We start from the raw sequence: 54943 nt of genomic DNA on the forward strand, positions 1-54943 counted from the left end.
CCAATATTAATCAGAGACTCCTTAGAAATCGAGATTCAAGTTGGCGTCGACTTTTTCGAGCTCGCGTTTAAATAGCATTTTTAGTTGCTCAATGACGTCTTCGGTCTCGCCTTCAAAGCGCAGAGTTAATTCCGGACCGGTGTTGGAGGCCCGGGCTAAACCCCAGCCCTTGGCGAAGTCTACTCTTAGGCCGTCGATTGTAGAAGCTGTGCCGGATTGAAAGTCGCCAAACTCGATTAATTTCTCAATGATGGCAAACTTTTTCTCGTCCGGCACTGGGATGCGAATTTCCGGCGACGACGGCAATATCGGGAAGGCCTCAAAAATGTCGTCTAGGCTCTGCTCGCGCAGGGACATAATTTCCAACAGCCGGGCCGCGGCGAACATGCCATCGTCGAACCCGTGCCAGCGATCTTTGATAAAAATATGGCCGGAATATTCACCGCCCAGTAAGGCGCCGGTTTCCTGAATTTTATTTTTCATATTGGCGTGGCCAGTTTTCCACATCACAGGGCGGCCACCATAGCTACTGATTAACGTGCCCAACTGGCGGGTGCATTTAACATCGTATACCACATCTGTGCCTGGATTGCGGGCGACAATATCCCGCGCAAATAACATCAGTAGGCGATCTGGGGTAATGATCTCACCGGATTGCGTCACCACAAAAATACGATCACCGTCGCCGTCAAAGGCTACACCTAGGTCGGCCTGCTCGGCCTCAACCTTGGCAATCAAATCTTGCAGGTTTGCGGCTTTGCTTGGATCCGGGTCGTGGTTGGGGAAGCTGCCGTCCACCTCGCAGTACAGTGGAATCACGTCGCAGCCCATCTCCGAAAATAACAGCGGAGCAATTTCGCTGGTGGCACCGTTGCCGGCGTCAATGACCAATTTTACTTCGCCCATTAAAGCGATGTCGGACAAAATTTCGTCGATGTAGTTGTCGGTTACCGGAGCGGAGCGGCTATTGCCTTGGCCCTTGGCAAATTTGCCGCTTTCCATGACCGAATGCAGTTGCTGAATTTCTTCTTCGGATAAACTTTGCCCGGCAAGGGTTATTTTAAAGCCGTTATAGTCGGCGCTGTTATGGCTGGCGGTGACGATAACGCCGTTGTCGCACTCCTGGGAGGTGGCGACGGCGTAATACAGCAAAGGCGATGGCACCAAACCCAGTTCCAGCACATTAACACCAGTGCTGTTGAGCCCGGCGATCAGTGCCTGGCATAAATCTGGGCTAGAGCTGCGGCCGTCTCGGCCTACGAAAATGGTATTGCTGTTGTCGCTTTTTAACCGCGTGCCTATGGCTTTGCCCAGGTGCTCGGCAAAGCTGGCGTTGATTTGCTGCGGCGCAAGGCCGCGGACATCGTAGGCGCGAAATACTTGTCTGGGAAATTGGCTGTTGGCCGTGGCCGGCCGTGTGGCCGCGGCTTCGCTTTTGGGTGCGCTACGGCCAGCGGACTCGCCGGCCAGTAAATTTTGGTCTTCCGCGGCCACTTGCACGGCCATGATGGAGTTTTGGTTACGCGCGTTAGCGTTGGCGGTTTTAGAAGCTTGAATGCGTGCATGTTTGCTGGCGATCAGCAGCGCGGCGGCCAGGGCCACGAGCAACACAATGGGCCAGCTGATGTACAGCGCCCAGGGGGTGTGTTTTACCGAAGCTGCCAATTTGGGGCCAGGTTGAAAATGCAGGGACCACAAATGATTTATCTTCACCACCACCTCCTGGCCGCTGCCTTGACCGGAATTGAGCACCGTTTGTGGTTTGGTTTTGGCAAAGGTTTGGATCAGCCGAACTTTTCCGTCGAAGTTACCGTTGCGCGCAAAGGCTTGGCTGAAATAGCCCACCGGCACCCGGGCAAGGGTAACGCCGATAGGCTTATCCGATTGGGCATCGGGGGCTTGAATTGGGCTAACAAACGTCGCCACTTTTTGGCCATTATCGCCGCCAATCTCTGGCACCGTGTTTTCGCTACGCTTGGCTTGGTTAATCAGATCCAGCTCGGCAAAGCGAAGCGCCATTTCCGGGTACTGGGCTTCCGGAGCGATGTCCATGCGCAGGATGGCGCCTTCGCTGTTTTTCGGCAGCGACCTGGTGAGGTTGCTCTGCCAGCTTTGCAGGTCGCTGTCTTGTTTGGCTAGTGCATCGAGCAGTATGCCCCGCTCACTGAATTGAACTAACAGGCCACTGATGCGCCGTACATGGAACTGCAACAGCTCCTCGGCTTTCTTTGCCTGCTGCTGGCTAACGGCTAACAGTTGCTGTTGATGTTTAGCAACCACTAGGTTTTGCTGGCTCCAGTACACCCAGGCGCCAGTGATTACCACCGCTAAAACAATCAGCAGTTCTCGGGCCGACACTGTAATGGGCTTTTTTGTGTTTTCCGGTGCATCACTGCTGGCGGACGATTTCTTTTTCAAAGACAGCACTTGGTATCCTTACGATCAGCAACGCAGCAGGGTGCACTGTTGCGCAATCAGGTCGATCAGTTGTTTTGCCAGCGCAGCTTTATCCAGCTGGGGCAGCGCTTGCTGGCCGGTGGGCCAGATTACGGTCACTTCATTGGTGTCCGAATTAAAGCCAATGTCGGTGCGAGACACATCGTTGGCGATGATCATATCCAACCCTTTGCGCTGTAATTTGTCCTGTGCGTATTCAATCACTTGGTTGGTTTCAGCGGCAAAGCCCACTGTGAAGGGTTTGTTGGTGCGGCCGGCCACCTCGCTGATGATATCGGGGTTTTTGACCATGGTAACCGCTAGGTTATCGGCGCCGGTTTTCTTTATTTTAGTGCTCGCTACTTGATCCGGTCGGTAATCGGCCACGGCCGCTGCGCCGATAAAAATATCGCAGCGTTCTATGTGCTCAAATACCGCAGTGTGCATATTCAAGGCGCTGTCCACATCGATTCGGCGAACGCCCGGTGGCACCGGCAATGCCGTGGGGCCAGAAACCAGAATAACGTCGGCACCGGCCAGCGCCGCTGCCTGCGCAAGGGCGTAGCCCATTTTGCCGGAGCTGTGATTGGAGATGTAGCGCACCGGGTCGATGGCTTCACGAGTAGGGCCTGCGGTCAGTAAAACGGTTTTGCCGGCAAGCGCCGTGTTAGGGGTCAGCGCGTCACTCACAGCGGCAATAATCTCCGGCACCTCGCTCATGCGGCCCAGGCCCACATCGCCGCAGGCTTGGCTGCCGGCGGCAGGGCCAATTTGCATGATGCCCAAGGCCGCCAGTTGCGACATATTGCGTTGGGTGGCGGGGTTGGCCCACATGGCTTGGTTCATGGCTGGGGCTACCAGCAGGGGGCAACGCCGAGCCAGGCATAGGGTGGTTAGCAAATCGTCTGCTTGGCCATGGCAGACTCTGGCCAGCAGGTTAGCGCTGGCCGGGGCGATTACTAGGGCATCGGCCCAGCGAGCCAACTCTATGTGGCCCATGCCGGCTTCGGCTTCTGGGTCTAGCAGCTCGGTGTGCACCGGGTTACCAGACAGCGCCTGGAAGGTGAGCGGGGTAACGAAGTTTTGCGCCCCCTGGGTCATCACCACGCGCACCTCAGCCCCCTTATCTATCAGGCGGCGTACCAGTTCAGCGGATTTGTAGGCCGCAATTCCGCCGGAAACACCGAGCAGTATACGTTTGTTGGCTAGGGCCATGGTTTTGCCTTCTATGGTTAGGCCTGGTGGCACGGTGTGAATTTGCCCCAGGTCACAAATTTCTGATTTGTTGGGAATTTTCCCACAGAGGTCGGCGCGATATCCAGCCAAACTCATGCACAATGTGGAGTGAATGGCGGGTGTTACTCCAATATTCGCCCGACAATGATGCTCAAGGAGGAGATTATGGCCATTGCGGATTGGCCAGTGGCTGAACGGCCGCGGGAAAAACTGTTACAAAAGGGGGCCAATGCGTTGTCCGACGCTGAATTGCTGGCCATCTTTCTACGCACCGGTTGTGCCGGCAAAAGCGCGGTGGATTTGGCCCGTGAGCTTATGCAGGAGTTCGGCAGCCTACGGGGCCTGTTGTGCGCCAGCCAGGCCGATTTTTGCCAGGCCCAGGGCTTAGGCCCGGCTAAGTACGCCCAGCTGCAAGCGGTTATGGAGATGGCCAAGCGAAACTTGGCCGAGGTACTTGAGCGCGGCGATGCCCTCACCGATCCTAATCAGGTGCGCAATTACCTTAAAGCTCAGTTGCGACATCAGCCCAGCGAAGTGTTTTGCGTGCTGTATCTGGATAGCCAACACCAATTGATTCGGTTTGAGCCCCTGTTCTATGGCACCATCGATGCCGCTGCGGTGTATTGCCGAGAGGTGGTGCGCAAATGTTTAGAGCACAATGCCGCCGCGGTTATTTTTGCTCACAACCACCCTTCCGGGGTGGCGGAACCCAGCCTCAGTGATCGGCAACTCACCGATCGACTGATTCAAGCCCTGGGGCTGGTGGATATTCGCGTACTGGATCACATGGTGGTGGGCGATAAGCGTGTGGTGTCGTTTGCCGAGCGCGGCTGGCTTTAATCGGCTCTAAATGGTGACTTTGAACAGTGTGCCGCAGGGTGGCCTTTGTACCGTTGGCGGCAGGCCCGTTGAGCCGATATGGCGGTAATATCGCCAATTTGGGTTGTTTTTATTGCACTTGCAAAAGGCTTCTGGTATAAAACGCGGCTCTTTGCACAGGGGTCCTTTTAATACAGGCAAATTTGCTTGTGGCAACGGCCCACAGTGCTTGATTGAACCAGTATTAATCGAAACCGTATTTGTCAAAGCCGGCCTGTGTATTAGACGGGCACTAGAATTGGCGCCATTTAGTTAACGAGGCTAGAAAATGTCTAAGGTATGCATGGTCACCGGTAAGCGCCCGGTTACCGGAAACAACGTATCACACGCAAAAAACCACACTAAGCGTCGTTTTTTGCCAAACCTGCAAACTCACCGTTTCTGGGTTGATTCCGAAAACAAGTTCGTAAAACTGAAAGTGTCTACCAAAGGTATGCGCATTATCGATAAAAAAGGTATCGATGCAGTATTGTCGGACCTGCGCGCTCGCGGCGAAAAAATTTAATAACCGGCTATTAAAGGAGCTCTATCATGCGTGAGAAGATTCGCTTAAATTCCAGTGCCGGTACCGGTCACTTCTACACTACCACCAAAAACAAGCGCACTATGCCTGAGAAAATGGAGATCAAAAAGTTTGATCCCGTTGCTCGCAAGCATGTGGTCTACAAAGAAGGCAAAATTAAGTAATTTGCCTTGCCAGGTGGCCACTCGGCCACCTGCTTATCTCCTCTTTCTATTCCCTTATTCATAGCTCAGTCCCAAAATAAATATTCCCATACTTATCCACAGGTAATCGTACTCTTACGAGCGTTACTGTCGCGTTTATTTTTCTACTCTGTCGCATAGTATATTTATTAGTAATTCCTGATCAAAATGTGGTGTTCGGACAGGCTAATTGTAGCCAATTTTGACTAATGAAAATTGGCGCCAGATTTTATCGCGTAACCGATTGTTTTATATGGATTTTAAATTTTGTCATTCGTATGTATATCGGTGCTTAAAAGCTAGCTCGGTGGATGGGCTCAATCCAGAAATGGAGGCGGTGAAGACGGCGTATTATTCGTTAGTCGTTAACGAAATATCCCGGGTTTGGTGTTATCAGGCTCGCCGTGAAAATGTTATGCACAGATGAAATGTCGGCCAAATCTCTGTGGATAACTTGAGTGAGCGAGCTCGGCCCAGCATCTACCCGGCTTTAGGCCGGAACTGCGGCTATCTCTCCCTGCGCTGGCAGAATTTGATGGTTAAGCACGACTGTTTTATCACACGAGTGAGTGCGCTCTCTTATTTGAGTGAGTAGTTACTCAGCTCTTTTTCAATAAGATATTCCCAAATTTATCCACAGTGCCAATCCAGTTAGCTTCGATCAGTGTGGTGGCAAGGGCTTCGCAAATCAGTGCCGGCCCGGTGAGGACATCTCCGCACTGCAGATCTTCCCGGTGCACAATGCGAGTAGGGCCGCGGCCGGGCAAGTCCGCGCGTTGTTGCGCAGCAGAGTTCTGTGCCGTTGCTAAACCTGAGGCCCCTGCTGGTGTGGCTTGTGGTGCCGCTGCTGGTGCCTCGGCTCGCAGCCGAAGGGTGACTAACTCCACGTCTAGTTCAAGTCTATGGCCATAGCGGTGTTGGTGTTGGCGGTGGAAATCTTGCTCGGCCTGGGCTAGGTCGGTGAAGTCTACGTTCAGGGTAAAGCTCTGGCCGCAGTAGCGTAAATCCAGGCTCACGTTAAACGATACCTGGGAGATATCCACACCCTCTGCCGCCAGTTGTTCACTGGCTTGTTGGCTCAGATCGGCAATGATTGCATCCAGTTTGTCGGTGGCTATGGCGTTTAAGGCGCAGGGGTAGGCGGTGGAAAGCTGCCTTACCTTGGGCGCACACAGCATTCCCAAAGCAGAAAAAACACCGCCCATGGCCGGAATCACGGCGCGGGTCATGCGCAGTTTGTCGGCCAGGGCGCAAACGTGCAGGCCGCCGGCGCCACCGAAGCAACACAGCGTGAAATCTTTTGGGTTGTAGCCTTTATTAACCGAAATCACCCTCAATGCAGCCGTCATGCGTTCATTGACCACATCCACGATGCCCCTGGCGGCACGGGCCACTGTGGTTTCCAATGCCCTGGCCATGGGCGCTAACGCCTGCTCGGCCGCTGCGGCGTCCAGCGTCATGTGCCCGCCCAATCTGTTGTCCGGTCGCAATAGGCCCAGAACGGCGTTGGCATCGGTCACCGTGGGCTGGCTGCCGCCCAGGCCGTAACACGCAGGTCCCGGCTTGGCGCCAGCGGATTCCGGCCCCACTTGCAGCAGGCCGCCGGCATCAACATAGGCCAAGGAGCCTCCGCCGGCGCCGATGGTGTGCATGTCTACCATGGGCACGGCGATGGGCCAATCACCAAGGTGACCTTCGGTGGTTAATTTAATGCCGTGGTCCATCAGGGCAACATCAGTGGAGGTGCCGCCCATATCAAAGGTAAGCAGGCGAGGCTGGTTGATCTGCTGGGCCAAAGCTTGAGTAGCGCTGAGGCCACCCGCCGGCCCGGAAAGCAACATATTCACTGCGCGCTGGCCGGCCTGTTGGGCATCCATTGTGCCGCCATTGGATTGCATTACCGCCAGTGGCGAAGGATGTATCGCCTGCTGTAAGTAACGCATGTAGCCTGCCACTTTGGGGCCAAGATAGGCGTTTAACCAAGTGGCTATGCCGCGCTCGTACTCGCCAGGCTCGGGCAGAACAAAGGCCGAGCTGCTGACAAAATAGTGCTGCTCTAAGGTGGCCTTGATGCGCCGCTCCTCAGCATCGTTGAGATGGGCAAACAGTAGATTGATGGCCACGGCCTCCGGTGCCAGTTGCGCCAGTTGTTGGGCAAGTTCGGCGATGGCTGCATCACTGAGCTCTGTCACTATGCTGCCATTAGCGGCGCGTCGGCAGTCGATCTCTAGGCACAGCTCCTTGGGTACTGGTGGCTGGCTGGGTTCTGGCTGTAAGTCGTAGAGCTCGCGCCGGGTTTGGCGGCCAATGGTCAGGGTGTCGGCCAAGCCTCGATTGGTGATATAAGCGGTGCGCACTCCTTTGCGCTCCAAAGCGGCATTGGTGGCCACGGTGCTGCCGTGCACTATTTGCACAAGGCCTGCGGCAACGGCATCGGCTAACCCCAACTGTTCGATACCCTGGACGATCGCCAGAGCGGGGTTGTCCGGTGTGGACAGTACTTTGTGTGGCCGATAATCACCGTTGGCGAGATCAACCGCAACAAAATCCGTAAAGGTGCCTCCGGTATCCACCCCTAATAAATGGCTGAATGCAGTGGTTGCTTCGGATGGAGTGGGCACGTTAATTCCTGCTGGGGTTGTTGGGTGAAGCCGAGCAAAATAGCAAAATTTGGCGCTTAACTGAATGCGTGCTTGGGGTATTATCCCAAACCTCACCGAAATGCCCGAGAGCCTCTACTTAATAGCTGCGAGCCCCCTATGCCCGAATTACCCGAAGTCGAAACCACCCGCCAAGGCATTGCACCGCATATTGTAGGGCGCAAAGTGAAACAGCTGGTGGTGCGTAACGCCAGTTTGCGCTGGCCCATTCCCTCCGATTTGGCCACTCAAATAGAAGGCCAAACGCTTAGATCCATTGATCGTCGAGGTAAATATTTACTGCTGAATTTCGCCCATGGCACCGCTCTGTGGCATTTGGGTATGTCTGGTTCGCTACGCATTTTGCAGGGCTCGGGGGTGCAGGAGCCGCCTGCCATTCACGATCACGTAGATGTGATTTTTAGCGGAAACGTTGCTGTACGGTTTACCGACCCTCGCCGTTTTGGCGCTTTGCTGTGGACCCGAGAACCCATTGGCAAGCACCAATTGATCAATCATCTCGGCCCGGAGCCGTTGACCGATGCCTTTGACGCGGCTTATCTGTACGCGCGTTCTCGCACACGTAAAACCGCCATTAAAACCTTTATTATGGACAGCAAAATTGTAGTGGGGGTGGGTAATATTTACGCCAACGAAGCGCTGTTTGCGGCGGGGATTAGACCCGGTAAAGCGGCGGGCAGTTTAACCAAAGCGCGGGCGGAATTGTTGGTGTCAGAGATTAAAAAAGTGCTGCAAAAAGCCATCACCCAGGGCGGCACTACGTTGCGAGACTTTACCGGGGGTGACGGCAAACCCGGTTACTTTGCGCAGCAACTGGCCGTGTATGGCCGTGGTGGCAAATTGTGCCGGGTGTGTGCCGGGCAGTTGACCGAAACCCGCTTGGGTAATCGCTCAACCGTGTATTGCCGGGTGTGCCAATCCTAGTACCGACCAGTGCGGGTGCTAGGGCTGGAATTTTTTGCGCAGATCCTGCTCGATCAGCGGCGGCACAAAATTACTGACGTCACCACCTAACGAGGCAATTTCTCGCACCAACGAAGACGAGATATAACTCAGATGCTCGGCGGGAGTGAGGAACATGGTTTCCATTTTTGGCGATAAAGCACGGTTCATATTGGCCAGTTGGAATTCGTACTCGAAATCGGAAACTGCACGTAGACCGCGTACCACGGCGTTGGCGTTCAGTTGGTCTACTAAGTTGGCGAATAAAATGTTGAATCCAATAACCGATACATTATCCAAATGTCCGGTGACTTGCTGCACTTGGGCAACGCGCTCATCTAGTGTGAACAATGGATTTTTTTTGGTGCTGGCGGCAACGGCAACGACGACATTATCAAACAGGCGGCAGGCTCGTTCCACCAGGTCAATATGGCCATTGGTGATCGGGTCGAACGTACCGGGGTAAACCACTTTCTTCATAACTTCACTCCCTTTCAGCCCAGGCGGTGGCTGTGGCCTCAATTGTTGTTGTCGTATGGCAAGAATAAAACACAGGGGTTCTACTTCGGCACCGGTGGTGGCGCTTAGGCGGTATTCCAGTGCTCTTTAGTCGATGAGGTTAGGCGGGTTTATACCTCAGCCGGTGGCTTGAAACAAATAAAATCTGATTTGCCCAGCGTCTTTCACCCGTGCCAATTGCCAACTTGGGGATGGCTCAAGGGTGGCATCCTTGGGCGCTTCTATGTACACCAAAGCATTGCTGGCTAAGCATGGGTGTCTTGATAGTGCGAGTCGATGAGGTTAGGCGGGTTTATACCTCAGCCGGTGGCTTGAAACAAATAAAATCTGATTTGCCCAGCGTCTTTCACCCGCGCCAATTGCCAACTCGGGGATGGCTCAAGGGTGGCATCCTTGGGCGCTTCTATGTACACCAAAGCATTGCTGGCTAAGCATGGGTGTCTTGATAGTGCGGCGAGGGTTTGTGGCCACAGGTTGGCGGCAAAGGGCGGGTCGCAAAAGATAATATCGTAAGGTTTTTCTAGCCCGTTGGCCGAGCTGGCCAACCATTGCAGAGCATTGGTCTGGGCGATCTGGCCTTGGCTACAGTTCAGCAATTCGAGGTTGGCGGCCAGCGCTTGGCAGGCGTTGCTTTGTGTGTCGATGAAGGTACAGTGCTGCGCCCCGCGCGACAACGCCTCCAGGCCCAGGGCGCCGGATCCGGCAAACAAATCCAGACAACGCGCCTGAGTTATATCGCCCTGCAGCCAATTGAACAGCGTTTCTCGCACGCGGTCGCCGGTAGGCCTTAGTCCATCTAGGGCGGGAAATTTCAAAACCCGGCCGCGCCATTGGCCGGCAATGATTCGCAGCTGGCCGGTGGTGGTGGGGTCACCCTTGCGGGGTGTGCCGCCGCGGCTGCGGTTGGCTGGGTTGGGATTGCGATTGCGCGCCATAATAAACTCAGTGGATTGTTGCCACATTCCGATGAATCGGAGGGATAACTGGTGCTAGAATGTCGCGCTAAACCAGCGACATGTGCGGACTTGCTCATCTATGTTTTTCAAACGCAAAAAGAAGAAACCCTCGGAAGCGGAAGTTCCAGCAGCCCAGTCCGGCATTATAAACGCCGAGCCGGCTTCAGAACCACCGGCACAGCCCGAGCCCACGGTGTCACCGGTGGCGGAAAAGCCGACCAAGTTAGGCTTCTTTCAGCGCATTAAGCAAGGGCTATCGCGCACCAGCAGTAACCTCAGCAACGGTTTAGCCACGTTATTGCTGGGCAAAAAAGAAATTGATGAAGAGCTGCTGGAAGAAATCGAAACGTTATTATTAACGGCGGATATCGGCATTGAGGCGACCTCTGAAATCATTGATGAGCTCACCGCGAGCATTGAACGCAAACAGCTCACCGACGGTGATGCGGTGTATCTGGCCCTGCAGCGGCACCTTAGCCAAATATTGCAGCCGGTGGAACAGCGCCTGCAGATCGACAGCGCCAAGCAGCCCTACGTCATTCTAGTCGTGGGTGTGAACGGTGTTGGCAAAACCACCACCATTGGCAAGTTGGCCAAACACCTGCAAAACGACGGTAAAAAAGTGGTGCTCGCCGCCGGCGATACCTTCCGTGCTGCGGCGGTAGAACAGCTCCAGGTCTGGGGTGAGCGCAACAGCGTGCCGGTGATTGCACAACACACCGGCGCCGACAGCGCCTCGGTAATTTTTGATGCCTTACAGGCGGCCAAGTCCCGCGGTGCCGACGTTGTTATCGCCGATACCGCCGGGCGCCTACACAACAAAAGTAACCTTATGGATGAGCTGTCCAAGGTTAAGCGAGTTATGGCCAAAATCGACGACTCCGCGCCCCACGAAGTGCTATTGGTGCTGGATGCGGGCACCGGTCAAAATGCGATTAATCAAGCCGAGCAGTTCAACGATGCGGTGGGTGTGTCCGGCCTGGTGCTCACCAAGCTCGACGGCACAGCCCGCGGCGGGATTATCTTTGCGCTCAGCAAGCGGTTTAAGATTCCAGTGCGCTTCATCGGCGTAGGCGAAACCGCCGATGATCTCCAGCCGTTTGCCGCCGATGCCTTTATCGATGCGCTGTTTGATCGGAGCTAAGCGTAAAGCGATATGATTCGGTTCGACCACGTCGCCAAACGTTATGGCAGCCAGGATGCTCTGCAAAACTTGAACTTTGAGTTGGCCTCCGGTGATTTTGCCTTTCTCACCGGCCATTCCGGGGCCGGGAAAAGCACCCTGCTAAAGCTGGTGATGATGATCGAGCGGCCCACCCGCGGCCAGGTGTTTGTGCAAAACCAAAACCTCAACCGTTTGGGCAACCGGCATATCCCCTTGATACGGCGCCAGGTTGGCGTGGTGTTTCAGAATCATCAATTGCTGTTCGACCGCAGCGTGTTTGAAAATGTCGCCCTACCACTGTATATCGCAGGCATGCGTGGCCGTGAGGTTGGGCGACGTGTGCGTGCCTCGCTGGATAAAGTCGGCCTACTGGCCAAAGAAAAATCCAGCCCCATGACGTTGTCTGGCGGTGAGCAGCAGCGAGTGGGCATTGCGCGGGCGGTGGTTAACAAGCCGCCGGTGCTGTTGGCCGATGAACCCACCGGCAACCTAGACCCAGAATTATCCGCCGAGATCATGAACCTGTTTTTCGAATTTAATCAGGTTGGGGTTACGGTCTTGATAGCCACCCACGATATTTCCCTCATCCGTACCATGAGTATGCGAGTACTGGGTTTGGCCGATGGCCAGTTGGTGTACGACGGCTTGCTCGAAGATGCGCCGCGATCTAAACCCGGGTCGGAGCAGACCGATGGCTGAGCAAAAACGGCCAACCAATAAACGCGCGAACAAACGCGCCAAGCCCAAAGCCCCAGCGGGTAAAGCAGGGCCTATTGGCGAGCAACTGCCAGCAAGCGATCGCTTATTAGCCTATGTAAAGCACCACCAAGCCAGTGCCAGCGAGGCCTTTACTCGCATTCTGCGCACGCCGGGCCAGTCGCTGCCCACCTGTTTGGTCATCGCCATTGCCCTGGCATTGCCGGCCCTGCTGTACTTGGGATTGGCCAATATGGAGCGGCAGGCCGAGCAATGGCGGGCGCCGGCCCAGATCTCTGTGTTTTTGCATAAGCGCGCCAGTAACAGAGCCATCGACCAATTCAACCAACAGCTCGACCGTAACCCCCAGGTAGACTCTTGGCAGCTGATAACGCCGGAGCAAGCGCTGCTGGATTTCCAGGCCGCATCGGGGTTTGGTGACGTGTTGGCAGACTTAGACGACAACCCGCTGCCGCCGGTTGTGGTCATTACCCCCGGTGACCTCAGCGTTCCAGAGCTGTCTTCCTTGCGAACCCAATTAGCCCAAGATTCTGTGGTGGAATCGGTTTTGTTGGATTTGGAGTGGGTGGCTCGATTGCAGCAAATCATGGCGCTGATTGAGCGCGTGGTATCCGCTCTGGGTAGCTTGCTGGCCTTGGGGGTGGTGTTGATTGTGGGCAATGTCATCCGCTTGGCGATCAGCAGCCGTAAGGATGAGATAGTCATTGCCAAGCTGGTGGGCGCCAGCGACGGCTTTGTGCGCAGGCCGTTTCTCTACACTGGTCTGTGGTATGGCCTTTTGGGCGGAGGCCTGGCGGTCGCTATGCTTCTGCTGGCCAATGCCTGGTTAGCCGGGCCCATCGCTAGGTTAGCGGCGCTCTACAGCACCCAGTTTGAGCTTGCGGGGCTTGGTTTTGGTGGCTCTTTGGCCTTGGTTTTAGCCGCGGGTGTGCTAGGCTCATTGGGGGCCTGGCTCTCGGTTTCGCGCCACTTGTCGGCGATTAAACCGACCTAAGGCAAGCGGCTGGCTTGAAATTAACCAAATTGGCCCAAACTTAGCCGGTTGATATTAGGTTTGGCCGCCAAACAGACAGTTTGGTGGCAATTTAAGCTTAGCCCATGCCGGTTAATTCACCGTTGCAAGCCCCGAAAACAGGGAACTTTACGCCTTCTGGCGGTCTAAATTGAACGATGTTAGTATTGACCCCTTGACCACATTTTGGAGGTACTATGGGAACCCAGTTACTGCCTGTACAAATGCTTGCCCCAGGGCAAAACATTAATGCGTACATCCAGGCTGTAAACAGCTTCTCGATTCTAACTGCCGAAGAAGAAAAAGAATTGGCAGAGCAGCTTTACTACCAGGAGAACCTGGAGGCCGCTCGACGCCTGGTAATGGCGCATTTGCGCTTTGTTGTACACATTGCTAAATCCTACGCCGGTTATGGGCTGAACCAGTCTGATCTGGTGCAAGAGGGCAACGTTGGTCTGATGAAGGCCGTAAAACGCTTTAACCCAGAAAAGGGTGTGCGTTTGGTATCTTTCGCCGTGCACTGGATCAAAGCCGAAATTCACGAGTTTATTTTGCGTAACTGGCGCATTGTGAAAGTCGCAACCACCAAAGCACAGCGCAAGTTGTTCTTTAATCTGCGCGGCGCCAAAAAACGCCTGGCCTGGTTAACCAACGAAGAAGCAAAAGCCGTTGCAGCAGACCTAAACGTTGACGTTAAGCATGTGCGTGAAATGGAAGGCCGGCTGGCCAGCACCGATATGGGCTTTGATGCCGGCGCGGATGACGATGACGACACCGCTTTCCAAGCACCTGCCAATTACCTGGAAGATGCTCGCTACAACCCAGCCACCCAGTTGGAAGACTCCGATTGGGAGAGCAACAGCGTTGCCAACCTCGAGTCCGCCTTGGATCAGCTGGACGACCGTAGCCGGGATATTATCCAGCAGCGCTGGTTGAGCGAGGACAAATCCACGTTACACGATCTGGCCGATCAGTATGGTGTGTCTGCGGAGCGTATTCGCCAGTTAGAGAAAAACGCCATGAAAAAAGTGCGCGCAATGATCGAAGTCGAGATTTAATCCGCGTTACTTGCCATAGGCAAACCGTAAAGCAGTTAGAAAGCCGTGCATTAGCACGGCTTTTTTCATATTACAATCAGCAAAATTCAGGAGGGCATGTGGCGCAGTGGTTAATGGGAAGTGCCGGCGTTAGCGGGTTGTTAGCGGTGGCAATCGGAGCCTATGGTGCCCATGGCTTAAAGGCAAAATTGAGCCCTGAAATGATGGCCGTGTATAACACTGGCGTGCAATACCATTTTTACCACACACTGGCGTTATTGGCTCTGGCCCTCTATGTGGCGGCAACCGCGCCAAGCCGTTTCCTAGGGCTGGGCGGATTGTGCTTTCTCGCTGGCATTGTCGGTTTCTCGGGTAGCCTATACTGGCTGGCATTGGGTGGCCCCAAGTGGTTGGGGCCCGTCACTCCGTTAGGCGGGCTTTGCTTTATGGCCGGTTGGCTGATGATCTTTGCGCACGCGTTACAACAGCACAAACCAATTTAAAACGATTAACGAACAGCGGTACACATGAGTAACGTAGAAATTCCAATCAAACCTGAATTTAAAGATAAATCCATTCGCACGTTTGTCATCCGGGCTGGCCGTATGACCGATGGCCAGCGCAATGCATTTGCCAAAGCTTGGCCAACCTACGGACTCAGTTTGTTCTCGGGCGCGCAAGACTGGCCGCAGCAATTCCAACGCGAAGCACCGCTGGTGGTTGAAGTTGGATTCGGTATGGGCGATTCGCTACTCACCATGTGCCAGCAAGAGCCGGATAAAAACTTCGTCGGCATTGAAGTTCATCCGCCGGGCATTGGCCGTATCATAAATAACGCTCGAGAAAACAACGTAGATAATTTGCGCGTTTACATGGCCGATGCCAACGATGTGCTCACTGATTGTTTTCGCGATAACAGCATCAGCCGTTTTCAATTGTATTTCCCAGATCCTTGGCATAAAAAAAAGCATAACAAGCGGCGTATTGTACAGCCGGAATTTCTGAAATTAATCTGCGCAAAATTAAAACCCGGTGGTGTTTGCCATTTTGCCACCGATTGGCAGCCCTATGCGGAGCAAATGCTAGAATTACTCACTGCCGATCCGGGCCTGGTAAACAACGCAGAAAATAGCGGGTATCATCCCAAGCCGGATTTCCGCCCCAACACCAAGTTTGAAAAGCGCGGTGAAAACCTCGGCCACGGTGTTTGGGATCTTGTTTTTATAAAGCCAGAATAAATCAAGGGAAACTATGAATAACGGTGTTTTAAAAAGCTTCGCGCAGTTATTGGTTTTGGGGTGGTTATCGGTGCTGATGGCAGGGTGCGAGACCACGCACTTTTTAAATCTATATTCTCTGGGTTTTACTAAGCGCGATGCTTACATTGATAACTTATCCGATGCCAGGGATACGCTGTCTGACCTGGCGGCAATCATTAGTCCGGTGGCCTCCACCGAAGCTACGCTTGAAAAAAAGCAACGCAAAAAACTCAATCAAGCAGATGAGGCGCTGGATACTTTTCGCAAGCAGCTAAAAATTTCATACAAAATTGGTAACAGTTGGTTACAACGTTGGCAAACTAAGCCGCAAAAATTTAAGGCCAATGGCTATACAGCGGACCAGGTGGTGGCTGAATTCGATGTGTTGCAAAAGCAGGCACTTGAGATCGCCGACCAATTACACAAGCAGCTTAAAAAACCCAAGGCGGCGGATGCAAAAGCATTGTTGCAGCATATTGAGGCGGCAGACTCGTGGGCGGATGCCGTAGATCAGCATGTCGCCTGGTTGGAGACCAGCGAGTCGGGTTACCCGGTGAAATAAAAAACCGTGTTATCGTTTTAAGATATGGCTGAAGCCATTGGCTGTAACCGCATGATACATCCCGGAACGGCGATCAAAGCCAACGGCAATCACCGCCGCACCGGTGGGCTGCCAAGCGTGCCGCTTGGGTAATCGCCACTCGGCCAGCAGCGTTAATTTGCGGGTGTTCCACAACTGCACTTCTTGATCCGATGTTCCGGTGAGTAGTTGGTCGCCCTTGGCGCTGAACTGCGCTGCGGTGAACAACTTACCGCGTTTTATTTTTTCATCGGAAATCGGCAATTTTCCAATTTCATCGCCACTGCGGGTACGCCACAGCAGGGCTTTATCGTATTGCGCTGCGCTCAATGCCAAGCGGCCATCTGGGCTCAATGCTACCAATTGGACTTCGTCGTTATGCCGCTTGCGATGCAACGCGTTGCCGGTTTGTAAATCCCAGACGGTTGCGTTGGCGTCCTCGGAGCCGGTTAATCCAAGGCGGCCGTCGCCACTAATAGCAACACTGCGCACGCTGTTGCTGTGGGGCAGCTCGCGCACCACCGACTGTTGCCGTGGGCTATACAGCAGTGCGTCGTTATTGGTTGTGCCTACCAGGGCGTAGTTGCCATTGGGCCCAAGGGCAATGTCTGTTACTTGGGCCGGAGTCGATAAATAGGCACTGGCTTTACCGTTGCGAGCAGACCAAAGCACAAACGAACGCGCAGCAGCGGTCACTGCCCACTGGCTTTCCGGAGAAAAATCCACTGCGACCAACTCGGTCATTTCGCCGCTTTTATGGTTCCAGTTAAACAGTCGTTCATCGCCGGACCATAGGCTGCCGCCATGATAAATCGACCCAACCGTCAATAAATTGCCATCGGTGCTTATGCTGGCGCTGTATAAACCTTGCGCGGCAATTTCTTGGCTCTGCTCCGGCCCAGGTTTACAGCCAACCAACAGGCTAGCGGCGGCCAGAAAAAGGCAGCAAGGTATACGTAAACGAAGCTTGGTCGCAGTTAAAAAGTCAGCGCTGGTAGCACGGCGATGCATTGATTTCATCCAAAGAGAACTGGTCAATGAGCTATCGGCCGAAAAGAGCAGAAGATGAGTGCAAAAACGCGCCGAGGCAACGGCGCGTGGTAGGATTTAAACAACCAGCTGTTTGTGGGCTGTGTGCAAGACGTTGATCATTTGATCTTCGGCCTCAAAGCGATTAGCCAAAGTGACACCGGTTTCAGACAAGTCTTCAACCAGGGTGGATAAATCGTCTATTTCTTCGTATTTGTCATTAAAATCAATGAGTTTTTCAGTGGTGTCATCGATGACTTGATACAACGTAGCGGCTTTTTTAAGGCCCTCGGTGTCTTCGAAGTCTTTACCTTCCTGGATCAGTTGCTCGTACACTTCAAAATGACCGGCCGAGACATAGTCCACCAATAGTTGGCACAAATTGCGGATTGTTGCGCCGTGTTCTTGGTCGTTGTCGGCGAAGGCTTTAACGCCGGATAAACCACAATAAACGACGAGCAGGGATTGGCGCTGATTTAACCAACGGTCGATAATATCGTTGACGCCACCCCAACGTTCTTGTGCCGATTGACAATGCTCAAGCATGCTACACCCTTCTACCACTGATTAACTGTCAATTTGAATGTTTGCTCTTATGCCTAATTAAGATTGAAAAAAAGAGCGTTTAAGTTGCAGTTAGGTTATCAGAATAAAGCTGTTAAAAGAAAGTAAAATGGCTAAACAAAAAAGAATTAATCTTGCAGTTTATACGCCAAAAATAGCCTTGATTTGCTTGGCTTTTTTTGCGTCGGCATTCTTTTGGGCCAGAGGCTAAGGCAGAGCTTACTGCCTTAGCAAAGAATCCAAAAATTGCAAAATGTTGAGGTTCAATGACGTTGCAGTTTTTCGTTAGGGGTGATTAGCGGGTAGTCTTGATCGCTGCCAATGACATTTTCATCTTCGCCGAACAATGGCTTAGACTGTAAATACTGCACCAGCAGCTGCGCAACCGAATTTAGCGAACGCAGGTGGGACCGTTCCCAGCCATGGGAGGCGTCCAGTGCAAAACAAATCAACGCGGTGCGGATGTCGTTGCCTGCCTCTAATGCAGCGGCGGCATCGCTTCTGTAGTAGAGAAAAACATCTCGGCTAAATTCAATTTCTTCGCGTTTGCACAGGCCAATTAAGTGCTGGCTTAGGGCGCGATCGAACGGGCCACTGGAATCTTGCATGGCAATAGTGACGCCATATTCGCAGGTGTTTTGGTCTGGGGCGATGGTGCCGTTGTCCACCGAGACCATCTCGGCCACTTCACCGTGCAAGACATGGGATGCGCCAACACCCACTTCCTCGGAAATCGTAAATAATAAGTGGCAGTCAGCGTAGGGTTTTTGGTCGCTCTCAACCAAGGCCTTGGCTGCAGCCAAAATGCTGGTGACACCGGCTTTGTCGTCCAGGTGACGGCCGTTAACAAAACCATTGGGGTGAATTTGGGGTTGCGAATCCACGGACACAAAATCGCCCACACGCACACCCAGTTCCCACAATTCGTCTACGCCTACGGCGGTGGCATCCACGCGAATTTCTAGGTTTTCCCAGGCCGAGGGTTGTTCATCCACGCCTTTGTTGTAAGTGTGCCCCGAGGCTTTGAGCGGTAAAATTGTGCCGGTAAGCACGGTGCCGTTATCGCAGTGGATTTTTACTCTGGCGCCCTCGGCAAAGCGAGCGTTCCAGTGGCCGATGGGCACCACGCGTAAGCGGCCGTTGCGCTTCAAGCCTTTTACCATGGCGCCCAGGGTATCCAGGTGGGCGGCTACAGCACGACGGGGAGCGTCGTTTCTGCCTTTAATGGTGGCGCGAATCGCACCGCGCCGGGTTAGCTCGTAGGAGATCTTGAGGGTATCTAACTCGGAGCAGACAAAGCGCACGACTTCGTCGGTCATGCCCGAGGGACTAGGGGTTTCCAGAAGTGCCTTCAAGGTGTCGCGAAGGTAGTCCTGGTCAATCTTAAGTTGCATCAGTTTTCCTGTTCGTTACTCACACTTTTGGTATGAGGAAATAATAGATCAATAAATCGCTCTACGGTGGGTTGTGGTTCGTGATTGGCTAGGCCAGGTCGCTCATTGGCTTCAATGATAACGTAGTCTGGGCCGCCGACATCGGGCACTAAAAAGTCCAATCCCACAACAGGAATGTGCAAGGCCCGTGCCGCGCGCTTGGCGGCTGCGATTAATACCGGGTGTAGTTGATTGGTGACGTCATGGATGGTGCCACCGGTGTGGAGGTTGGCGGTGGAGCGTACCTTTATGCGTGTGCCGCTGGCGGGAATGTCATCCAGGCTGTAGCCACTCTGGCGCACACAGCGGGCGGTTTCTACATCCACGGGAATGGTACTCTCGCCATGGGTGGCGGCGGCTCGGCGGTGGCTGAGGTTTTCTACCAAGGTCGCTACGCTGTCTTTGCCGTTACCCACAACGTGGGGCGGACGGCGTACCGCGGCTGCGACGACTTTGTAGTCGATAACAATAATGCGCAGGTCTTCGCCGTCTACGCATTCCTCCAGCAGTACTTTATCGCTGTAATCGGCAGCCTCTTTAATGGCCTCTTGTACTTCTGGCAATTGGGTAAGGCCAACTTTAATGCCTCGGCCCTGCTCGCCGCGCGCGGGCTTGACGACCACCTTGTGGTGCAAATTAATAAACGATTCCACGGCATCGGCGTCATCGGAGGTGATTTGTTCCGGCACGCGCAAGCCTTCGTGTTCTAGCACTCGGCGGGTAACTGCTTTGTCGTCGCAGCGGCTCATGGCGATGGCGCTGGTGAGCTCGCTCAAGGATTCTCGGCAGGTGATAGAACGCCCGCCTAAATTTAATTTAAAAAAACCACCCTCGGCATCGAGGATTTCCACACCGATGCCTCGGCGTCGGGCTTCCATGGTAATGATGCGAGCGTAGATGTTGAGATTTTCTTCTGGATCTTGGCCAACGAACCAGCGTTCGTTGATGGAGTTTTTCTTCTTAATACAATATACCGGTACTTGTTGAAACCCGAGACGGTCGTACAGTTTAATTGCTCGAGTGTTGTCGTGCATCACAGATAGGTCCATAAAGTCGCGGCCATCGGCGATGAATTTTTCTATTAACGCGCGGGTTAGCCATTCGCCTACCATGGGAATTTGGGCTTGTGGGTCCGCTACCAGTGCCCACAGGCTGCAGCCGTTGTCGGGATCATTGATGGCCAGTTTGTGGTCTACGCCATGTACAGCGCCGATTAGCTCGCCGGTGCTGGTGTCTTCCGCAACTAACAAGCAGTGTTCTTTTAATTCATCCAGCTTGCTGTAAAAACCGTCGTAGGCGGGCACCATGTTGTGGATTTTATACAGCCGGTCGATGTGCAGTTGTTTGTCACTGGCAGAATACAGCCGAATGCGTACGCCCTCGGGCTGATCACTGCGTGTTTGGTAGTGCCGAAAATCCAATCGATAGGTGAGCGACGGGTCTAAAAATAATTCTTGTGGTGCGTTGGCCAAAATTAAATTGGGTTCGCGCACGTAAAGAGCAATATCTCGCTGATCTTTCTTTTCTCGGCGAATAATCTCAGCCACGGTACGCGGCTCGGCAAAGGTTTGCCCAAATACCAAACGGCCCCAGCCGCAGTCCAAGGTGACTTCCTTGGCCATGGGCTGTGTGCCGTTGTCGTCGATGGGTTTGCCCCAGTTTTTCAAAGAGGCCATCAGCGACGGGTCCATTGGATCTGGGTGATCGTTATCCACGTGTCGACTTCCGCTTTTGTTGGTCATGATGGGTAGTGCTCAGAATAATTAAATACCGTGGGTTTGTAGCCACATCTCCAACATGGCCACCTGCCATAGTTTGGAGCCACGCAGCGGTGTGATGTGATCGCGCGGTGCTGCCATCAGTTGTTCTAAATAGGGCCGTTGAAATAATTCTCGGCTGCGCGCTTGCTCGCTGTCTAAGTAGCCGCGTACAAACTCCAGGTATGGCCCTTCGATGTATTTCAGTGCAGGCACTGGGAAATACCCCTTCGGACGATCAATAACTTGATTGGGAATAATTTTGCGGCCAATTTCTTTCAAAATATGTTTGCCGCCCTGGGCCAATTTAAGCTGAGCAGGAATACGGGCGGCTAGCTCCACTACCTCGTGGTCCAAAAACGGCACGCGCGCCTCTAGGCCCCAGGCCATGGTCATGTTATCCACCCGTTTTACTGGGTCGTCGACCAACATAACATTGGTATCGATGTGTAAGGCTTTATCCACATGGGAGGGCGTGCTCAGTGCGGAGAAGTACCGTTCTACGTACTGCTGGCTGTAATCGTCTTGCACAAAGCGTGGGTGCACAGCTTGGGCGTACTCGGCTTGGGAACGATCAAAAAAATGTTGGCGATAGGTGTCAACGGGGGTTTTGGTGTCCACCATGGGGGGATACCAATGGTAGCCGCCGAAGACTTCATCGGCTCCCTGGCCACTTTGTACCACCTTTAAGTGCTTTGATACTTCGTGGGACAGCAAAAAGAAACCCACGTTATCGTAGCTGACCATGGGCTCAGACATGGCTTTGAAGGTTTGTGGCAGGGTTTCTAGCAGCCGGCTAGAAGGCACTCTAATTTGGTGGTGGTCGGTGGCGTAATGTTGGGCAATGATATCGGAATATTTAAATTCGTCGCCGTGCTCACCGCCGGCGGCCTCAAACCCGACTGAAAACGTATGCAAGTCGGTTTGGCCAAGTTCGGCCAGTAATCCCACGATTAAACTGGAGTCCAAACCACCGGAGAGCAGAACACCCACCGGTACGTCAGCAATGGATCGTCTTGCCACCGATGTGCGCAGGGTTGTGAGCAATTCTTCCTGCCAATCGGCTTCGGTTTTTTGGTCGTCGTCACCCATGGGACCCATGGCCAGCGACCAGTACTGGGTATCTTTGCTATCACCGTTGGGTTGAATTTCTCGCACCGTTGCCGGCGGTAATTTGCGAACACCTTTTAGTAGGGTATACGGCGGTGGTACCACTGCGTGCCACTGCATATAGTGGTGTAACGCTATCGGGTCTATGTCGGTGTCTATTCCGCCGCTGGCTAAAATGGCGGGCAGTGAGGAGGCGAAACGCAAGCCGCCATTCACTTCGGCAACGTACAGCGGTTTGATGCCAAAACGGTCTCTGGCTAACACTATTTTGCCGGTGTCCCGATGGTGAATAGCGAAGGCGAACATGCCATTGAAACGTTTCACACAGTCGATACCCCAGGCGTGGTAGGCCTTTAGTATGACTTCGGAATCCCCTGTGGAGAAAAACGAGTAACCCAGGGCTTCCAGTTCTTTGCGCAGGATCTGGTAGTTGTATATGCAACCGTTGAAGGCCAAGGTTAGCCCCAACGCTGGGTCGTGCATGGGTTGTTGGGCGTGGTCGGACAAATCAATAATTTTAAGGCGGCGATGGCCAAAAGCCATGTTTCCCTGTGCAAACACACCTCCTGCATCGGGACCACGCGGCACTAAAGTTTGAGCCATACGCTCTACCGCACTCACCGATGGAGGGTTGTTGGAAAATTGAATTTCGCCGCAAATACCGCACATAGTTTAATCTAAGCCTTGTTTATTGAAATAACGAGTGATCTCGGCGCTGAGTACTGCTTGTAACGCGCCAGGAGCTAGAGCCGGGGGCGGTCTGCAAATATTAAACCGCATCACAATACTAAAACTGTATTACCGCTATGCTCGCGATTATTCGGGCGGAAGCCTATCTGCTCTGGCCTATCTGCTGTGGAATAATGCGCGGCGTTTTGCTCTGCAGTGGGCAGCCTTCTAGTGCAACCTCATTTGGACCTTTGAAAACGCACCGAAGCGTCGTTGCCTTGGTGCTGTGAATATGACTAGGCTGCACGGTATTCTTGCGTTTAATCCCCGAGTACTGTCTTCCCCGGGAAGGCTCGCCCCAAGGCTACCTTGGGTGTGACAGTCAATGCAGCTCTTTCATATTGAATCAGTATGTCAGTGTAACAGATTGGGCATTCCATATCAGGAATCACTTGGCAGGAATTCACCCCAGCGTGGACTTGCTAGCTTTTTAAGCTCTGAATCGCAGGGCAGTTTTGTAAATTTTTCAAAGAACGAAATCCATCTTACAGAGGTGGCTGAGCAAAAGTTGGTTTAGGCGTCAAGTTAGGGGAGAGAGCCAGCAGCGGTGTAATGGGCGAGAGAGAGCCTAGAGAGGGCTGTAAAGAGTGGGTTAGTTAGAAAGAGGGCGATACTTGCGGCGTAAAGATTCACAGTAACCCAATCGGTTAGTCAGGATTCTCCTTACTTGAGTAATGTGTTTGTTGCCACAGCACTTACTTTCGAGAAAGTGTCAACATTATCGATCGTAGATTACGGTTAGGGCAAGGAAAATTCCTCAGCGCAGATCCCATGGCACACTTATCGCTTGTCCACCGGTTTTGATCCCTAGGTTTCGGTCCGCGAGTTTTCGGCGTAAGTGCTAGATCCGGTGATCATACGCAAAAGATTGAGAGGCGGGTGAACAAGCTTGCCAGGAATCAAAGAATTGACCAAAAGTGAAAATCAAACCGTGGCCGCCTGCGCGAAACGCTAAAACTACTGTTATCGCGATAAACGCTATCCAATCGGAATCCGTTCGAGTACAGCCTGAAATAATATGCATGCGATAATTTATTTAGTAAGCAGCGCCCTAGTGGGATTAATCGCTGCGTTGGTCCCCAGTGTTTGGCTACAAATTCCCCTTGTCTGGATCGGTTTATCGCTCTTAGCGGTAGGCATTGCCTATGCACTCAATAAGCCCGGTGTTTTTCGTAAACGCAGTGATGGCACTATACCGCTGTGGTCGCGCTGGGTATTTATCCCTTTCTTACTGGGCGCGGCGGCCTACAACACAATAAGAAAACGCTCCGATAAAGACCCTGCCATCCAGCAAATCGCCAACAGATTGTATGTTGGCGCTCGGGTTTCCGGCAGTGAGCTGTCTTTGTTAGATTCGCAAAACATTGGCGCAATTTTGGATGTGACCGCTGAGTTCGATGCTCTCAATGCGGAGGCTCGCGCAAGCCAAATCGAATATCTAAATATTCCAATCCTTGATCACGCCGTGCCATCGCAAACACAACTGATGAAAGCCCTGCACTGGATTGATCACCAGCAGCGCCAGGGTCACAACGTGTTAGTGCATTGCGCACTGGGGCGTGGCCGCTCGGTGCTCTTGGTGTTGGCGTTTCTGTTGGCGACCAACCCCAAAGAGAATATTCCAGCTGCAATTGATAAAGTGCAAAATATCCGACGTAAAGCACGGCTTAATCGGCGTCAGCTGCGCTACCTGAGAAAGTGCCGAGATGCCGATCAGCTGGTGGTGCGCAGTACCTTGTATGTTATCGCTAACCCAAAGTCCGGCGGCGGAAAGTGGCTCAACCAGGGTCAATATGCTCTGGATCGATTAGGTAAATTTTTTACCGTTAAAGAATGCTTACTTACAGAAAATAAAAGTGCCAAGGATTGGGTGCAGGAGGCAAAGCAAAACCGTATTGGGATAGTGGTTGCCTGTGGCGGCGACGGTACCTTAACGGCCGTGGCGGAACAGTTAATTGGCACCGATATCGTGTTTGGTGTTATACCTTTGGGTACCGCCAATGCGGTGGCCAAAACGTTGTTTGGAGTTTTGGAGGCCAGTATCGACACAGCGTGTGATGCTATTATTGAAGGCCATAGTATTGAAATCGATACCGCCCAATGTAATGGCAAGCCCATGTTGTTAATGGCTGCGATAGGTTTTGAACAACATATGATTGCGCACAGTGAGCAGGTCGATAAAGATGCGCTAGGCCAGTTGGCCTATTTGCAAGGACTGTGGGAAGCGATCAACGAAAACAATCTGCTGGACGTTACCCTAACCCTGGACGACGGCGCCGCGCAAAAAATTGAAACCGCAAGCTTGGTGGTGGCCAACCTCGCACCCTTTACCTCGGTACTGGCCCAGGGGGGTGGCTTGCCGGTGTATAACGATGGCCTATTGGATGTTACCTATTTAAAGCCGGGTTGTGACGTAACCGATAATGCCAAAAAATTATTGGGGCTTGCTGTCTCGGGTTTACGATCCGCCTCCGGCGAGGACGTGATTTCCAATACCGAACAAGTGGTGCACGAGCAGGCCAGTAAAATTGTTATCGCAGTGGGCAATGCAGATGATTACGTTATCGATGGCGAAATCTATAACGATTTGCCCTTGGAGATAAATACTTTTCCCAAGTCACTGCGCATTATCACCACGGCAGACGATTTGTAGTTTACTAAGCGTTTATCGGTTTATCGGTTTATCGGTTTATCGGTTTATCGGTTTATCGGTTTATCGGTTTATCGGTCTATTTGCAGCGTCGGCAGGAAGCCCGGCGGCTTGTAAGCCTGGTGCTGTTGCTCAAAAGCGTAGGCCATGCCAATCAGTTCCCCGTCTTGCCACTGGCTAGCCATTAACACAATACCTACCGGTAAATGGTGATCAAACCCGGCCGGTACGGTGATGGATGGGTAGCCAGACACCGCCGCCGGCGACGAATTACCGTAACCAAAGCTGTCACCAAACACCGGGTCAATTAAAAACGCAGGCGTGTATGCCGGTGCTACCAACGCATCCAGGCCGTGTTCTTGCATTAAAGCATCAATACCGGCGCTGCCGGCGTAGTGACGAGATTTTTCCAGCGCATTGGTGTAATCGCTATGGCTTACGCCCGATGTTTGTTCTGCTTTAATAAAAATGCTCTGGTCAAAATACGCCAACTCTTTGCGGGCGTGCCGTTCATTAAACGCAATCAGCTCAGCCAGGTTACTTACTTTCAGGTTAGGCCGCAGGCCAAGGTAGCGATTAATATCGTGTTTAAAATCGTGCAGTAATACGGTGAATTCGGGCTCGCCAATATCCGCTTGATGAGGGAGGCTTAAGTCGTCGATGAGCACTGCGCCTGCCGCGTCAAAGGACTTAAGTGCCATTTCGAAGATTGCGTCGGTGCCCGCGTGTAACCCCTGTTTATTGATTAAAACTCCAATCCGTTTACCGCGTAAATAGTCTGTTTTGAGATAGGCTTGGTAGTCGTTTTGGTGTTGGTCTGCCAGTTCTGTGCTCTCATCGTTTGGGTCGCTGCCGGCCATGATTGCCAGCAGTGCTGCGGCGTCTGCCACCGTGCGTGCCATTGGGCCCGCGGTATCCTGGCTATGCGATAGCGGTACAATGCCGGAGCGGCTCACCAGCCCCCGGGTGGGCTTAATTCCCACAATGCCGTTCATCGCCGATGGACAAAGTATGGAGCCATCGGTTTCAGTGCCTACCGCCAGGGGCACGATACCCGCGGCCACGGCAACGGCACTGCCCGAGCTGGAACCACAGGGGCTTCGGTCTAATACATGGGGGTTTTTGGTCTGGCCGCCACGAGCACTCCATCCGCTGATGGACTGGCTAGAGCGGAAATTAGCCCATTCGCTCAGGTTGGTTTTCCCCAGAATTAACACACCGGCGGATCGTAATCGTTTCACCAGGTGGGCGTCTTCCGGGGCCGGCGTGCCTAACAGAGCCAAGCTGCCAGCGGTGGTTTGCATCTTGTCACCGGTATCGATGTTGTCTTTCAGCAGCACAGGTAAGCCATGCAGCGAGCTAAGTGGCGCTTGGCCATCCAGTTGCTTGGCCAGTTGTAAGGCTTCCGGGTTGATCTCAACCACCGAGTTGAGGGTCGGGCCAGACCGGTCCAAGCGGTTGATGTCGGCGATGGATTTTTCCACTAGGGCTTGGCTGGTTAAGCCTAGCTTTCGTATGTCGGCAATGGTGTTTTGAGGTGTTGCTGCCGACGAAGGCTGACCAATAAACAAGGCAGCTAGTACCAGTAGGGCAACACAGTTAGTTAATTGTTGCTGTGAGAAAACGCGGGAAACGACCATTACAAACCTGAATAATATTTTGAATGATGAATTTATCTGCCAAGCATACGCTTCCTTCGTGCGTTGATCACTGTTGAGCCGCCAACGAGTAGTCTGAGGTGACAATTCCTGCTAGGCTTGTCCGCCTATTAAATGGAACTTAATGGTGCTGTGGCCAATTTTGATCTGCCTAAATTAAACAAAGGTATGCTCCGTATTAATACCGAGCTAGGCGCACAGTTATGCCTGGCGATTCTTATTGTGCTCGCCGCGGCCTCGGTTCCGGCCGGTGCTGCCAAGGGCTACATCACGCAATTGGCTGCCCCTTTCGATTGCTTACATGGCGTGGATCAACAACCCAGTGCCGTGTTAGACAACATGCAAGCTATGAGTGAGGACGGCCTCACCGATACGCAGTTGGCGCAAAAATACTACTGCACTAGCGCTGCACTTTACATGCTAACCTATCCCACGCGCGCAGCCGAAGAAGTCAACACAGCCCTGTCTTACCTGTCACCCGAATCCCAACCCTGGCTGTACCACAAAACGCAACTACTCCACGCTGAAATCGCCACCATTGCCGGAGAGTCCATTCGGGCCAGCGAGCTGACCAACCCGGTGCTCACCTGGGCCATCACCGCTAAAGACGATGAAATGAAAATGTACGCCCTGCGCGCTAGGGGGGTGGCTAAAACTCAGTTGGGAGATTATCTCGGAGCACTGAAAGACCTTAACCAAGCCTACTCCTTGGCCAGTGAGGTCAACAGTGGCGCCCGGGCTGCCGTGGGCAGTGCCTTGGCCCTAGTGTACGAATACAGAGAAGAGTACGAGTTGGCGATTCCGTACTTTCAGCAATCGGTTAATTATTACCGTGGCAATAAAAATCAACTGAGCCTAAATGTTGATCTATACGGTTTGGGGTACGCCTACTCTAGGCTCGGTCAATTTTCGTTGGGGCGGGAGACACTGCAAGAATCACTGCACATAGCCCAGTCCATTAACGATGACCAAGGCGTGGCCTACGCCAAGAAAGAGCTGGGTTACATCAACATCGAAATGGGCAATTACGCTGTTGCTAAAAAACTGCTGGCAGAGTCAGAAAAATTGGCCAAGGAATCCGATAACCCTTTCCTCACTATGATTGTGCATTTGTACCAAGGCGATTTATTTCTCGCTTTGGGCGACGTCGACGCCGCTACTCAGGCCAACGCCCAAGCGGAGTCGTTGATTAATATGAGTGAAATGCCGGTGGACTATTTACTGGTGCAGCAACAAAAAGCTGCGCTGTCGGCGGCAAAGGGTTACTACCGAGATGCCTACGATGTGATTAGAAAGGTGCTGGAAGAAAAGCTTTCCATTATGAGAAAGCACAGCGCAGAACAGCTGTTACAAATACGTGCCCAGTATGAATTGGAAACCAAAGAAAACGAAAACCAACTTTTATTGGGCATCAACAATATTGCCGAGGCAGAATTAAAAACCCAGCGCAGCCGTAATGTGTTACTTCTGCTGCTGTTGGCAACGGTAGGTATTATCTGTGTTTTGCTTGCCTATATTATTATTCGCAACCAGGAAGTGCAGCGAAAATTGCAGCAAATGGCCAACTTAGATGGCCTGACCGGGGTGCCGAATCGACGCCGTACGATGGAGTTAATCGAGAATCAGTTAGGCTTGGCTCGGCGTCATAATTATCCACTGGCAGTGGCCATCATTGACTTGGATGATTTCAAAGCGGTGAACGACAATTTTGGCCATCCAACCGGTGATAAAGTGTTAGAGGCATTCGGGTTGGTATTAACGCAGAATATGCGGGCGACGGATATTATCGGCCGAATTGGTGGCGAAGAGTTTATCGTAGCCTTGCCCCACACCAATACCAAAACCGCGTTTAACGTGCTAGAACAACTGCGTATGAAAACGCACAAAGTGCCAGATTTAATCGACGATTATCGATTCTCTGTGAGTTTTTCCTGCGGGTTATGCAATGCCACCCACTTCAAAGCACTGTCCGATTTAATGGCCACCGCAGATAGCGCGCTGTACAGCGCTAAGCAATCCGGTAAAGACCGAATCGTGGTGGTTGACGATTGTCAAACAAAAAACAAAAACGGATCAGTGGTAAAGGAATTAGCCGAGCACTAGCGAGCCGTTATTGATAGCGGGGCAGATGATCGCTTAACATGATGGCGATTCTCTTTTCGTCCACCGGTTTAGAAAAATAATACCCCTGCATCTCATCGCAATTTGATGAGCGTAGATAGGAGGCCTCATCGTTGGTCTCTACGCCCTCCGCCACCACTGTCAGTGAGAGATTTTTAGCCATGTCGAAAATCGCTGAAGTAATGGCCTGGCCTTCGGTATCGTGGTGAATATTGCGAACAAAAGAGCGGTCTACTTTCAGCGTATCGATGGGGAAGCGGCGAATCTGTGCCAGCGAGCTATAGCCGGTGCCAAAGTCGTCAATGGCCACGCGTACCCCTAAATCTTTCAACGCGGTTAGCAGCGCAACGGTACGTTCGATATCGCTCATAATCATGCCTTCGGTGAGTTCCAGCTCCAGCAGGCTTGGGTCTAGACCGCTGCTGTTTAAGGCATTTAGTACATCATCGTAAAAATCCGGCTCCAAGAACTGCCTCGGTGACACATTCACCGCAACGGGTACAACCTCAAGCCCCAGCTTTTGCCACTCTTTGGTTTGCCGGCAGGCGGTTTCCATTACCCAGCGGCCAATGGGCACAATAAGGCCGTTTTCTTCGGCAATCGGAATAAACCGCATCGGCGATACAAACCCCAGTTTTTGGTTTTCCCAGCGCAGAAGCGCTTCTACCCCGGTAATGACATCCCGTTGCAGACCCACCTTGGGTTGGTACAAAAGGGAAAACTCATTGCGCTCCAGCGCGCCCCGAAGTTGCGTGTCAAGGTCCATTTTCTCCAAAGATAAGGCAGCCATTTCCCTGTTGTAAACAGAGAAATTGTTTTTGCCTCGCTCCTTGGCTGTGTACATGGCCATTTCGGCGTGTTTCAACAACGTTTGTTCATCCAAGCCGTCGTCTGGGTATTGGGTGACGCCAACACTGGCGGTAACCCGATACTCTACGCCGTCTATGGCAACCGGAAGAATCGTTAGGCTAATCAGTTTTTCAGCGACAACCTGCGCTTGCTCAATGTGGCTAATGCCATCGGCAATAACCACAAATTCATCGCCACCTACGCGAGAGATAAATTCGCTGGCGCGCAGATTGGAGCGGAAGCGGCTGGCGATTTCTTTCAATAACCGATCGCCACATTCGTGGCCGATGGTGTCGTTGATGATTTTAAAACGGTCGAGATCGATAAACATCACCGCAAATTTTCGGTTGTAGCGGTGGGCTGCGGCTACAGTCCGAGCCAGAGTTTCCATACAAAGGGCGCGATTGGGCAGATCCGTGAGGTGGTCGTGCCCGGCCATAAATTCCAGCTTTTGTTGCTGCAGTTTTTGCTCGGTGATGTCGTATTGTACGCCAGAGAGAGTCAACGGCGTGTTGTTGTCATCGTATTCGAACACGGCTTTGCTGATCAGCCAGTGCTCCGAGCCATCGGGCCATATAGTGCGGTATTCAATTTGGTAACGCGATAACTTATGTTTTACCGCGTTTTCAAACGCGTCAATAATCAGCTGACGATCTTCCGGGTGGACGAACTTGGTCGCATCCATGGGGGATTTTAAACTGCCTTCGGGCTGCCCATATAAAAGCGACCCATGCAGCATCCAACTGGCTCCGGGCACCGGCATTGCGTTTATTTCGTCGTCGGGCTGGGTCAGCTCCAAGCGAAAAATGGCGACCGGTAATTCCAGTAATATGGTGTTGATATGCTCGCCAAGCTCAGAGAAGTTTTTCAGTATGCGTTTTTCTGAAGAGACGTTGCGCACTTCGCCATCGAGGTAAAGCGCGTCATCGCCTGAACGGGTAACGTTAATCTCTGTGGTTAACCAAATCGCCCCCTGTGCTGTTTTTGCCAAGTGCGCCGATTTTTCTAAGTAATTACAACCACCGACGATGGCGCAATTGAGCGTATTAAAATGGGCGGCGGCGTCAGATTCAAAAAATACCGCCAGGACATCGGTAATGGTTAAGGTGGCGTCGCTTGGTGCGCCAACAATAGCCGGGTTCATCACCAACCAGTTGTTGCTGTTGTCCAAGTCGATGTTGCCGTTTTCGTCACAATAGAGGCGAAACACCCCGATTTTTGCAGAGCGGCTCAGTACTTCCAGTTGCTCTTGCAAAACGTTGCGATAGCGGTCAGAGATAGCGACGACCCTTTTATCCACGTAATTTATATCCTGCCAATCGGATTGATGCGTAGCGGCTTGTTTAGGCGCCACTTTATTGAGAGAAAAACTCTATTTAGGCGTCTTAATTCAGTATAGGAAAGGGTTGACGATATGCTAGGCGCAGTAAAAAACTCTGGCAAAAGAGGCTGTGATCAATAACCAGTGGGTATAAGCGTTGGCAAAATCTAGTGTATTTATTTGGGCTTTGCTAATAAGTATTTAAAATGGCAAAAAATACACGCTTTTGGTTATTAGCCCCGCAGGTTGTTTTTTCGCGCTGCACGTAGTTTTCAAAAAAATAACCATCACTAAATCTATCTTACTTTTTCTTGCCATTCAGGCGCCAGTGCGACTAATTGGCGCGCTTTAGAAAAAACAAACGCTTTTTCGTCAAAGCTTTTGTCAAATTTAGCTCGGAAGAGCGACTCAATACTAACGGAGTTTTCCACGCCATGTATTTTAGTGAGTGCGTCGCCCACTTGAATAGTACCCTCTCTAAGTACGCGGAAATAAACTCCGGTTCTACCGTGTGCAGTGAACTGCTTGGGCAGTGTTTTGTCGCCTAGTGCGACTCCCAATTTAAAGCAAGGCACTCTCGGCTGGCTGACTTCCAAAACACAGCTGCCCACGCTAAATTGATCGCCAATAAAAATGCTGCCTTCACTTAGGCTATCCACACTGAGATTTTCCCCAAAAGCTCCCCAGCTTATATTCCTTTGGATGACGTTATTCCAGTGTGAGTAATGGCTGGTGCAAAAACCATAAACGGCCTTGTGGCTGCCACCGTGGTTGACGAGATCGGCTTGCTCGTCGCCCTCAATGCCCTGAAAACTCACCTGTAGTGGTTGGGCAGCGGGTGTTTTAAATATTCCGGTGGCGACTTGTTTGCCATTGTATTCAATGGTTTGGCAGGTGGAGACATTCAACGACACGAGTTGCATAGTAAAATCCGGTTATTAAAACATTAACGTTTTGGCCCAGAACGGTACACGCTGGGCGGTACGCCAGTCCATTGTTTAAACGCTCTGGCAAATGCTGCTGGCTCAGAAAACCCCAGCAGTGTGGCTATTTGCGAAATGGGCTGATTGGGTTGGCTTAAGTAATGGATAGCCGTATCACGGCGCATTTCATCTTTTAACAGTTGGAAACTGGTTCCTTCTTCGGTGAGTTTTCGCCGTAACGTTCGGCTGGTCATCTGCAGTTGGTTGGCCATGTCTTCCATATTGACGCCCACGAACTCGGCGTTGGTTTCGAGGTAGTCTTTCACGCGGCGGGTAAACACCGGGTAATAGGCTTGGCGTTTAAACCACTCCAGCGGCAGTTGCGGCAAGTACTCCAATAATGTGGCCGAGGTTTGTACCACCGGTAAGTCTAAAAACGCGGCGTCAAACACAATGCTGTCTCGGCTGTGTTCGTAGTGCACCGGTGCTGGGTACATTAATCGGTGTTCGGCGAAGTGTTGTGGCTTCGCCAGTTTTAAGGTGACTTGCTGTAAGGGCACTCTTTGGCCCACAAACCAACTGGGGAACCTGTGCCAAATCAGTAAAAATAATTCGCGCAGCATCCCCAGGTTATCTTTCTCGGGCTCGTTGAGTGCCAGGGCAAAGGTGGCTTGGTTGTTGTGTACCGTGAATTCTACGTCAATGGCGGGCGTCACTAGGTTATAAAACCGGCTGCAGTACCGGTACACCTCTTTTAGGTTGGCGCAGTGCACCAGCTGCCGTGCCAATAGCCCGAATACGCCAAAGCGTACTGTGTGGCTACTCATGCCCATAAACTCATCATCCCCTATGCGCCATAACTCCAGCAGCAGGCGGCTGAGTTGCTCTGGGGTAATGCGCAGTTCACGATTTTCCAGCAGTGCCGGCGACAACCCGGCGTGGCTAAGCAAATGCTGGGTATCTAGGCCGCACTCCTGGGCCTTACTGATTAGGCAATGGGCGAAATGAATGGATATAGAATGATGGTGAGGGTGCACGCTGTGTCCGTTTATGTTGGATTGCCTGCCTAATATAAAGTAAAACTTCGCTAATTTGCAGGCCTTTTGTCCGTTAATATCAAGTAAATGGCAGGATAGGCAATGGCGTTTTAGTAGCCAAACTTCGACACTATGGCCATAACAGGCCAGCAGTACAGCGGCCACCACAATCGCGGCAATTTAAAGATTATTAGAATAGGAACCAACCATGAGCGACTACCGTTACCCATTGCGTGAAGCAGAATTCGCCCTCAAAGCTCTAGTGGATTTCGACCAGTTGTGCGCCAAGGGCGAGCTGGAAGGTGTTGGCTTAGAGCTGGCCATGGCCATTATTGAAGAGGCCGGCAAACTGGGCAGCGAGGTGCTGGCCCCGCTGAACCGTGTGGGCGACACCGATGGCGCCAAACTCACCGATCGTGGTGTGCAGGAGTCGCCCGGGTTCGCCGATGCCTACGCGCAGTTTTGCGCCGGTGGTTGGGCGTCGTTAACGTCGCCGGAGGCCTACGGTGGCCAGGCTCTACCCAGCGTTTTAAATACCACGGTGGGGGAAATTTGGCAGTCGTCTAACCTTGCCTTTGCGCTGTGCCCCATGTTGGCCGCCGGAGCCACAGAGGCCATAATCAAGCACGCCAGCGATGAGCTTAAACAAAAATACGCGCCGAAGATGGTCAGTGGCGAATGGGCCTGCACCATGAACCTGACCGAGCCCGACGCTGGCACCGATTTGGCCGCGCTAAAAACCAAAGCCGAACCCAACGGCGACCACTACTTAATTTCCGGACAAAAAATATTTATTACCTGGGGCGACCATCAGATGACGGACAATATCGTGCATTTGGTACTGGCTCGCCTGCCCGATGCGCCTCCCGGCGTGAAGGGTATTTCGCTGTTTATTGTGCCCAAATTTATGGTGGACGATAATGGCAATCTAGGCGAAGCCAATGATCTCCGCTGCGTTTCCTTAGAGCATAAATTGGGCATTCACGGCAGCCCAACCTGCGTAATGAGCTATGGTGACAACGGCGGCGCTGTGGGTTATCTGGTGGGCGAAAAACACAACGGCTTGTCGTTTATGTTCACCATGATGAACCACGCTCGCCAGGATGTAGGCCTGCAAGGCGTGGCGGTGAGCGAGCGCTCCTACCAACAAGCGGTGGCCTACGCCAAAGACCGTTTGCAAGGCACCAACAAAGACGGCAGTCGCTATACCATTTTTAAATTTCCAGACGTGCGCCGCATGCTTATGCAAATGAAAGCCAGCATCGAGGCCATGCGCGGTTTGGCGCTAATCGCATCCGCAGAGATCGATCGCAGCCACTACGGTAACGATGCCGAGCAAAAAGCCAAACACGGCCAGCGGGTTGATCTACTAACGCCCATCGTTAAAGGCTGGCTCACAGAATTGGCGCAGGAGGTAACTTCTCTCGGTATACAAATTCACGGTGGCATGGGCTTTATCGAAGAAACCGGCGTAGCGCAGCACTACCGAGACGCTCGTATATTACCTATTTATGAAGGCACCAACGGCGTTCAGGCATTGGATTTGGTAGGGCGTAAAACCTTGCTCAACGAGGGAGCCCATCTAAACGACTTGTTCGCCGATATCGAGTCCACCATAAGCCAGCTAGCCGCCGAGCCATCTTTAAAAGCCTCCGCCGGCAAAATGCAGCAGGCGCTGGAGGCGGCCCGGGCAGCACGCGCTTGGTTGTTGGATAACAGCCCGCAAGATAAATCGGCGCCTGGTAGCGTGAGCTTCTCGTTCTTAATGCTGATGGGCTATTTGTGTGGTGGTTGGGTAATGGCCAAAAACCAGCTGCATGCTCAGGCCCAGTTGGCCGAAGGCGCAGGCGATGCTGAGTTCCTAAAGGCCAAATTAGTCACTGCCAACTTCTACTTTGAACAATTGCTACCCAAGACCCAGGCCTACTTTGCCGCCATTGAGTCCGGCAGCGAAAGCACGATGGCCCTGAGTGAGGAACAGTTCTAAACTCAGGGTTAATCGCTTAATAATAACAACCCAAAGAGGTGCCGCAGCCATGATGCTATCGAGCTTAAATTTTAATTTAGGGGGAGATCTGGATCTGCTGCGCACCTCGGTGAATAAGTTTGCCCAGGCCGAAATCGCGCCGATTGCCGAGCAAATCGACCGAGATAACGAGTTCCCTAAAGCCCTGTGGCGACAACTGGGGGATCTCGGCCTATTGGGAATTACGGTCAGTGAAGCCTACGGTGGCAGTGCTATGGGCTACTTGGCCCACGCCGTAGTAATGGAAGAGATCTCGCGCGCCTCAGCCTCGGTTGGCCTGTCTTATGGTGCGCATTCCAACCTCTGTGTTAACCAAATCTTTAAAAACGGTAACGCCCATCAGCGTGAAAAATACCTTCCCAAGCTGTGCAGCGGCGAGCACATTGGCGCCTTGGCCATGTCTGAGCCCAATGCAGGCAGTGACGTGGTTAGCATGCGGTTGCGGGCCGACCTCCACGGTGACCACTACCGCCTAACGGGCAATAAGATGTGGATCACCAATGGCCCGGATGCCGACACTTATGTGGTCTACGCCAAAACCGATGCAGCGGCGGGCTCCAAAGGCATTACTGCATTTATCGTTGAGCGTGGCCTGCCAGGGTTTAGCCAGGCACAAAAGCTGGATAAGCTCGGCATGCGTGGCTCAAATACCTGTGAGCTTATCTTCGATAATTGCCCGGTACCGGTGGAAAACATTCTGGGTGAACCCGGTAAAGGCGTGGCCGTTTTAATGTCTGGGCTGGACTACGAGCGCACTGTGCTGGCTGCTGGGCCGGTGGGTATTATGCACGCCTGTATGGACGTGGCGTTACCTTACACCAAACAGCGTAGCCAATTCGGCCAAGCCATTGGTGAGTTCCAATTGGTGCAGGGCAAGTTGGCTGATATGTATAACGGGCTGAATGCCAGCCGAGCCTATTTATACGCCGTAGCCGCTGCCTGCGACCGGGGTGAAGAATCCCGTAAAGACGCCGCAGGGGTAATACTCTACACCGCAGAGCTGGCCACTAAAATGGCACTGGATACCATTCAATTGTTGGGTGGCAATGGTTACACCAATGATTTCCCGGCGGGCAGATTATTGCGAGACGCCAAATTGTATGAGATTGGTGCCGGCACATCCGAAATTCGGCGCATGTTAATCGGCCGGGAGCTGTTCAACGCTTAAGCGGCGGTGACTAGTTATGTAACAGGTGGCGCCGGTCCACCATGTTTTCTGCAATAAGCGTGTAAAACGCTTCTGCCTTGGGCGAGGGGATTCGCCAGCTACGCAACTCCACACTACCCGCACTGGTGCGCGGTAATTGAAATGAGATCTCAAGCCCAGGGCCAAGGTAGCCCCAGTGTTTAAACGATTTGTGGCAACTGTTGTACAGGTAATTGATTTCCGATTCGTTTTTTCTAAAGCCGGTGTATTCGCAGTGATCCACCATGGTGATGTAGTCAATGGGCAGCTGTATGGTGGTGCGCGAGTGGTTGTCTCGTATGCAAAGCGTATATTTGGCGTTCTTTTCTTGTACTATCCAACTGCGAAAACCAAAGGTTAGCCGCAACAGGCAAAACGCCAGCGCCGCCAGGCCTAAAAACCAAGCCAACAAAACAGTGTGGGCGCCGGGTACAAAAAGTACAGCAAAGCCTGCAATAAACGCGGATAAAATTAATTGTAACCAGATGGGCCCTCGGGCCACTTGTTTAAGTACCGTTGTACGCTTTTTTAAGCGCTTTTGTGGAATATACACAACCTTGCCTCTCTCTAACGCGGCGTAAGCTTATCACGAAAATGGCGGTTGCAAGCGCCGGTGCTAAGTTTAACTCGCCGGGGCATGGTTATTTAACGCCGATGAGTGATCGGCAGGTGGGCAGGGTCAAAAATTATGAACGCTCTTAACCCGCATAATACGAGCGGCTACCACATTGTGCAGCAATACAAGGGCAAAACCTCCCGCCAATGGCAGCAGTGAGTTGGAGGCTAAGCTGGCCCATATCGATAACAAAAAACCGCCGATAATGACCACAGCAGCAAGCCACTCCCAGTGAACAGACAAGGCTAAATTACAGTAGGGGCAGGTGGTGGCGACTATATTAACTTTTTTGTGCTCGCGGGTGCGATTAAGCGAAATGACGCCCTGGCCTTGCTCCAGCTTAAAACTGTTTTTACAGTTTGGGCATACCAATTTAGGGTTCATGCTGCATAACCTACAGGTTGCGGTAGGGTGATGGTTTGGCCCTGGGGCGAACCATGCATTATACGCAATAAGCTAGGGGAGATAAGCCTGCATTAGGGTAAGAACTGCAAAGTGCTTTAAAGCTCTCATCCGGCGCTGTCGCGTTGCTTGCAAACTTCAATCTGGTCTCAAGCAAACTACTGCGGAGCTATTCCACAGCAAACACATAGCTGGTGAAGCGCTGGCCAAGGCGTTCCGAGGTGGCCATCCGAATGGCGCGGCGCTCAAGGTGCCGGTATACCCTGCGAGAATGCAAAAGGTGAATAACAACCTCCTTGTGGCCAAACGATTTGGCCCAGTGCAACAGGTCGGCAAACACCCGAGGTCCCAATCCCCAATAGTGTTTTGCCACTACAATGGCGGCTTCTACGCTTTGCTCGTCCGGTTGCAGACCGCACCAACCCGCCAATTCATCATCTACCACAACCGCACGCACTTTATAGCCCGGTTGGTCATCCAAGGCCTGTTTGTCCGTCACCCATTGTTGCAGTGAATGTGGGTTAAAGGGGTTATGGGCAACCAGGTGGCTGCGGGTACTTTGGGCATTGAGTATGGCCAGCAATTGCGTTTGGTCGACTTCGGCTAGGGTGGGGTAGGTAATGGATAGCATGGCTTAAAGTAGGGGGATTGGCTGGCTGCGGGGGTAAATAACGTGACCCCCGCTCGCAGAAACGTTAGCCATGGTCAGACCAAACAGCGAACTCGTTGCCACTGGGGCAAAAAAAGTGAAAGCGGCGACCGCCAGGGAATCGAAAAATGGGCTTAACGATTTCTCCACCGGCTTTGCTAACCGCGTCTTGGGTAGCTTCAAGTTCAGCGCTGTACAGCACTACCAAGGCGCTTCCCTGCTGCGTGCGAGCGCAGCTTTGTGACAAGAAAAAGCCACCATCGATACCGGCGTTTTCAAAGGCGGTGTATTCAGGGCCGTAATCCACAAAGCCCCAACCGAACACGGATGTGAAAAAGTCTTTAGACGCCGCTAAATCCTGGCAAGGCAGCTCTATATAGTTAATTTTCCCTGTCGTATTCATTCTTTATGCCTTATACCATTTGGCGCTGTTGCTGATCGCCTTCTTCCACCATTTTAACGAACTCAGCCGGTATGCCGGCAACGATGGTGTTCGGCGCTACGTCTTTGGTAACCACGGAGTTGGCCGCAACAACGGCGTTTTCGCCAATGGTTACACCCGGCATAATCGAGGCACTGGCACCAATCCAGGCGTTGTTTTTTACGGTGATGGGCGCGCAGTAAGTCGAGTGCCGGAGGCTTGGCTGTGTGGGGTGGCTAATAGTAATTAAATTAACCTTAGGGCCAATGAGTACGTTATCTTCCAGTGTAATGCCGCCACGGTCTAAAAATTCGCAACAATGGTTAATAAACACATTTTTGCCAATGCGAATGTTTTTTCCATAGTCGGTGTAAAACGGCGGCAGCAGGAAAAAAGTTTTATCAATTTGGGTGCCGGTAAGGCGGGCGATAAAATCTCGTACTTTTTGCGGGCTATGGTAGCTGTTATTCAGTTCGGCGATGAGCCGCTGTGCTGAGGTAATGCGTTTGGCTATTTTTATATATTCTGGGTCTTCGGGCGAAATCAGTTCGCCTGCCAATTCGCGTTCAAAAATGTCTTTCCTTCTCATGATTAATCCTATCGCTTATGTCACCACAATTTATTGGTATTACGCGTGTTAAATTAACCCGAATGCCTCTAGGCGTTAAGCAATACTACTGGAGCAAGAGCCCTAATTACAAACCATAACGTAGAATAAGACGCTAAAAATGCAACTGTGTCTACAATTAGGTTTTTCTAATTTAAAAATGGTTTAGATTCGTTATCTTTTGATTAACTATTCTTTAGTAGGCAGATTAATGCGGGGGTGGAGCACACTAGGTGTGAGGATTGTGCTGACGAGGAAGTTGCCAGGGGTGTGTCGGTACGAGTGCTTACAGCGTGTGTTGGTCGGTGATGTGAATCTCTCGCAGCAACAAAAACAGTGGTAATCCCAAAGACACGCCAACCAAGCATGTACCTAAGGATGGCAGCCATAAGCGGGCCATATTCAGGCGTCGGCCTTCATGCCAAATAAACGCAATCAAAACCAATGCTGAAACCAATACATCTAACCAAGCAAATTGGCTAATGCTATTGCTCGAGGCAAGCTGAAACAGAAGCGTAATGTTGGGGCCTTGGCTAAACAACCAGGGGGCAAACGCGGCGAAGGGCAACACGGTGCCCAAAATACACATGCAAATATAAAAGGCCTTCATGGTGCCACCTCAAAGCAGGCTTTAACATACTAACGCGACATTCGAGGCTAGAATGTCACCTTTTATTTCGCCCCGCCTAAACAGCCATGCCACCGCAGGTTAAAAATTTTCGGCTTAAAAAATAATCAGCTGTCGGCGAGCCACTTATACATCACTAGGGCATCAACCAATCCCAGAGTAGGGTGGCGGAAAGCCTTGGGTAATTGCCCGACGGGTTCAAAGCCCAACTTCTGCCATAGCCTAACAGCCCCGGTGTTACTTGAGGCGACAAAATTAAATTGCATGGCCAGGTACCCCAGCTCCTTGGCGAGGTTTTGTGAGTGCTCACACAGCGCGGAAGCCAGCCCTTGGCCGCGGGCCTGGGGAGCCACCATGTACCCGCAATTGCAAACGTGGGCTCCGGGCCCTGCTTGGTTAGTCTTGAGGTAATAGGTCGCCACAGTGTGCCCGTTAACTTCAGCCACATAGGTCTTTCTTGGCGCCGATATCCACAAGGCTAGGCCTTGCTCTTTAGTGGTGGATGGGTCGTAGGCGTAGGTTTCACCGGCTTGTACTACCGACTGGAAAATAGGCCATATGGCATCCCAGTCTTGGATGTGTGCTTCTCGGATGTGCATTTCTTACTCGTAGTGTTCTGGCGTGCCATCACATCATTGCCAGGCACGGGTTAATGCTTGATATTTTAACGCGTGGGTTTGTTTTACCTGAGGCGCCTCAGGCCCTGCAATACCATAGGCATGAAACGCACCAGGAATGACGTGTAACTCCACAGGCACCCCACACTGAATTAGGCGGTTACCGAAAACAAGGTTTTCATTCAAAAACAGATCCAACGCGCCAACAATCAAAAATGTGGCCGGCATTCCCGATAAATCGGTTTCCCTGGCCGGTACCGCGCCTTCGGGAGCGGATTCACCGCCGGGCTCAGCGGCCAAATAGGCTCGCCATGCAAAGTGATTGTTTTGGGCAGTCCAACTGTACTCGCCACAATAGGGGTGGCTTACACTTAGGTGTTGGCTGCGATCATCCAGCATGGGCGCATCCAATAACAGGTGTTTAACGGGATGAGGAAGCGAGCCACGGGAGTGCAGCGCAATGGCGGCGGCCAGGCCAGCACCGGCGCTCTCGCCAATCAGTGCGATGCGAGAGGGATCAATGGCCAAACATTGCGCGTTGCTATGCAGCCAGTTCAGTGCCGATAGGCCGTCTTGTAAGGCGCTGGGGTAGGGGTGTTCCGGCGCAAGGCGGTAGGCCACAGAAACAACCACACAGCCGAGGGTTTTTGCCAGCGTCCGGTTTTGGGTGTCGTTTACACCGGGCTCGCCTAAAATGTAACCGCCACCGTGAAAATGCAATGCCACCGGTAGGTTGGTACCGCGATTTTTGGGGGTGTACATCAATGCTGGGATGTCTGGCCCTCCAAAGTCGCTGGGCAAGCGAATGGATTGGCAGTCAACCTCTAAAAGCTCCGCCGGCACATTGCCAAGCTGCAACTGCGTAGCCTGGCGGATAGCGTTGCGAACTTTGGGCAAATTACGTGTCGATAAACTGGTGCTTGGCAGCTGCGCCAAGGCAGGTCGCAGCTCCTGGGCGATCAACTGCTGGCTTATATATGGTGAGTTCTTCGCCATGGGTTGCTGCCTTACAACAACATTACTGCTGAGCCAAAGCCTCTGATAAGGCCACTATATTCTCAACGATTAAAGTCGGCTCTACGCCCCATGGATCAAATACGGCTTTCTCAGAGCGTTTAATCCAGGCGGTTTGCAGGCCCTGGGATGCAGCGCCGATGATATCAAAAGGATTGCTGGATACTAACCATGTGGCGTCTGCTGAGGATTGGGTGGTGTGTAATAGGTGCTGGTAAACCTTGGGGCTGGGCTTAAAGGTTTTGGTGGTCTCAACCGTGACAATTTCGGAAAAAAAACTGTCTAATTCGGAATGGCTCAGTAAACTTTCTACGGCCTCGGTGGTGCCATTGGAAAACGCAAACAGTTGGTGATTGGTTTCAGCAAGAGCACTCAAACCAGGCGCCACATCCTCAAATGCGGGTAACGACAAATAGCATTCCAGCAGTACATTCTTTTGTTCCGTAGAAAGATAAACATCAAAATGTTGGCAGGTGTATTCCAAGGCCTGTTGAATGCAGTCAGAGAAGTTTACGTAGTCTTCCATAAGGCCACGTCTAAATGCGTACTCAAGTTGCTTGTCTCGCCATTGTTGCGCAAATTGTGCTGCTAAGTCGCCTAAATAGCTATGTAATTTGTTGGTAACACCTTGTGTATCTATTAAGGTGCCGTATACATCAAAAGCAAGGGTGTAAGTCATTTTAATGCACCTGGTCGTTAATAATTTAAGCTTGCTCTACTTACATTGGGTAACATTCAGCCCCCTAGTGTGAAGAATAAACGCCACAATGACAATGGCACCAAAAAACTATTGATTAATATTTGTAAATGAGTATTAGCCCTCATAGGCACAATCAACAAAATTTTTGTGGTTATTTATGGGGCTTCTTTGCTTGGTATTTTTGAGGCGGCGCGTGGCTAATTAGGGCCGCTAAATATACAGCGGCCTTCTGAACCAGCGGCCTTATGAACTAGCAACTCATCAACAAGTCGCAATCCAAATTGGCAGTTAAGCGATTTAGTAGTAAATGACAACAGCGTTTAAATGCAACAACGCTTAATTTTTAATGCTACATTTGCTTTGGTGCTATATTTGCGCGCTGGCGCGGGGCAGGGTTGCGATTATTGGGGCGGCGTCGGTAATGATAACCGTGTGCTCAAATTGCGCGGATAAATTGTTCGCATCACCCACCAAGGTCCAGCCATCATCGGCTTCTGTAACAAAAGTGCTTTTGGTTGATAAAAATGGCTCGATGGCAACAACCTGGCCACGTTTAAATACACGGCTATCTTTGCGATCAAAGTAGCTGACGATGTCTGTGGGTTCTTCGTGTAAGCTTCGCCCCACACCGTGCCCAGCGAGATTATTGATGGTTTTAAATCCGTGGGATTTAGCCGCCTTTTGCACGGCCTTGCCAATGCGGTTTATTCGATTACCTACCCGAGCCTGGGCGATGGCCTGTTTTAATGCCAAACGTGTTGCGTGGCACAAACGGGTTTTTATTTCCGTCGTTGGGGGCACTACCGTTGTGGCGCCGGTGTCGGCGTAATAACCATTAAACTCCGCGGACACATCAATATTGACGACATCACCGGCTTGAATTACACGGTCACCAGGGATGCCGTGGGCGGCCTCCTCGTTAACGCTTATGCAGGTCGCCCCTGGGAAATCGTACATTTGCCGCGGCGCAGACCTTGCCCCTAGTCGTTCTAACAGAGCTTCCCCCAGTTGGTCCAATTCCAAAGTGGTCATGCCAGGCTCAACCGCAGCTAACATCGCGTCTCTTACTTTCGCAACTATCGCGCCCGCGCTTAAAATGCCGTCAACGTCGTCTTGGCCTTGTACCGTCATACCTGTATTCCAGAATCAAAGTGATATCGTTAGTGTATCGCACAAAGCTAATGGGCTAACAGAGGTACTTGAGCACAGAGGCACTTGAACTCAGAGGCACTTGGACATTGAATTGGGGGTGAGGTTTAGTAAATTAGAGATTACCTACAAGGGAGGCAGGAAGGGACGAAACAAGGGAGATAAATAGTCACTTAATTAAGTTAAGTATTGGCTTAAACGCCGGTGAGCGGCAGTCTGCTACTAACTCAAATAGGCTCATTTCAAGGCTACTAATAGTGATGCCATTGCTGGCCAAACGCTCCAGTGCAATTTGTTTGTTATGAGGGTGACGGGAAGCGATGCAATCGGCCAGAACGTGCACTTGGTAGCCGTGCTGCTGTAGTTGCGTGGCAGTTTGAAAAACACAAATATGGGCTTCTATCCCACAAACCAACCACGCCGATTTCTGTGCATGCTCCACCGCCTCCATAAACTGCGGCTCTGCACAGCCGTTAAAGGATGTTTTGGCTATCGGCTTATTAGGCAACAACTCCTTGCGTATTTCCGGCACTGTTTGGCCGAGCTTCTCAGGGTTTTGCTCTAGCCAAACCAAAGGTAGGCCCAGTTCTTGGCCCGCGTTTATAAGGTTTTTACAAGCGGCTATGGTAGCTTGGCTATTATCTACGATCCTAGCGAGTTTGCCTTGTATATCAACGACGATAATGCCGGTGTTTTTTGCGTTCAGCATATTGGTTAACCGCGCTTAATCCGCACGACCTTCATATACTCAAATTCAATTCCGGCGACGGATTCATGAGCGGGGTAGTAAGTTAAATTTACGCGTGCGCCTTTTAAGTTCTGGTAGTTATCTTTACGTTTAAACTTAAAGGGTACATCACAACCTTCCACCATTAGCGAATGCAAAATCCACTCACCTTGATCTCGTTGAGTATGCGAAGTAACTTTCATTAATTCGGTGTGTATAAGGTTTTGGTTCTTATCAACCAGCTTTTTGGGATCTGATTTCACAGCGTTTTCCGGCAAGCGAATGGGCATTATCTGACTACAACAACGGCGTGCGTTCGAAGTATTAATTAAAGAGCTTACACTGTTTTTATAACCCGTGCAGGGTTACCGGCGATAACGACGTTATCTCCAAAGTTCTTGGTAACTACCGCACCAGAGGCCACCACCACGTTATTGCCCAGCGTAACTCCTGGGTTAATGGTGGCGTTGCCGCCAATCCAGCAATTGTTGCCAATGGTGATCGGCTTTCCATATTCCAATCCGCTCAAACGCTGTTTCGGATCGACAGGGTGCGTGGCGGTGTAGATACCAACCTGCGGGGCAATGGCGCAATTATCTCCAATCCGAACTTCGGCAACGTCCAATATAACGCAGCCAAAGTTGGCGTAAAAGTTTTCGCCGACGTGTATGTTTACGCCATAGTCACATTGAAAGGTAGGCTCTATGTAGATATTTGCACTGCTAGAGCCAAACAAAGAGTTGATGATTGCGGTGCGTTCTTCAGCGTTTGCCGCGCTGATGTTGTTGAAGGATTCGGTTTTAAGTCGGGCTTGTAACCGTAGCTGTACTAGCTCTTTATCTAGCGGGTTGTAAAATTCACCGGCTAGCATCTTAGCTTTTTCGTTCATAGTGTAATCTCGGAAGCGCACTTAGAATTATTGAATGTGTAATATCGGTGGTGTGATTTAGACGCGGGGCGCAAACATAATAATTGCCATGCCGAATAGGGCCACAGTACTGCCTACAATATCCCACTGGGTTGGGCGAATGCCGTCCACCAGCCACAGCCATGCAATCGCCGTAAAGATATAAACACCGCCATAGGCCGCATAAACCCGCCCGGCTGCGGTAGGGTGCAACGACAGTAACCAGGCGAACAGCGCTAAGCAAGCAGCCGCGGGCACAAGCAACCAGGCGGAATGCCCTTGGCGTAGCCACAAATAGGGCAAATAACATCCGACTATCTCAGCAATGGCGGTTACTATAAAAAGGGCTATTGTTTTTAACACTGGCAAGTCGGGCTCCAACACAATCACAGGCGTAAAGCGCCACAGTAGCGCAAAGCCTAGGAATTGTACATTGCATCACTAGCGTCCTTTTGCAGGTAGACGACTTCCGTTTTGCCGAGTAATTTGCGTGCGTATTCTTGATAGCCTCGCCGCTGGTACATGGCCAAATTTCGTGTGCTCTTAGCGCCGGTAAAGAGTCTGTAATATTCGGCCTTAGGAAAAGAGGATTCCAACGCTGCCATTAGTCTGCTGCCAAGCCCGCGGCCTTGTAGCGCAGGGATAACTGCCATGCGAGCAATAAATGCGCAACCATCCTTAAAGCTAACCTGGCCACTGGCGACAATAACTCCTTGCTGCTCAATTTTTAAAATGATTTTATGTTCAAACTCCGCCTCTAATTGAGCTAAAGATTGAGTTAAAGGCGGAATATCAAAATCATCATGCAGCTCGGCCTCAGAGCGGTAAGCTATCTTCTGCAATTGCAAAATCGCCGCTGCGTCATCGACGGTGGCCTGTGAGATATTCATAGTATAGATCTCATTTACACTGGTGTATGTACCAATGGGTGCAATGCTAGCCCTATTAATCTCACGCTTAGACAACATGGCGGTTAAACATTTTGCATCCATGGAGCGAGCCGGCTGTTTAATGGCGGCTAGGTTTGGAGAAGCTTCCCAAGGCAGATGGATAGGTTGGTATACTTGTACTTGCCGTAGCTTTCAATTTTAGAGTAGCCATTACGCAGGTAAAAATTAATGGCATGGGTGTTTATTTTTCTCGTAGACAGCACTACGGTTGTGTACCCAAGCTTTATCGCTTCTTCTTCAAGGAGGAGTAGGATTTTTGTGCCTAATCCTTTCTTCTTAGCATACATCCGCTTAAGCTCGCAGGTGCTCGCATCTAAACGTCGAAAACAGCCGCAGGCGGCTGGTGCCTGGTGAAGACGGATAATAAGGAATACGTCGGTCTGAGAATCAAAATGACTGTCTGCAAATGAACTACTGCCGTCATCACCGGTAATATCGTATAGGGTTGCATTCAACTCCTTTAGCAATGCCAACGCGGCGGGGCTTTGGGGATGTGAGCGTTCTACGGTCTCCATCTCAAATATCATAGGTTTAAACCCTTAGCTCAGGGGTAGGCTTGCTGGTTTTAATGGCTGTGGCGGTTGCAATTAGCTACGGTGAAATCTCAAGTCATTTGAACTGTATCTGGTAACCGTCGGGGCTAACAACCGGCGTTGCCCAAAGCTATTTTTATCCCCCGGTATATTCGTGCAAATACGTGGGAAGTCCATCATTGATTGTACACCAGCGTGGTTTTTCACTAACCCACATGTGCCCGGTGACCACTACATTAGGTTTGTCGTCTAGCAAACCTAATCTGACTCTTAGAAATCGTTGCTCATTGTTGGTGACCACAAAAATGGGTGCAAAACACGTTTTGCAGTAATACCGAGCCTTACCGGGCCGCGATTCATACGCCACCAGAGAGCCGGATCCCTTAGTCACTTCAAACAGGCTGCGATCAACCCTGGCTACACAGGAATAATCGGCGCCACTGAGTTTTCTGCAGGTTCGGCAATAACAATATCGCACGCTGAGAGTATCCTTGGCGATTTGAAACTCTACTGCGTTGCAGTGGCAAGACCCTTTAATCATGTCGTCCCCATGAAACCTAGCCCGCTAAAAAAAGGCCCAGCTAATCCGAACAGGCGGTATGGCTGGCCTATCTGTTAAGTTCGGTAATATGCCAAAGTTCACCTGCAGGCCCCCATAAGTAAATTACCTTGCCCCAGGGTTCGTTCTTTATCGGGCTATGTTTCATTTCTATGTTGGTTACGCTAGATATTACAGTCATAACATCATCTATATCATATACAACGAGTTGGAACATTAAGTTGCTGGCAAACTCTTCGTTGTAATAGCGTTGCAAAAAGAATGTGCATTGATCTTTTATAAGGATACATAAATCTGGGCCAGCTTCTTCTAAATTGAAGCCCAAAGCTAAATAAAAAGCCTTTGACTGTTCGTAATCCTTGCTTGGCACAAATGGTCGGAGATCTTTTAGTTTCATAGTGTGGTCTGTAATTTAGGAAAGCACAACAGAGTTGGACGGTCGCAACATGGCGGAAAGTACCCTAAACAGTCTAAGGCATAGTAGATTATCGTGCACGATATTTTACGGCACCTACTTCCAGCCGGTATCGTCACTCTTGCCGTTTTCTGGGCCAATAAAAGTCGAAACCTTTTCTGCTATTAACCCGGTGAGGGTATATATCTGATATAATTCTCGGACGAATAGTAAACCAGACACTCGAACTTTATCATTCGATGCAATCGAAGAGAAACGGCGTACGGCGCAAAAGTTACGTAACGCAGGAATGACCCGAACGGAAATCTCCGAAATCGTCGGCGCTCACCCGGATACCGTTGGGAGGTGGTTAAAAATCCCTCCCAATAAACTAAAAATCAATAAGCGCGGGCCAAAAAAAGGTGAAGGAACGCATCTGTCCCAAGAAGAGAGCGATAGAGTTAAGAAACTGATTACAGACAAGACGCCAGATCAACTGCGGCTGGACTATGCGCCGTGGACTCGGCAATCGGTACAGCAGTTAATTCTTCAAGAGTATGGAGTTGAACTAGCAGTAAGAGCGGTTGGGGACTATTTAAATCGCTGGGGAGTGACGTCACAAAAACCTCAGAAGCGCGCTTATGAGCAACGAGCACCAGAAGTAAAGAAGTGGCTTAAAGAAGAATATCCAGACATCAAAGCACACGCGAAGTCTGAAAATGCCGAGATATATTGGGGCGACGAAACAGGTTTACGTAACAATTGCCAGCACGAGCGAGGTTACGCACCTAAAGGAAAGGCCCCAGTAATCAAGCTAAACGCAAATTCTGAGTCAATCAACATGATATCTGCCGTCACGAATCAGGGTAAGGTTCGATTTCGGCTCTTCGAAGGAACCATGAATGGGGATAAACTTATCGATTTCATGATGCGCTTAGTGAACTCAACTGACCGTAAAGTATTTTTAATCTTGGATAATTTACGAGCTCATCACTGTAGGCCGGTTAAAGAATGGCTAGAGGATCACAAAGAAATGATCGAATTGTTCTATCTGCCTGCGTGTTCTCCAGAGCTAAATCCTAACGAGTATTTAAACTGTGCCCTTAAGAAAGGTGCCCATAGTGGTTGACCGACAAGGAATAAAAAGCAATTAAAATCTAAAAATCGCACATGGCTATGTTGCAAAAAGCCAAGTCGGGTAAAGAAATACTTTAACAATGAATGTATTCGATACGCCGCCTAGCAGGCATATACTTCCGCCGGGGGTAATGGTTAAAGAGCGGCAAAACGAAGGGTCGATTTCGGTGGCCCTTGATGACCTATAAGCTCGCATTCAAAAAAATCAGCCTTCAAAGAATGGATAAAGCTAGGTCACACCATAAAAGAGCAATTTAAAAAGAAGCTAATGGAAAGGTTGCAAACCCCCCACGTACGTTGGTTTGCTCTAAGCGGCGCAAATGACTGTTGCAAAATAAAACTGCCTCAAGCGGGTTGCCGCCTAGTTTACTTCGTTGACATTAGCACTGTCACGATAGTCGTTATTGCAGTTGGGAAAGGGAATCGTATGAAGTTGATGACCTAGCATTAAACCGCCGTGGCGAATATAAATAGGCTATTATAAGGCCGTTAGCATGGGCTGCGCTGTGAGCGCAGTCCAATGCTTGGCCTGTTATGTGATTACTTCCCGACTACAGAGGCTTCACATTTGTTGCGCAAGGGCCTTTTTGACCTTGACCCACCTCAAATTCAACCTTCTGGCCGTCATCTAGTGATTTGTAACCACTTGCTTGAATTTCTGAGTGGTGTACAAATAGGTCCTTACCTCCGTCTTCCGGGGTAATAAAACCGAAACCTTTATCTGCATTAAACCACTTTACTGTTCCTGTACTCATATTCTTAATCTTCATTTTTTCTGGTGAGTTATATTTGACTAACTTCGATATCACCATCTCGAAGTTAGTTTTTGAATGTTTTCACATAAAGCCTGGTCCAGCCGCCACAAAAATGGCTGTTTCTTGACTGAACGGTTGCGGCCACTTGTCAAATGCATTGCATTCCTAGGCAATCACTGTAATCTATCTTGTCCTTCGTTTTGTCATTTATCCTCGATAGCTGGCTGAGCGCTCACTTTTTGAGGCAGCCAAATGACAGAACTTCGCCTATGCTACCAAACTATTGAGTTTGGTAATATAGATATTCATCTTTGCACGCTGCGTAACAAGCAAGAATTTTACGATCCTGATGGGATTTCCGAAAAACTGGGTATTTCTTCTGCGGCCTGGCCGCTTTTTGGCGTCATTTGGCCATCAAGTATAGTCCTCGCGCATCACATGAATAACTATAATGTTGGTGCAAAACGGGTTCTTGAAATTGGCTGTGGAACAGCTCTAAGTAGTTTATTGCTGAATAAAAAAAATGTAGATATTACAGCAACTGATTATCACCCAGAAACAAAACATTTTTTAACCAGAAATACTAAGCTTAATGGCGACAACGCAATAACTTTCGAACGAACTGGTTGGGCAGATAACGATGATACTTTAGGGCGCTTTGACCTAATAATAGGCAGTGATCTACTGTATGAAGATGAACACGTTCATTTACTCACGGGGTTCATTCAGGAGCATTCAAACCCAACGTGCGAGGTTGTAATCGTAGATCCAGGCAGAGGTAGAAAAAGCAAATTGGCGAAAAAACTACTTGGATTTGGTTTCGTATCAACGTTTTCCAAAGCAGAAAATACCGATTATTTAGATAAAGCCTTTAAAGGCGATATCCTAACGTTTTCGCGTACTAACTAAGCATTTTACACCGCCAGCATGGCCTGCGCTGTAAGCGCAGTCCAATGTCTGGCGTTGTTATGTGATTACTTCCCGACTACAGAGGTTTCACATTTGTTGCACAAGGGCCTTTTTGCCCTTGACCTACCTCAAATTCAACCTTCTGACCGTCATCTAGTGATTTATAACCACTTGCTTGAATCTCTGAGTGGTGTACAAATAGGTCCTTACCTCCGTCTTCCGGAGTAATAAAACCGAAACCTTTATCTGCGTTAAACCACTTTACTGTTCCTGTACTCATATTCTTAATCTTCATTTTTCTGGTGAGTTGTATTTGACTAATTTCGATATCACCATCTCGAAGTTAGTTTTTGAATTTTCCTATAACGCCTTACTTTGCGGCAGCCGCGGAGTGCCCGACACTAGCAAGTTCTCACGCGGCGTCAACGTCAAGCTTCGATACCTTGCTGAGCTTTACAGATTTTTTCGCTTGCCAAAGATCAAAAGAATACTGCATGGCGAGCCAGCTTTCGGGCGAACGGCCGAGTGATTTAGAGAGTCTGAGAGCCATTTCTGGACTAATGCCACTTTGCCCCTTGAGAACTCGGTTTAACGTTGAAGCTGCAACGTCTAGTTTGCCGGCTAAAAAACGACAACTTATGCCGTAGGGCTCCATATACGTTGCTGCGATAAACTCGCCAGGGTGTGGAGGATTATGCATGGACATCAGTGTAGTCCTCGTAGTTGAGTAGGTGAACATTGCCATCTACGAAGTGAAGCGTAAGGCGCCAATCTTCTGATGCAGTATTTGACCAAATACCGTTGCGCATGCCTTTGAACGGTTGAGGCCTGTAGCCAGAGATAGCAAGGTTCCAACTTCTATGGCTGAGTCCAATGCTGCCAATTGAAATCGAAGCCTTTCGCAGCGCTTTACCTGAATCCCAGCTATGGACCCTTTGGAGTGATGCGTTTGCGCCCCTTATGCTTGACTGATTTGATCGCCCGGCTATTGTAGTGCGTTGCGCAACACTGTCAAGCGGCATAACGCTACCAAAACTGGCCGAGCATGGCGAGATCCAGTCCCCGAAGAGGGCGGAAAAGGCGATCACGAGTAGTTTAAGCGCCCCAACAAGCCTGGCCATGTGATTGCCACCCCCCACCCGCAAGGATGTACCAGCTTGAGCCTTGTGTACCATATTCCGACAGGCAGGCTGGCAGCTGCGAAATGTATACCCCGTATACGTACATTTAAGCGCCAAAGAGAACGCTCACGGTATTACCGACTACCCCGTTGGGTAAAGCATTGACCTATTTGCATAATCAATGGCATCGATTGGTCGGCTATCTTGATTATAGCAATTACCCAATCGATAAAAATCCTGCTGAGCGTGCAATACGCACCTTCACCATCGGCAGGAAAATTAGATTTTTAGCAAAAGCCAAGCAGGAGCTAATGCCATCGACAACCTCTACAGTCTAATCGAAGCTGCCAAGGCCAACGATCTAAATATCTAATCCACGTGTTTACCGATTTACCGAACGCACGGGACAGTGAAGATTTAGAAGCGTTGCTACCATGGGAAGTAATACTAGACTAGCACGGACTTCGATTGGCGCTTCCCATAATTCGATCCCTCAAATTGCATAACGTCGCCAGCCGCGGCAGATTACGCGGAGCACCTTTTGTGAAATGCTGAGCGTAGCGAACACAAAAGGTACGGAGTGTAAGCTGTCCAGCCCACTCAGTGGGCGATGCTGACCGGCCTTGTTATGTTTCTGTAATTGGCTCATAATGTGTACAAAATCAACGCTATATACACACAGGTGCAATATGCGAACTAACATTGTGATAGATGATAAATTAATGGCCGATGCTTTGAAGGCTACCGGCCTACAAACCAAGAAGGAAGCCGTGGAGGAAGGACTTAAAGCTTTGATTAGATTGAAAAAACAAGCCGACGTTCGAAGTCTAAGAGGTAAGCTTAAATGGGAAGGCGACTTAGGCGACATGAGATCCGATAGGTGATATTAGTTGATACGAGCGTATGGATTGATTTTTTCAATGGTAAAGATACAGAAGAAACAGACATTCTTGACAGTACGCTAGGCAGGCAAGAAGTTGCAATCGGCGACCTTATATTACTTGAAATCTTGCAGGGGTTTTGCGCAGACAAAGACTACAATACTGCAAAAAAGTACTTAGGCGATTTACATCTATACAATATGCTCAATTCTGAGCTGGCCTTAAAAGCTGCAGACAATTACCGAAAACTGCGAAAAAACGGAATTACTATTCGCAAGACGGCTGACGTAATTATTGCTACTTTCTGTATCGAAAATCGCGTCCCTCTTCTTTTCACAGATAAAGATTTTATTCCTTTCTCAGAACATTTAAAGTTGCGCTCAGTTTCCGCTTAAACATAACGCCGGCCACAAGCGCCGGAACGGAGGTCCAGCGCGCTTGCGGGCAAGCCTGATGGGCCTTGTTAGGCATTATGGTAAGCGTCCCAATGTGATTTAAAAATTGACCCATCATTGTCTTTTATATTTATTTTATGCTCAATAGGGTAGTTCTGAAATTTAGCGGTGATAGCCAATAATATTTCGAATAGCCCCTCGAGTGCAGCTTGAGTCCATTCTGGCCCCATGCGGTAGTCGATAACCAAACTATCAGCGAACACGAACACGAACACGAACGCGCCAAGCTCTGGTAATTTCTTCCCAGTCAGACTTTTGATACCACCAAAACAAAGGTGAAAAGGCTCAGCCTCACCGGCAACAAACTGTACCGAGGGATTATCAGTAAATAAGATCGAAACTTCGCATTGGTTTGTGACAGGCCAATAGTAAGGTATTTCCGAGGATATATACCCTGCAAAATTCCCGAACCTTTCGTACCCCGCAATAGCTTCTCTACCGGACAAATGGAGTAATTCAATATCAGGCAGAGAAACGTCATTCTCTGTAAATATGCTTAGTAATTCACTCCAATCTTCAATCATGCATGACACCTAACGCCGTTGTAACCGGTGCGGTTTATGAAGTGGAGTTTTGCGGTAAAGTGGCGAAGCCACTGCAAAACGGAGCGTAGCAAACTGGATCTGGTTGACAGCCTTGTTATGCGGCCCTATAGTTAAGTACAGAATTAAGTACAGAATTAAGTACAGAATTAAGTACAGAATTAAGTACAGAATTAAGTACAGAATTAAGTACAGAATTAAGTACAGGATCCTATTATGGACGCCATAAGCTACACAGCAGCCCGAGCAAACCTTGCCAAAACCATGGAGCGGGTCTGTAACGACCACTCTCCAGTGATTATTACCAGAAAGAGCGAGTCACCCGTGGTCATGGTCTCCCTTGAGGACTACCAGGCTATGGAGGAGACCGCCTACCTTCTTCGCTCGCCTGCGAACGCTAGACATCTACTTGAGTCTATAGCCGAACTTGAGGCCGGGAAAGGCTCTGAGAGAGAGCTAATTGAGTGAAGTTAACTTTCTCCTCTAGGGCTTGGGAAGAGTATCTATATTGGCAGAAAGCAGACAAAGCAATGGTCAAAAGGATTAACGCCTTAATCAAGGATTCTTCCCGCAACCCTTTTGAAGGGATAGGTAAGCCAGAGCCTCTAAGGCATGGCCTTTCTGGCTATTGGTCTCGTCGTATTAATGATGAGCACCGATTCGTATATAAAACTACCGATGACGGCCTTTTAATCGCTCAGTTACGCTATCACTATGAGTACTGAAACACTTTAACGCCTCAAGAAGCGGCGCAGTTTACTGCGTTCGCTTGCTTGACTTGTTAGCTGTGAGATCTTTCAGGGAGCCGGAAATGTATTTGTGGATAATGCTCGAAACAAACGTTTGATAGGGAATACCTTCTTCGAGTGCCCTAGACTGGATAGCAGTTAAGTCTCGATTGGAGATACGGATATTAATCCTTTTGTCTTTTTTGGAAGTATTGGCAGCAATTGCTTCCAATTCCTTTTTCCGGGACTCAGTTAATACTGATTCATACTCACCAGCCTCAACAGCATTAAGGAGTTCTTTTTCCTCTTTCGATAATTTGGTTTTGTTCATGATCCACCTCCAAGATATTTCTTGGTAAATTTTCTGCTGGGGATAATTGTTTTTAGGAATACCTCTTCCTCAGTTTCAACGTATGGAACAAGGTAAACGTAATCCACTATTCGAAGTATGAAAACCCGCTGATTTGGATAGTCTGATTTATTTGGATGAACGATGTCATCCAGCAAGCCGCCATTCTCTATATAAAAAATAGCCTCCTCAAAGGATATATCCCTTTCGAGGATAAGCTCTTGATTTTTATCAGAATTCCAATTGTAGATTTTCATGCACATCATACTAACATGATTGTGTGCATTTTGTCATCAGGCAAAGTGAGGCTAACGCCCACGTAAAAGGCCGACTGGAGCTTAGCGTAAGGAGGTCCAGCGGAACGAAGTGGAGCGATTTTTGATATGTTTGTTAAATGCTTTACAATGCGCACTCGCATGCGCATAACGCCAAGATTTCCCAATTTTGGAGGACCAAATTATGGAGCCGCTATTTGACTTGGAAGCTCCCAAAAAACCCACAAATCTTAGCTTAAACAGTGACTTACTGAATAAGTGCAGGGCCATGAACATTAACCTTTCGGCTACATTGGAACAAGCCCTCACCGAAAAACTGTCCAAAGCCAGAAATGACAAGTGGGCCGAGGAGAATAAAAATGCCATACGAGCCTACAATGAGTTTGCTGAGGAGCATGGATGTTTTGGTGATGAATATAGGG

General features: G+C 50.7%; 61 protein-coding genes and 1 pseudogene (1 of these 62 cut by a window edge). 24 read left to right on the plus strand and 38 right to left on the minus strand.

The genetic code is table 11. From position 1 onward, the window contains the following. Nucleotides 1–21 precede the first annotated feature (21 nt). Both ACGHM3_RS00775 and coaBC read right to left on the minus strand, forming a co-directional pair. Complete coding sequence (locus ACGHM3_RS00775; RefSeq protein ID WP_390517734.1) at nt 22–2418, minus strand: phosphomannomutase/phosphoglucomutase; 2397 nt, start codon at nt 2416–2418, stop codon at nt 22–24. Nucleotides 2419–2442: 24 nt separating this feature from the next. Continuing rightward, nucleotides 2443–3651, minus strand: a complete 1209-nt coding sequence (gene coaBC, locus ACGHM3_RS00780; protein WP_345416320.1) for a bifunctional phosphopantothenoylcysteine decarboxylase/phosphopantothenate--cysteine ligase CoaBC — start codon at nt 3649–3651, stop codon at nt 2443–2445. Nucleotides 3652–3837: 186 nt separating this feature from the next. Here coaBC and radC point away from each other — a divergent pair, with 186 nt between their 5' ends. From radC to rpmG, 3 genes are all read left to right on the plus strand, one after another. After that, a complete protein-coding gene (gene radC / locus ACGHM3_RS00785; protein WP_345416094.1) occupies nt 3838–4512 on the plus strand; it encodes a DNA repair protein RadC in 675 nt (224 codons plus the stop codon). A 307-nt stretch (nt 4513–4819) separates the two neighbouring features. Next, entirely contained in the window at nt 4820–5056 is a 237-nt protein-coding gene (rpmB, locus tag ACGHM3_RS00790; protein ID WP_345416091.1) for a 50S ribosomal protein L28, read from the plus strand. Nucleotides 5057–5082: 26 nt separating this feature from the next. Further along, the gene (gene rpmG, locus ACGHM3_RS00795; protein ID WP_345416088.1) at nt 5083–5238 is read left to right on the plus strand and encodes a 50S ribosomal protein L33; all 156 of its coding nucleotides are present in this window, start codon (nt 5083–5085) and stop codon (nt 5236–5238) included. A 617-nt stretch (nt 5239–5855) separates the two neighbouring features. Here the strand turns inward: rpmG and ACGHM3_RS00800 are convergent. Further along, the gene (locus ACGHM3_RS00800; protein WP_345416086.1) at nt 5856–7877 is read right to left on the minus strand and encodes a hydantoinase/oxoprolinase family protein; all 2022 of its coding nucleotides are present in this window, start codon (nt 7875–7877) and stop codon (nt 5856–5858) included. Between the two features lie 138 nt (nt 7878–8015). Here ACGHM3_RS00800 and mutM point away from each other — a divergent pair, with 138 nt between their 5' ends. Further along, on the plus strand, nt 8016–8840 hold the full coding sequence (mutM, locus tag ACGHM3_RS00805; protein ID WP_345416084.1) for a bifunctional DNA-formamidopyrimidine glycosylase/DNA-(apurinic or apyrimidinic site) lyase: 825 nt from the start codon (nt 8016–8018) through the stop codon (nt 8838–8840). Between the two features lie 18 nt (nt 8841–8858). Here mutM and coaD read toward each other — a convergent pair whose 3' ends face one another. Next, nucleotides 8859–9338 carry a pantetheine-phosphate adenylyltransferase gene (gene coaD, locus ACGHM3_RS00810; protein ID WP_345416082.1) on the minus strand — a complete coding sequence of 160 codons (480 nt, stop codon included), beginning with the start codon at nt 9336–9338 and terminating at the stop codon, nt 8859–8861. A 338-nt stretch (nt 9339–9676) separates the two neighbouring features. Beyond that, nucleotides 9677–10312: a 16S rRNA (guanine(966)-N(2))-methyltransferase RsmD gene (rsmD, locus tag ACGHM3_RS00815; RefSeq protein ID WP_390517735.1), complete on the minus strand. Its 636-nt coding sequence runs from the start codon at nt 10310–10312 to the stop codon at nt 9677–9679. Between the two features lie 100 nt (nt 10313–10412). On the opposite strand from rsmD, the gene ftsY reads away from it, so the two are divergent. The 7 genes from ftsY (at nt 10413) to ACGHM3_RS00850 (ending at nt 16085) form a co-directional block, all read left to right on the plus strand. Then, nucleotides 10413–11477: a signal recognition particle-docking protein FtsY gene (gene ftsY / locus ACGHM3_RS00820; RefSeq protein WP_345416076.1), complete on the plus strand. Its 1065-nt coding sequence runs from the start codon at nt 10413–10415 to the stop codon at nt 11475–11477. Nucleotides 11478–11489: 12 nt separating this feature from the next. Further along, nucleotides 11490–12197 carry a cell division ATP-binding protein FtsE gene (gene ftsE / locus ACGHM3_RS00825; RefSeq protein ID WP_345416073.1) on the plus strand — a complete coding sequence of 236 codons (708 nt, stop codon included), beginning with the start codon at nt 11490–11492 and terminating at the stop codon, nt 12195–12197. Further along, nucleotides 12190–13209 carry a permease-like cell division protein FtsX gene (ftsX, locus tag ACGHM3_RS00830; protein WP_345416069.1) on the plus strand — a complete coding sequence of 340 codons (1020 nt, stop codon included), beginning with the start codon at nt 12190–12192 and terminating at the stop codon, nt 13207–13209. The genes ftsE and ftsX overlap by 8 nt, the downstream gene beginning before the upstream one ends. 215 nt (nt 13210–13424) lie before the next feature. After that, nucleotides 13425–14285: an RNA polymerase sigma factor RpoH gene (rpoH, locus tag ACGHM3_RS00835; protein WP_345416067.1), complete on the plus strand. Its 861-nt coding sequence runs from the start codon at nt 13425–13427 to the stop codon at nt 14283–14285. Nucleotides 14286–14383: 98 nt separating this feature from the next. Beyond that, nucleotides 14384–14767 carry a DUF423 domain-containing protein gene (locus ACGHM3_RS00840; RefSeq protein WP_345416064.1) on the plus strand — a complete coding sequence of 128 codons (384 nt, stop codon included), beginning with the start codon at nt 14384–14386 and terminating at the stop codon, nt 14765–14767. A gap of 24 nt (nt 14768–14791) precedes the next feature. Then, a complete protein-coding gene (gene trmB / locus ACGHM3_RS00845) occupies nt 14792–15502 on the plus strand; it encodes a tRNA (guanosine(46)-N7)-methyltransferase TrmB (protein WP_345416061.1) in 711 nt (236 codons plus the stop codon). 13 nt (nt 15503–15515) lie between these two features. Next, on the plus strand, nt 15516–16085 hold the full coding sequence (locus ACGHM3_RS00850) for a hypothetical protein (protein ID WP_345416058.1): 570 nt from the start codon (nt 15516–15518) through the stop codon (nt 16083–16085). A 9-nt stretch (nt 16086–16094) separates the two neighbouring features. On the opposite strand, the gene ACGHM3_RS00855 is transcribed toward ACGHM3_RS00850, so the two are convergent. The 5 genes from ACGHM3_RS00855 to ACGHM3_RS00875 all read right to left on the minus strand — a co-directional run bounded on the left by ACGHM3_RS00855 (nt 16095) and on the right by ACGHM3_RS00875 (nt 22665). After that, on the minus strand, nt 16095–17114 hold the full coding sequence (locus ACGHM3_RS00855) for a hypothetical protein (protein ID WP_345416055.1): 1020 nt from the start codon (nt 17112–17114) through the stop codon (nt 16095–16097). Between the two features lie 96 nt (nt 17115–17210). Next, nucleotides 17211–17678 carry a sigma D regulator gene (gene rsd, locus ACGHM3_RS00860; protein WP_345416052.1) on the minus strand — a complete coding sequence of 156 codons (468 nt, stop codon included), beginning with the start codon at nt 17676–17678 and terminating at the stop codon, nt 17211–17213. A gap of 281 nt (nt 17679–17959) precedes the next feature. Next, nucleotides 17960–19090, minus strand: coding sequence for an osmoprotectant NAGGN system M42 family peptidase (locus ACGHM3_RS00865; protein ID WP_345416049.1), 1131 nt, complete (start codon nt 19088–19090; stop codon nt 17960–17962). After that, nucleotides 19090–20871, minus strand: coding sequence for an N-acetylglutaminylglutamine synthetase (gene ngg / locus ACGHM3_RS00870; RefSeq protein ID WP_345416046.1), 1782 nt, complete (start codon nt 20869–20871; stop codon nt 19090–19092). Before ngg ends, ACGHM3_RS00865 begins: the two co-directional genes overlap by 1 nt. Before the next feature lie 21 nt (nt 20872–20892). After that, nucleotides 20893–22665 carry an N-acetylglutaminylglutamine amidotransferase gene (locus ACGHM3_RS00875; RefSeq protein WP_345416043.1) on the minus strand — a complete coding sequence of 591 codons (1773 nt, stop codon included), beginning with the start codon at nt 22663–22665 and terminating at the stop codon, nt 20893–20895. 1078 nt (nt 22666–23743) lie between these two features. Between ACGHM3_RS00875 and ACGHM3_RS00880 the strand changes: the two genes are divergently transcribed. Next, nucleotides 23744–25378 (plus strand): diacylglycerol kinase family protein, encoded by a 1635-nt coding sequence (locus ACGHM3_RS00880; RefSeq protein WP_345416040.1) that lies wholly within the window; start codon nt 23744–23746, stop codon nt 25376–25378. A 68-nt stretch (nt 25379–25446) separates the two neighbouring features. Here ACGHM3_RS00880 and ACGHM3_RS00885 read toward each other — a convergent pair whose 3' ends face one another. Then, nucleotides 25447–27015: an amidase gene (locus tag ACGHM3_RS00885; protein ID WP_345416037.1), complete on the minus strand. Its 1569-nt coding sequence runs from the start codon at nt 27013–27015 to the stop codon at nt 25447–25449. 132 nt (nt 27016–27147) lie between these two features. Here ACGHM3_RS00885 and ACGHM3_RS00890 point away from each other — a divergent pair, with 132 nt between their 5' ends. Beyond that, nucleotides 27148–29136 (plus strand): diguanylate cyclase, encoded by a 1989-nt coding sequence (locus tag ACGHM3_RS00890; RefSeq protein WP_345416035.1) that lies wholly within the window; start codon nt 27148–27150, stop codon nt 29134–29136. A 7-nt stretch (nt 29137–29143) separates the two neighbouring features. Here the strand turns inward: ACGHM3_RS00890 and ACGHM3_RS00895 are convergent, their stop codons facing one another. The 3 genes from ACGHM3_RS00895 to ACGHM3_RS00905 form a co-directional block, all read right to left on the minus strand. Next, nucleotides 29144–31303: an EAL domain-containing protein gene (locus ACGHM3_RS00895; protein ID WP_345416032.1), complete on the minus strand. Its 2160-nt coding sequence runs from the start codon at nt 31301–31303 to the stop codon at nt 29144–29146. 317 nt (nt 31304–31620) lie between these two features. After that, nucleotides 31621–32247 (minus strand): MOSC domain-containing protein, encoded by a 627-nt coding sequence (locus ACGHM3_RS00900; protein WP_345416030.1) that lies wholly within the window; start codon nt 32245–32247, stop codon nt 31621–31623. A 23-nt stretch (nt 32248–32270) separates the two neighbouring features. Then, entirely contained in the window at nt 32271–33284 is a 1014-nt protein-coding gene (locus ACGHM3_RS00905) for an AraC family transcriptional regulator (protein ID WP_345416028.1), read from the minus strand. Between the two features lie 208 nt (nt 33285–33492). On the opposite strand from ACGHM3_RS00905, the gene ACGHM3_RS00910 reads away from it, so the two are divergent. Both ACGHM3_RS00910 and ACGHM3_RS00915 read left to right on the plus strand, forming a co-directional pair. Then, entirely contained in the window at nt 33493–35271 is a 1779-nt protein-coding gene (locus ACGHM3_RS00910; RefSeq protein ID WP_345416025.1) for an acyl-CoA dehydrogenase, read from the plus strand. Nucleotides 35272–35320: 49 nt separating this feature from the next. Beyond that, entirely contained in the window at nt 35321–36478 is a 1158-nt protein-coding gene (locus ACGHM3_RS00915; protein ID WP_345416022.1) for an isovaleryl-CoA dehydrogenase, read from the plus strand. A 10-nt stretch (nt 36479–36488) separates the two neighbouring features. Here ACGHM3_RS00915 and ACGHM3_RS00920 read toward each other — a convergent pair whose 3' ends face one another. The 18 genes from ACGHM3_RS00920 to ACGHM3_RS01005 form a co-directional block, all read right to left on the minus strand. After that, a complete protein-coding gene (locus ACGHM3_RS00920; protein WP_345416019.1) occupies nt 36489–37049 on the minus strand; it encodes a hypothetical protein in 561 nt (186 codons plus the stop codon). A 126-nt stretch (nt 37050–37175) separates the two neighbouring features. After that, the gene (locus ACGHM3_RS00925; RefSeq protein ID WP_345416016.1) at nt 37176–37496 is read right to left on the minus strand and encodes a hypothetical protein; all 321 of its coding nucleotides are present in this window, start codon (nt 37494–37496) and stop codon (nt 37176–37178) included. Between the two features lie 187 nt (nt 37497–37683). After that, on the minus strand, nt 37684–38145 hold the full coding sequence (locus tag ACGHM3_RS00930) for a GNAT family N-acetyltransferase (RefSeq protein ID WP_345416013.1): 462 nt from the start codon (nt 38143–38145) through the stop codon (nt 37684–37686). A gap of 64 nt (nt 38146–38209) precedes the next feature. Further along, nucleotides 38210–38566, minus strand: a complete 357-nt coding sequence (locus ACGHM3_RS00935) for a VOC family protein (protein WP_345416010.1) — start codon at nt 38564–38566, stop codon at nt 38210–38212. A gap of 10 nt (nt 38567–38576) precedes the next feature. Further along, nucleotides 38577–39173: a sugar O-acetyltransferase gene (locus tag ACGHM3_RS00940; protein ID WP_345416007.1), complete on the minus strand. Its 597-nt coding sequence runs from the start codon at nt 39171–39173 to the stop codon at nt 38577–38579. Between the two features lie 304 nt (nt 39174–39477). Continuing rightward, nucleotides 39478–39801 carry a DUF2834 domain-containing protein gene (locus ACGHM3_RS00945; RefSeq protein ID WP_345416004.1) on the minus strand — a complete coding sequence of 108 codons (324 nt, stop codon included), beginning with the start codon at nt 39799–39801 and terminating at the stop codon, nt 39478–39480. 125 nt (nt 39802–39926) lie between these two features. Beyond that, nucleotides 39927–40418 (minus strand): N-acetyltransferase, encoded by a 492-nt coding sequence (locus tag ACGHM3_RS00950; protein WP_345416001.1) that lies wholly within the window; start codon nt 40416–40418, stop codon nt 39927–39929. Between the two features lie 33 nt (nt 40419–40451). Next, nucleotides 40452–41432 (minus strand): alpha/beta hydrolase, encoded by a 981-nt coding sequence (locus ACGHM3_RS00955; RefSeq protein ID WP_345415998.1) that lies wholly within the window; start codon nt 41430–41432, stop codon nt 40452–40454. Nucleotides 41433–41454: 22 nt separating this feature from the next. Beyond that, nucleotides 41455–42129 (minus strand): haloacid dehalogenase type II, encoded by a 675-nt coding sequence (locus ACGHM3_RS00960; RefSeq protein ID WP_345415996.1) that lies wholly within the window; start codon nt 42127–42129, stop codon nt 41455–41457. Nucleotides 42130–42516: 387 nt separating this feature from the next. After that, entirely contained in the window at nt 42517–43281 is a 765-nt protein-coding gene (map, locus tag ACGHM3_RS00965; RefSeq protein ID WP_345415993.1) for a type I methionyl aminopeptidase, read from the minus strand. A 187-nt stretch (nt 43282–43468) separates the two neighbouring features. After that, nucleotides 43469–44008: an isochorismatase family protein gene (locus ACGHM3_RS00970; protein ID WP_345415990.1), complete on the minus strand. Its 540-nt coding sequence runs from the start codon at nt 44006–44008 to the stop codon at nt 43469–43471. Between the two features lie 5 nt (nt 44009–44013). Then, the gene (locus tag ACGHM3_RS00975; protein ID WP_345415987.1) at nt 44014–44289 is read right to left on the minus strand and encodes a hypothetical protein; all 276 of its coding nucleotides are present in this window, start codon (nt 44287–44289) and stop codon (nt 44014–44016) included. Between the two features lie 74 nt (nt 44290–44363). After that, on the minus strand, nt 44364–44915 hold the full coding sequence (locus ACGHM3_RS00980) for a sugar O-acetyltransferase (RefSeq protein ID WP_345415984.1): 552 nt from the start codon (nt 44913–44915) through the stop codon (nt 44364–44366). 57 nt (nt 44916–44972) lie between these two features. Beyond that, nucleotides 44973–45302 (minus strand): YnfA family protein, encoded by a 330-nt coding sequence (locus tag ACGHM3_RS00985; RefSeq protein ID WP_345415981.1) that lies wholly within the window; start codon nt 45300–45302, stop codon nt 44973–44975. A gap of 50 nt (nt 45303–45352) precedes the next feature. After that, on the minus strand, nt 45353–45823 hold the full coding sequence (locus tag ACGHM3_RS00990; RefSeq protein WP_345415978.1) for a GNAT family N-acetyltransferase: 471 nt from the start codon (nt 45821–45823) through the stop codon (nt 45353–45355). A gap of 128 nt (nt 45824–45951) precedes the next feature. Next, complete coding sequence (locus ACGHM3_RS00995; protein WP_390517736.1) at nt 45952–46398, minus strand: GNAT family N-acetyltransferase; 447 nt, start codon at nt 46396–46398, stop codon at nt 45952–45954. Nucleotides 46399–46552: 154 nt separating this feature from the next. Then, nucleotides 46553–46957 carry a GFA family protein gene (locus ACGHM3_RS01000; protein ID WP_390517737.1) on the minus strand — a complete coding sequence of 135 codons (405 nt, stop codon included), beginning with the start codon at nt 46955–46957 and terminating at the stop codon, nt 46553–46555. Nucleotides 46958–47024: 67 nt separating this feature from the next. After that, the gene (locus ACGHM3_RS01005) at nt 47025–47372 is read right to left on the minus strand and encodes a lactoylglutathione lyase (RefSeq protein WP_345415972.1); all 348 of its coding nucleotides are present in this window, start codon (nt 47370–47372) and stop codon (nt 47025–47027) included. A gap of 262 nt (nt 47373–47634) precedes the next feature. Here ACGHM3_RS01005 and ACGHM3_RS01010 point away from each other — a divergent pair, with 262 nt between their 5' ends. Next, entirely contained in the window at nt 47635–48498 is an 864-nt protein-coding gene (locus ACGHM3_RS01010; protein WP_345416318.1) for an IS630 family transposase, read from the plus strand. Between the two features lie 249 nt (nt 48499–48747). Then, nucleotides 48748–48951: a type II toxin-antitoxin system RelE/ParE family toxin gene (locus tag ACGHM3_RS01015; RefSeq protein WP_390518209.1), complete on the plus strand. Its 204-nt coding sequence runs from the start codon at nt 48748–48750 to the stop codon at nt 48949–48951. A gap of 106 nt (nt 48952–49057) precedes the next feature. Here ACGHM3_RS01015 and ACGHM3_RS01020 read toward each other — a convergent pair whose 3' ends face one another. Further along, a complete protein-coding gene (locus ACGHM3_RS01020; protein WP_345415966.1) occupies nt 49058–49261 on the minus strand; it encodes a cold-shock protein in 204 nt (67 codons plus the stop codon). 252 nt (nt 49262–49513) lie between these two features. Between ACGHM3_RS01020 and ACGHM3_RS01025 the strand changes: the two genes are divergently transcribed. After that, nucleotides 49514–50170 carry a methyltransferase domain-containing protein gene (locus ACGHM3_RS01025; protein WP_345415969.1) on the plus strand — a complete coding sequence of 219 codons (657 nt, stop codon included), beginning with the start codon at nt 49514–49516 and terminating at the stop codon, nt 50168–50170. Nucleotides 50171–50246: 76 nt separating this feature from the next. Here ACGHM3_RS01025 and ACGHM3_RS01030 read toward each other — a convergent pair whose 3' ends face one another. Both ACGHM3_RS01030 and ACGHM3_RS01035 read right to left on the minus strand, forming a co-directional pair. Beyond that, on the minus strand, nt 50247–50450 hold the full coding sequence (locus ACGHM3_RS01030) for a cold-shock protein (RefSeq protein ID WP_345415966.1): 204 nt from the start codon (nt 50448–50450) through the stop codon (nt 50247–50249). Nucleotides 50451–50582: 132 nt separating this feature from the next. Next, entirely contained in the window at nt 50583–50876 is a 294-nt protein-coding gene (locus ACGHM3_RS01035) for a HigA family addiction module antitoxin (RefSeq protein WP_345415963.1), read from the minus strand. A 552-nt stretch (nt 50877–51428) separates the two neighbouring features. Here ACGHM3_RS01035 and ACGHM3_RS01040 point away from each other — a divergent pair. From ACGHM3_RS01040 to ACGHM3_RS01050, 3 genes and pseudogenes are all read left to right on the plus strand, one after another. Continuing rightward, nucleotides 51429–51629 (plus strand): annotated as a pseudogene (locus ACGHM3_RS01040) (transposase); the annotation flags it as partial. Nucleotides 51630–51980: 351 nt separating this feature from the next. Beyond that, a complete protein-coding gene (locus ACGHM3_RS01045; RefSeq protein ID WP_390517738.1) occupies nt 51981–52175 on the plus strand; it encodes a type II toxin-antitoxin system VapB family antitoxin in 195 nt (64 codons plus the stop codon). Then, nucleotides 52172–52567: a PIN domain nuclease gene (locus ACGHM3_RS01050; protein ID WP_345415957.1), complete on the plus strand. Its 396-nt coding sequence runs from the start codon at nt 52172–52174 to the stop codon at nt 52565–52567. Before ACGHM3_RS01045 ends, ACGHM3_RS01050 begins: the two co-directional genes overlap by 4 nt. Before the next feature lie 68 nt (nt 52568–52635). Here ACGHM3_RS01050 and ACGHM3_RS01055 read toward each other — a convergent pair whose 3' ends face one another. Beyond that, nucleotides 52636–53151, minus strand: coding sequence for a hypothetical protein (locus tag ACGHM3_RS01055; protein WP_345415954.1), 516 nt, complete (start codon nt 53149–53151; stop codon nt 52636–52638). 234 nt (nt 53152–53385) lie between these two features. Here ACGHM3_RS01055 and ACGHM3_RS01060 point away from each other — a divergent pair, with 234 nt between their 5' ends. Both ACGHM3_RS01060 and ACGHM3_RS01065 read left to right on the plus strand, forming a co-directional pair. Further along, nucleotides 53386–53637 (plus strand): type II toxin-antitoxin system prevent-host-death family antitoxin, encoded by a 252-nt coding sequence (locus tag ACGHM3_RS01060; RefSeq protein ID WP_345415951.1) that lies wholly within the window; start codon nt 53386–53388, stop codon nt 53635–53637. Then, nucleotides 53634–53894, plus strand: coding sequence for a Txe/YoeB family addiction module toxin (locus ACGHM3_RS01065; RefSeq protein ID WP_345415948.1), 261 nt, complete (start codon nt 53634–53636; stop codon nt 53892–53894). The genes ACGHM3_RS01060 and ACGHM3_RS01065 overlap by 4 nt, the downstream gene beginning before the upstream one ends. Before the next feature lie 31 nt (nt 53895–53925). Here ACGHM3_RS01065 and ACGHM3_RS01070 read toward each other — a convergent pair whose 3' ends face one another. Both ACGHM3_RS01070 and ACGHM3_RS01075 read right to left on the minus strand, forming a co-directional pair. Continuing rightward, a complete protein-coding gene (locus tag ACGHM3_RS01070; RefSeq protein WP_345415945.1) occupies nt 53926–54228 on the minus strand; it encodes a CopG family antitoxin in 303 nt (100 codons plus the stop codon). Then, on the minus strand, nt 54225–54503 hold the full coding sequence (locus ACGHM3_RS01075) for a BrnT family toxin (protein WP_345415942.1): 279 nt from the start codon (nt 54501–54503) through the stop codon (nt 54225–54227). The genes ACGHM3_RS01070 and ACGHM3_RS01075 overlap by 4 nt, the downstream gene beginning before the upstream one ends. A 202-nt stretch (nt 54504–54705) precedes the next feature. Here ACGHM3_RS01075 and ACGHM3_RS01080 point away from each other — a divergent pair, with 202 nt between their 5' ends. Continuing rightward, a protein-coding gene (locus ACGHM3_RS01080; protein WP_345415939.1) for a type II toxin-antitoxin system CcdA family antitoxin crosses the window boundary here: on the plus strand, nt 54706–54943 show its 5' portion. The gene runs 8 nt beyond the window's last position; 238 of the gene's 246 nt are visible here — the first part of the coding sequence; it begins with the start codon at nt 54706–54708; the stop codon falls past the right edge of the window.

It is taken from the genome of Halioxenophilus aromaticivorans (assembly GCF_042850945.1).
Lineage (GTDB): Bacteria > Pseudomonadota > Gammaproteobacteria > Pseudomonadales > Cellvibrionaceae > Halioxenophilus > Halioxenophilus aromaticivorans.

Excerpts from the sequence above, each read along its gene's own strand:
- coaBC (WP_345416320.1), bottom strand. The coding sequence starts at position 3,651 with ATGGCCCTAGCCAACAAACGTATACTGCTCGGTGTTTCCGGCGGAATT.
- radC (WP_345416094.1), top strand. The coding sequence starts at position 3,838 with ATGGCCATTGCGGATTGGCCAGTGGCTGAACGGCCGCGGGAAAAACTG.
- rpmB (WP_345416091.1), top strand. The coding sequence starts at position 4,820 with ATGTCTAAGGTATGCATGGTCACCGGTAAGCGCCCGGTTACCGGAAAC.
- rpmG (WP_345416088.1), top strand. The coding sequence starts at position 5,083 with ATGCGTGAGAAGATTCGCTTAAATTCCAGTGCCGGTACCGGTCACTTC.
- mutM (WP_345416084.1), top strand. The coding sequence starts at position 8,016 with ATGCCCGAATTACCCGAAGTCGAAACCACCCGCCAAGGCATTGCACCG.
- coaD (WP_345416082.1), bottom strand. The coding sequence starts at position 9,338 with ATGAAGAAAGTGGTTTACCCCGGTACGTTCGACCCGATCACCAATGGC.
- rsmD (WP_390517735.1), bottom strand. The coding sequence starts at position 10,312 with ATGGCGCGCAATCGCAATCCCAACCCAGCCAACCGCAGCCGCGGCGGC.
- ftsY (WP_345416076.1), top strand. The coding sequence starts at position 10,413 with ATGTTTTTCAAACGCAAAAAGAAGAAACCCTCGGAAGCGGAAGTTCCA.
- ftsE (WP_345416073.1), top strand. The coding sequence starts at position 11,490 with ATGATTCGGTTCGACCACGTCGCCAAACGTTATGGCAGCCAGGATGCT.
- ftsX (WP_345416069.1), top strand. The coding sequence starts at position 12,190 with ATGGCTGAGCAAAAACGGCCAACCAATAAACGCGCGAACAAACGCGCC.
- rpoH (WP_345416067.1), top strand. The coding sequence starts at position 13,425 with ATGGGAACCCAGTTACTGCCTGTACAAATGCTTGCCCCAGGGCAAAAC.
- trmB (WP_345416061.1), top strand. The coding sequence starts at position 14,792 with ATGAGTAACGTAGAAATTCCAATCAAACCTGAATTTAAAGATAAATCC.
- ACGHM3_RS00850 (WP_345416058.1), top strand. The coding sequence starts at position 15,516 with ATGAATAACGGTGTTTTAAAAAGCTTCGCGCAGTTATTGGTTTTGGGG.
- ACGHM3_RS00855 (WP_345416055.1), bottom strand. The coding sequence starts at position 17,114 with ATGCATCGCCGTGCTACCAGCGCTGACTTTTTAACTGCGACCAAGCTT.
- rsd (WP_345416052.1), bottom strand. The coding sequence starts at position 17,678 with ATGCTTGAGCATTGTCAATCGGCACAAGAACGTTGGGGTGGCGTCAAC.
- ACGHM3_RS00865 (WP_345416049.1), bottom strand. The coding sequence starts at position 19,090 with ATGCAACTTAAGATTGACCAGGACTACCTTCGCGACACCTTGAAGGCA.
- ngg (WP_345416046.1), bottom strand. The coding sequence starts at position 20,871 with ATGACCAACAAAAGCGGAAGTCGACACGTGGATAACGATCACCCAGAT.
- ACGHM3_RS00875 (WP_345416043.1), bottom strand. The coding sequence starts at position 22,665 with ATGTGCGGTATTTGCGGCGAAATTCAATTTTCCAACAACCCTCCATCG.
- ACGHM3_RS00880 (WP_345416040.1), top strand. The coding sequence starts at position 23,744 with ATGCATGCGATAATTTATTTAGTAAGCAGCGCCCTAGTGGGATTAATC.
- ACGHM3_RS00885 (WP_345416037.1), bottom strand. The coding sequence starts at position 27,015 with ATGGTCGTTTCCCGCGTTTTCTCACAGCAACAATTAACTAACTGTGTT.
- ACGHM3_RS00890 (WP_345416035.1), top strand. The coding sequence starts at position 27,148 with ATGGAACTTAATGGTGCTGTGGCCAATTTTGATCTGCCTAAATTAAAC.
- ACGHM3_RS00900 (WP_345416030.1), bottom strand. The coding sequence starts at position 32,247 with ATGCAACTCGTGTCGTTGAATGTCTCCACCTGCCAAACCATTGAATAC.
- ACGHM3_RS00910 (WP_345416025.1), top strand. The coding sequence starts at position 33,493 with ATGAGCGACTACCGTTACCCATTGCGTGAAGCAGAATTCGCCCTCAAA.
- ACGHM3_RS00915 (WP_345416022.1), top strand. The coding sequence starts at position 35,321 with ATGATGCTATCGAGCTTAAATTTTAATTTAGGGGGAGATCTGGATCTG.
- ACGHM3_RS00925 (WP_345416016.1), bottom strand. The coding sequence starts at position 37,496 with ATGAACCCTAAATTGGTATGCCCAAACTGTAAAAACAGTTTTAAGCTG.
- ACGHM3_RS00930 (WP_345416013.1), bottom strand. The coding sequence starts at position 38,145 with ATGCTATCCATTACCTACCCCACCCTAGCCGAAGTCGACCAAACGCAA.
- ACGHM3_RS00935 (WP_345416010.1), bottom strand. The coding sequence starts at position 38,566 with ATGAATACGACAGGGAAAATTAACTATATAGAGCTGCCTTGCCAGGAT.
- ACGHM3_RS00940 (WP_345416007.1), bottom strand. The coding sequence starts at position 39,173 with ATGAGAAGGAAAGACATTTTTGAACGCGAATTGGCAGGCGAACTGATT.
- ACGHM3_RS00945 (WP_345416004.1), bottom strand. The coding sequence starts at position 39,801 with ATGAAGGCCTTTTATATTTGCATGTGTATTTTGGGCACCGTGTTGCCC.
- ACGHM3_RS00950 (WP_345416001.1), bottom strand. The coding sequence starts at position 40,418 with ATGCACATCCGAGAAGCACACATCCAAGACTGGGATGCCATATGGCCT.
- ACGHM3_RS00955 (WP_345415998.1), bottom strand. The coding sequence starts at position 41,432 with ATGGCGAAGAACTCACCATATATAAGCCAGCAGTTGATCGCCCAGGAG.
- ACGHM3_RS00960 (WP_345415996.1), bottom strand. The coding sequence starts at position 42,129 with ATGACTTACACCCTTGCTTTTGATGTATACGGCACCTTAATAGATACA.
- map (WP_345415993.1), bottom strand. The coding sequence starts at position 43,281 with ATGACGGTACAAGGCCAAGACGACGTTGACGGCATTTTAAGCGCGGGC.
- ACGHM3_RS00970 (WP_345415990.1), bottom strand. The coding sequence starts at position 44,008 with ATGCTGAACGCAAAAAACACCGGCATTATCGTCGTTGATATACAAGGC.
- ACGHM3_RS00980 (WP_345415984.1), bottom strand. The coding sequence starts at position 44,915 with ATGAACGAAAAAGCTAAGATGCTAGCCGGTGAATTTTACAACCCGCTA.
- ACGHM3_RS00990 (WP_345415978.1), bottom strand. The coding sequence starts at position 45,823 with ATGAATATCTCACAGGCCACCGTCGATGACGCAGCGGCGATTTTGCAA.
- ACGHM3_RS00995 (WP_390517736.1), bottom strand. The coding sequence starts at position 46,398 with ATGGAGACCGTAGAACGCTCACATCCCCAAAGCCCCGCCGCGTTGGCA.
- ACGHM3_RS01000 (WP_390517737.1), bottom strand. The coding sequence starts at position 46,957 with ATGATTAAAGGGTCTTGCCACTGCAACGCAGTAGAGTTTCAAATCGCC.
- ACGHM3_RS01005 (WP_345415972.1), bottom strand. The coding sequence starts at position 47,372 with ATGAAACTAAAAGATCTCCGACCATTTGTGCCAAGCAAGGATTACGAA.
- ACGHM3_RS01020 (WP_345415966.1), bottom strand. The coding sequence starts at position 49,261 with ATGAGTACAGGAACAGTAAAGTGGTTTAATGCAGATAAAGGTTTCGGT.
- ACGHM3_RS01025 (WP_345415969.1), top strand. The coding sequence starts at position 49,514 with ATGACAGAACTTCGCCTATGCTACCAAACTATTGAGTTTGGTAATATA.
- ACGHM3_RS01030 (WP_345415966.1), bottom strand. The coding sequence starts at position 50,450 with ATGAGTACAGGAACAGTAAAGTGGTTTAACGCAGATAAAGGTTTCGGT.
- ACGHM3_RS01035 (WP_345415963.1), bottom strand. The coding sequence starts at position 50,876 with ATGTCCATGCATAATCCTCCACACCCTGGCGAGTTTATCGCAGCAACG.
- ACGHM3_RS01045 (WP_390517738.1), top strand. The coding sequence starts at position 51,981 with ATGCGAACTAACATTGTGATAGATGATAAATTAATGGCCGATGCTTTG.
- ACGHM3_RS01055 (WP_345415954.1), bottom strand. The coding sequence starts at position 53,151 with ATGATTGAAGATTGGAGTGAATTACTAAGCATATTTACAGAGAATGAC.
- ACGHM3_RS01060 (WP_345415951.1), top strand. The coding sequence starts at position 53,386 with ATGGACGCCATAAGCTACACAGCAGCCCGAGCAAACCTTGCCAAAACC.
- ACGHM3_RS01070 (WP_345415945.1), bottom strand. The coding sequence starts at position 54,228 with ATGAACAAAACCAAATTATCGAAAGAGGAAAAAGAACTCCTTAATGCT.
- ACGHM3_RS01075 (WP_345415942.1), bottom strand. The coding sequence starts at position 54,503 with ATGAAAATCTACAATTGGAATTCTGATAAAAATCAAGAGCTTATCCTC.